Source organism: Mesorhizobium hawassense (assembly GCF_003289945.1).
In the GTDB taxonomy this organism is placed as follows: Bacteria; Pseudomonadota; Alphaproteobacteria; order Rhizobiales; family Rhizobiaceae; genus Mesorhizobium; species Mesorhizobium hawassense.
Genome location: NZ_QMBP01000020.1, coordinates 1 through 55112 on the forward strand (window position 1 = coordinate 1; position 55112 = coordinate 55112).

Sequence of the window (55112 nt, forward strand, 5' to 3'; positions counted from 1 at the left end):
CGGCATGGCCGCCTGGTGTGCCGTCATGCGCAAGGCGAACGGCTGGATGACCGATCGCAGGCAGGAAACCGCCGAGGCGGAGCGCCTGGCTCTGAAGGCCGTGGATTTGGGCAGGGATGACGCGATCGCGCTTTCCCGGGGCGGGACCGCGCTCGCCTACGTGGTGGGCGACAACAACAGCGGGGCAGCCTTCATTGATCGCGCGCTTGCGCTCAATCCGAACCTGGCTACCACGTGGCTATTCAGCGGCTGGGTCAGAGCCGACCTCGGCGATACTGAAACCTCACTCCGGCACCTGGCGACCGCGATGCGCATGAGCCCAGTCGACCCGCTCATGTTCGACATGCAGAATGCGGTAGCAGTGGCTCATCTCTTCGCCGGTCGATTCGAGGAGGCATCATCTTGGGCTGAAAGGTCGTTGCGGGAAAAGCCGGACTTTTTGGGGTCGTTGCGCTTTGCGGCTGCAAGCTATGCTCTCGCCGGCCGAACCGAGGATGCGCAAAAGGTCGTGAGCCGAATTCTCGGCCTCGATCCCGGCCAACGAATTTCCAATCTCGCCGACGTCGTTTCAACCAGCCGTCCGGCCGATATGGCTCTGCTTGCAGAAGGTTTGCGAAAGGCGGGGCTGCCGGAATAACGCAGCCGGGTTGGCGCTTTTCACCGTTTCACGGAAACGGCGAAAGGCGCTATCTCTTTGTTTATACGCAATCCCGAACGGAAAACCGCTCACACTTTTCCCGGAATGCTCCAAAGGGCAGTCAATAGGTGGGCCGCTGCATCGGCGGCGTCGGCGGACCAGCTTGGCACCGGTAGCAGCTAGAAGTCCGGTCAGTCCGAGACAATTTCGTAGTGAAGAACCTGGGCGTCGCCGAGGGACGACTTCAGTCCAGGCGAGATGACGCCGGAGCCGAAGAGGAGAATATCTTCACGGCGTACGAAGACTTCATGGCCGGGTCCCATCGATACAAATGTGCCCGACGAGCTTCGCTCGACGAGCCGGGCCCTGCCATTCGAAACGGTGAAGGTCGCGTGATGCCTTGAAACCCAGGGCCGCTCGACGACGATATTGCATTCCTCAGACCGGCCGATGGTTACGGATTCGTTGTTTCGACAGGATCGCAACTGATCTCCATAGCGGATGACCAGATGGATCTGCCGCTGCGGGACGGAGCGTCTATCGGTGGTGGTGCCACGGGTGGTGATCTGAGTGCTGAGCACCCCATTGCCACTCCACAGGGTATAGACATCGAAGAGTTCCTGCTTCCCCTTGAAGTCCATTTTGTCGAGGAGCCGCAGGCTCTTGCGGCTGCCCGCGGAAAGGGCTTCGAAGAAGCTCTGGCTGATCAGCACCTCCCCGGGGTTGGCCGTGGTGGACAACCTTGCGGTGACATTGACAACGTCACCGAATACCGCGCCCCGCGCGCGAATGACCGTCCCGAAATGCAATCCGATTCGAGCGATCAACGGCCCTTTCGTCAGTTGGTGGCTGATTTGGCGGACGGCCCTCAGCGCTGCCTCCGGGCTCTCGAAGAGGCTGAGTACGTCATCGCCCTTCGAGTAGATGAAATCACCGCCGTGTTGGGCGACGATCGCTCGCATTGCGTCCAGGCAATCCGAAACCTGCAGCAAAGCGGCATCGTCGCCGATGCGCTCATAGAGGGGCGTGCTGCCCACGACGTCAGCCAGGAGGACTGCGGCAAGAAGCGTTTCCTGATCCATCGATCTCGTATCCGCCCCGAGAGCGCAGCGTATATAACACACTAAGTTGCCTGCAACCTATCTCCTTGCGCGTTTGGGGGCCGGAGCGATTGCCGCGGACGGACAGCCTCTGCCTTCATTCATCCGCATCACCGTGACCGGCCGCGCCTCGCCCAATTTCGTTTCTAGCGGCCCCGTTCGAGCCAGGTGCCTTGTTCCGTGCCAATCGAGCCCGGCGAGAGGTCGACCTTCGGAAAGCTTGCCAGCTCAGTTGCGTGTGGCGTTCCTCACATCGGAAGCTCCGGGCTGTTCTCCGCGAAGTATTCATGGCTGTCAGCGTTGGATGTCGCTCTAGGTGGGTTCACGACCGCGAGCGCCTTGGCGCTGGTTTGACCATAGGCAAAGTCCCTCGTTGCGGCCACGATGCCGAAGTGACTCACTTCGTGTATGAGCGTTCCGGATCTGGAATCCGTTCCTTTCAGAGCGGCTGACCAGAACTTGCTACAGACAAAAATGTTGTAAGGCTGGTCCGGGTATACATACGCATAGTCGATTGGTTCACACTCGCTGCCGTGGCATCCAAATGTAATTGTCTTGTTTGCAAGAGCATCCGCAATCTTCGAGAAATTTCCAGTGGCCTTTGCGTACAGTCCTACGGTATGCGCCCCGAACCATGTCATATATCGTTGGGAACTGGGTTGCTGGGCCGGAGGCGTGCTCTGCAAGATCTGCAGGGCATTCGAGGCTATGATGTTTGCTTCCGCCAGCGCAGCGCCAAGATCATCCTGTTGAGAGCTGTCGCATTGGTCGAATTTGGGCGCCGAGAGCGGCACTGCCCGTTGCGGAGGAATTCGACCCGACAGAAGCCTGAACGTGGCGGCGTTGCTCAAAACCTGCGCGCGTATCAGTTCACCCGGACGGCCAATCAGCAGACCCATGCCCTCCGTGTCGTAGGTAACCGCATAATTCCCGGCTTCATAGATGGCGTAGTACAAGGACAGATCGACGGGCACCGTAACCGATTGCCCCGGTTCGATGGTGATAAAGTCGGCGTCAGTGGGCTCTCCTCGCTTCGCCAAACGGCCTATGTACTGAATTGGCTGCGACCCCCTCGCCACTGAAAATATGTCGCCGGAGACGCCGTTGATTGGCGTGGTCCAACTGAGCACCCTGATCGGGCTGCGTGACCGGTTCGTGAGAGTAAAGTCAATAACTAGGGGGGTATCGTTTCCATAAGAAGGCAGGCGCGATTGCAGAACTATCTCAATTTCCTGATTCTGCTGTGCAAACGCCAAAGGAATAATGCTGAAGAACGATGAAAGGAACAATACCATATTTCGAACGAAACTCGGCACTTTATGCTCCTATCTAACTATGGTTAAACTTGATTTTTCACCTATGTTATTTTTATTTTCCCGTAACGCACCGAAATCGCCCGCAGCCTGCCTGGCGATTAGGAATGAAATTGCTGCGGATCGAAGAATGTAACTTACCGCAAATTCAAAAATTCAGGAACGCGGAATTGTGCCCGCAAGCCTCGGATGCCACCGATTTCGGCTGACACCTTTTTGGGGGATGTATAAGATGAATGGGTACTTTCCCATCAAGCTCCATTTGAGGGGGCCACCATGAGCGAGCATTGGAAAGGCATAATCACCAACCGTGCGATTTTGAGGAATTTTGCCCTGGTTTGTGGGCTCTGCCTCGCTTTCGGCGGCACCGCTTTAGCTGATTCATGCGGAACACCAGCTAGCAAAGGTTGGGACATAAAGAATCCTCCGGCCGACGATCGCCAGGCAATTGAAGATGTTTTGTCCCGCTACGCATTGACGATCGATGAAAGAGACGCAGCAGCGTTCGCTGGCCTCTTTGCCGTTCCGAAATCGTCTTATTATGAGATGTGCAATACTGGGGGTTCCGTGTTCAGGTTGACGCTCGGTCTAGATCCGACGTCACCAGACGATCTTCTCACGCAGATGGGAATAATAGTGCAGGAACTGGAGACCGATCACCTCCAGACTCGACATTTTGTGACCAACACCTTGTTCCATGTTGACAAGACGGGTAAGACGGCGAACACCAGATCGGCAGTCCTGGTCACTGTGCAAGACTCCCACTCTCCGATGCCGAGCCTCGACTATTCGGCGGATGTTCGGGCGACCCTCGTAAAGGGGGGCGACGACCAGTGGCTATTTCAATCGCTTACTGTCCACGCCGACTATTCTGCTGGTTCTGTCGCAGCCAAGAAGCGATGACGCCCAAAGATCGGCCATGGGCTCACTGGCACGCCGCAGTGGGCTGAAATGCGTTCCGTTGCGCTGATCGCTGCTGTCCTCGGCGTTGCGTTTCTCCTGTTGTCCGGGGCGGTCGGGCTTCGACATGTGGCTTTCGTGTCGACGCCGCAAGCCGGTGAGCGGCAAGGCTCCGATCAGGACGACCTGGATTCGAAGTCGTTCGCCGACGCCGTCACGCGATGGAACCCCGACATTTTCTGGGCACCGGCCTCCAAGAGCGCCGACGTCGTAACCAGGTCTGGCGATGAAGCGCGGGCGGTGTTCGGTCCTATTCCCGACGGCGATTGCGACAGCGAGCAGATGAAGGTCATCCCGGTGGAAGTTGACGGCAATGTCGTGGACCTCGAGCCCAATCCGATGAAACCGGGCCATCCGCTGGAGTTCGAGCACCGGAATGAAAGCGGAAAGGTGGTCAAATGGACGGCGACATTGCCCAAATGCGACAAGCCTTCGCTGACCGGCAGCACGACCTACTGTGGGCTGAACTCACGTGTCGTAAGGGTCGTGCGCGGCAACGTTGAATGGCTGTTCCTCTGCAGGAAATCCAACTTTAGCCAGGAGGTCAGCACCGATCCCTACTGGACGCGGTCGGATCCGAGGTTTTCTGTCTTCGGCACCATCGGGTTCAATCGGAAATCCGGAGAAATTGTCTTCTTCGACGGCCGCAAGGACCGGAGCGAGTTCGATTGGTCAAAGCCCTTCATTCCGCCGGGCGGGCGCAACTATTCCGACGAAGTCGGAAGGGCCGAGGCGAAGAAAATCTACGATCCGACGTTTCAGATTTCGTGCCATGCATGCCATGACAACAAAAGCCCTTATGTGATCGATCCGCACATTGAACAGAGCAGGGTCGGTTTCCGTTCAGCCGGCGATTCCAGATCGACCGCCTTCAGCCTGGGAGATTTTCTACCGGATCGGCCGCGGTTGCCGGGCGCGCCGTTCCGCGTGGTCGGCTCCAGCTACACCGGCACCTACCGCAATGAACTTAGCCAGGCCAGGACGGTTGAAGATCCGACGGGCAACTGCACAAGCTGCCACACGCTTACCACACAAGTCACGGGCCGCCGTTTTGCCGCGGACGCAGCGGGGCATGAGCCGACGGTCACGTCGCCAAGCTGGGTCCAATTGCTCGAGCTGAACGAGGAACAGATCGTCTACGCCGAGATAGCCGCGCACCGGACGGACTGGGCGAACGGCGGCGGCATCCATCCCTGGATGTTGCCAGGGTCCGGCAATGACCTGTCCTCCGGCGCGCCGCCGCTGAGCCTGGAGGACTGGCGGAAGCTGAGCGACTGTTTGTGGGGAGCAGGCGGTGCTGAATGTGGCTACCGCCCGCTCTACACGCGCTGCCCGGCGCCGGAGGCGCAGGATGAAGGCTCTTTGCTCGCCGATGCCAAGATTCAGGTTTTGCCTCCACCCCCCGGAGCGGAGGTGAACACGCGTATTCTTCGTGTAAGCTGGACCTTTCGCAACAGCTACGGCGGTGTTCCGGAGCGCGACGATATCAGGATCAATGTCGCAGTCGGCGCGGGCGCCATTCCGGCAACCGGAGATCCGCCGCAAAGCGGTCAATATCCTAGCATCGAGCAGGCAAAGGGTACCGACGTCGAAGCCATCTCCGGTCCAGTCGGTTCATCCGGCTCCAGCTTGCTGATCCAGAACGTTTCGTTTGCCGGTCACACGAAGTGGAGCGATCCGACGCCGTCGATGTTGCCGCGCAGCTTCCAGATCGACCTGCCCGGCGAGTGCAATCGACGCACCTTGATCCGCCTGGTGCCCAAACGGTTCTGCTTCGACCAGAGCGAGGCGGCATTCAGTGAGGCAGACCATTTGATCTACGCCGATGTTCAGTGTGGCGAGCTTCGATGATCCGCTTTGACGCGATCGAAAGCGGCTGGTGACCGCCGGGATTTGCGATAACATGACCGGGCGCTAGATGGTCGCCGCACCAAGGAGGGTCCCGGAGCTTGACCACGCCGGTTCCATTGGCTGGCCCGATTTTGCCGAGCAGCCCGGCGAAGTCTGTTGCGGAGCGGCGTTATCTCACCATCCTGTTTTGCGATATGGTGGGGTCGACCGAATATGCCGACCGCCTGGATCCCGAGGATTTCCAGCGCCTGATCGAGAGCTTTCTGCATACCTGCAGCAGCGTCGTCCAGCGCCGCAAGGGAGTGACGGCCAGTTACATCGGCGACGCCATCCAGGCCTATTTCGGTTATCCGATAGCTGGCGAGGACGACAGCGAGTTCGCGGTGCTGGCGGCACTGGAGATCGTCGATGCGGTGGCCACCATCTCGGCAAAACAGGGATATCCGCTGCAAGTGAGGGTGGGTATCGCGAGCGGCCAGGTCGTGGTGGGGGAGTTCGTCGGCGCGCCGAGCGGCGTGTCCACCGTCGCTTTCGGCCACGTCGCACATCTGGCGGCGCGGCTGCAGGTACTGGCCAAGTCGAATAGGATCCTCGTCGACGCGTCGACCTTCGAGGCCGCGAGCGGCGCGATTGATTTCACCACGTTCGGCAAGCATGAGCTGAAGGGATTCGCCGAGCCGGTCCAGATCTGGCAGGTGCAGCGGCAGCGCATGGTGCCGACCCGCTTTGCAAAGCGCGCGCATATGACCAAGCTGTGCGGCCGCAATGCCGAATTGCGACTGTTGATGGAGCACTGGGAGACCGTCGTGCGCGACAGGCACGGCAATGCGGTGTGGGTTTCGGGAGAGTCGGGGATCGGCAAATCCCGGTTGCTCAATGAAGTCCAGCAGCGGTTGCGCAGCTTTCCGCAACTGACCATGCAATGTTCTCCGACCTTTGAGAACAGCACCCTTTATCCATTCCTCGCCGAGTTGCAGCGGATCGCAACGATCGAGGACGCTGACTCGACGGAAGAAAAGCTGCGGAAGCTCAGCAACGCATTGTTGATCGGCTCGGTGTACAGCGACGTCGCGCTGGCGATCTTCTCGGGCCTGCTCGGCATACCTGCGACCAGGCCGGACAGGCTCGACGGGATAAGCGCCGACCGACAGCGCAACATCGCAGAGCAAGCGCTGATGGATATGGTCGGTTATCTGGCGCGTACCACGCCGATCCTGATCCTGTTCGAAGATGAGCAATGGGCCGACGCGACCTCGCGCGAGCTTCTCGACAAAATCGTTGCCAGCCTGGCTTCGACGCCTGCGCTGTTGCTCGTATCGAGCAGGAACAACGCAACCGTTCCATGGTTCGACAGGCCGGATGCGCATCACATCAGGCTTGAAGCGCTCGGACGCGAAGATGCCGAGGCGATTGTCCATGACATCAGTCCGAACGCGCTCGCCGCCGATGTTTCAGCGGTGCTCGATCGCGGTGAAGGCGTCCCGCTCTACATCGAAGAGCTTGCTCGGAGCGTGGTCGAAACCGGGTTGCGGCTGGAAGCGCCCCAGCCGAAGCGTTCGTCTCATACGAACAACATTCCAAACTCCCTGCAGTTCTCACTGCTTGCCCGCCTCGACAGGCTGGGACCCGCCAAGGAAGTTGCGCAGATCGCAGCGGCGATCGGCCGCAAGTTCGATTTCGACATACTGCGCGAAATTTGTGATTGGCCGGAAGCGGAGTTGCGCGCCGCGGTTGGCGACCTGATGGGCACGGGGCTGATCGTAGCCGAGCGGGGCACGGCCGGCGCGGGCTTTTCGTTCACGCACGTGCTGCTGCAGCAGGCGGCCAAAGGCACGATGCTCCACGAACGCGCGCAGCAGACTCACCGATTGATCGCCGAATGTATCGAACTGCGCGACCACAACGCGGCCTTTGCCCGTCCCGAAGTGCTGGCTGAACATTTCGCCGACGCGGGTCTGTTCGATCGCGCCGCTGACTACTGGCTATTGGCAGGGGTGAAGGCGGCTAAGACTTGGGCGAAAGCTGACGCAGTGCGTATTTTCAGGAAGGGCCTCGAAGCCGCGAAGCTCCTGCCTGAATCCGACGATCGCAGCCGCAGGCTTCTTCGCTTCGAACTGGAGCTGGGCGACGTGCTATACGCCGCGCAAGGCTACGTGACGGGCGAAGGCAGTGCCGCATATCAGCGGGCCATAGCACTGAGCGGGAAACTTGGCGAACCGGAAGCGACGATCAGGGCGCTCGACGGGCTTTTCGGCACCCATTTCAACTCGGGCCAGTTTGGCAAGGCCCTTGCGGCGAGCGATGAGTTAATTCGGGTCGGCGAGCAAGGCGGCTACCTGAACGCGCTCGTCATAGGTTTGCAATTCAAGGGGATGACCCTGTTCTGTCAGGGCGAGTTGGTGGCGGCCCGGCAATATCTCGAGCACGCTCTCAGCCACAAGGACAGTGCGGACAAGGTCGGCAGCGACTTCCCGAGCATGGCCATGATCTACCTTTCCTGGACCTTGCATATTCTGGGCTACCGCCATCAAGCGCTGAAACTCTACCGCGAGGCGGAGGCGACCGTTCGGCTGCAGTCCGCATATCGCTTGGCCGCTTGCCTGGGAAACGGGTGCGTGTTGTTCGCCTTCCGCGAAGAGAGCAGCTTGATCGCTGAACTGGCGGATGAACTCCTGCCGCTGGCGCAGGAAAATGGCTTCAATCTCTGGGAGAGGGTGGCGCGCTTTTTTGGCGGCCTGGCTGCATCTGCCCTTGATGACAGTCCGGGGGGAAATCACATGATGGCATTGACCGAAAGTGACCTTGAAGATCAGGAGGTCGACAAGTCGTGCTATTTAGGTTTGCTCGCCAAGGCTTTCATGAACTCCGGGCAATTCGACATGGCGGCGGAGACCGCTGAGAAAGGTCTGCGCGAGGCCGAAAAAATCGGCGAGCATTACTTTACAGCTGCCCTGCTTCGCATTCGCGGTGAGATCGAACTTGCAAATGGAGCAGGAGACAGAGCGGCGGAGACTTCTTTCCGCGAGGCAATTGCCTTTGCGCGGCAGCAGAGCGCCAGGAGTTGGGAGTTGCAGGCAACCAACAGCCTCGCGAAGCTATTGCGGTCACAGGGTAGGTTCGACGAGGCTCGTGCTGAATTGCGGGAGGTCAACGATTGGTTCATCGCAGCAGACGTGGCGTAGCCAATGGGGGCATCACGTGTCTGCCGGCAGCTCGACGAGCGCAGCTCCGGCCAGGAAGGCCCGGCGCAACCACGACTACAGTCTTACGCCGACCAATGTCCGCGTTCGGATAGCAATGGCTAGCTTGAGGCGCAGAGCTGTCGTTCATGCCTTGGCAGAAGCCATCTTCGGATCAAGCTCAGCCGTTCCGGCCAACCGGGCTTGCTTTATCCCACAGCAGGCCTGCCGAAGATCAGCCCCAGAAATTCGCTCAGCCAGCGCTTGAGGTGCATGTCCCAGATCAGCCGGCCGCCGAGATGGTCGCGGCCAGGCTGCGCGCCGGGGAGCTCGAAGCGATGCGCGCCGCGCACCACCCAGCGCTGCATCATCACCCTTGTCAGCTCGCCATGGAACTGGATACCCCAGGCATTGTCGCCGTAGCGGAAGGCCTGGTTGGGATAGGTTTCCGCCGTTGCCAAAAGCGTAGCTTCCTTCGGCAACGAAAAGCCTTCGCGGTGAAACTGGTAGACCATCTCCGGCCAGTGCAGGAGCTTTTTGCCGGCATCGGTCGCCTTCAGCGGATACCAGCCGATCTCGACCAGCCCTTCGCCGTGCCCCTCGACCTTGCCGCCGAGATGGTTGGCGAGCATCTGCGCGCCGAGGCAGATGCCGAGAAAGGGGCGGTTTTCCTTGAGCGGGATTTGCAGCCAGTCGGTCTCGCGGCGGACGAATTCGTCCGCGTCATTGGCGCTCATCGGCCCGCCGAAAACCACAGCGCCGGCATGATCGTCGAGCGTGCAGGGCAGCGCATCGCCGAGCGGCGGCCGGCGGATGTCGAGATCGAAACCTTCTTCCAGAAGCATATGTCCGACGCGGCCGGAGCTCGAAGTCTCCTGATGCAGCACGATCAGGATTTTGGGTCTCGGCCTCGGTCTGGACGGCATGGAAGGCGAAAGGTCCTGTTATTCGTCGCTCGAATCGCCCCGCGCGCCGGGCGCCCCGGCCGCCGCCTTGCGGCGCGCCTCGATGCGGTCATGACGCTCGACGCCGATCAGTTCGGCGACCCGCCACACCGTGTTGTCCTCGAGCTCGTGCAACTCGCCATCGGCATAGACGATTTCCCACATCAGGCCAATGAAGGCCTTGCGCGCCTCGGCGTCGAGATCGCGCTTCAGCACGCTGGTGAAGGCGTAGAGGTCGATCGCCTCATTGTCGGCGCGCTCGCCGGCCGCTGCCAGCGCATCGAGCTCCGCGCCGCTCACCGAATAGGTTTCGGCCAGTATCTGCTTGAACCGCTCCCATTCGACGTCCTGGCGCACGCCGTCGGCGTTCATCACATGGTAGAGCAGCGCGGAGGCCGCGACGCGCGGATCGTCCGCGCTCGGCTTGGTCTCGCCGGCAGCCGGCAGATCCCTCAGGAAGGACAATACGCGCTCGAACATCGATGTTTTTTCCCTGCCCGCCAAAACCCGGCCTCAAAACATAGCCTTAGAACAAACGAAACCGGCGCGGCGATTTATCCGCGGCCTCTTCCGGCGCGACACCCGGATCGTCGGGCAGGGGCGGCAGCTCCGCGCCCTGGCCTACGGTTTCCGCCTCGACGACGGTTTCGGCCACCACCCTATCCTTTTCGCCGCCATTCGTTGGCGCCAGCTTCTCGGCCGGCGCATCGGCAACAATGTCGATCGCCTTTTCAGCGGGTGCGGCCGGCGGCGCGGCGGCGATCGCCGGCACCGCGACATCCGCGTCGCTTTCGATCAGATGGCCAAGCCGCTCCATCGGCGCCCGCCAGGTGAAGGCGTCGAGCTTGCCGGTGACCGGCGATACCGGCGCCCAGCGCTCGGAGATGACGCCATCCGCCACCCAGGCCGGATCGCGCGGCGCGCGCACCGCCTTCGACAAGAGCTGCCGCACCTTGCCTTGGTCGCCGGTCTCGGCTTCCTCAATATCGGCAAGCAGCAGGTAGGCGCCCTCGCGGCGATCGATGCGGATCGCGGCCTCCGCCTCGCGGCGGGCCATCGCGAAATCCTGGGCGTCGAGCGCCGCGCGCGCCACTGCCATCGCCGACTCGGCGTGGTTCCTCTTCAATTCCTGCAGCTTCTTCGCCCGGTTGAGACGGTCGCGCACGGCGTCGCCCACCCTCGCATGCGTGTAGAGCTCCGCGATGTCGGGATGCGGCTCGGCCCTCCACGCGGTTTCCAGGATCTTGGAGCCCTTGCGCACGTCGCTTTGCCGGAAAACCATATCGGCGGCGATGACCGCCGCCGGCGCGAAATCGGGCGCCAGCTTGTTGGCTTCCAGCGCCGCGGTGCGGGCTGCGTTCGGGTCGCTGTCGACCAGCGCCTGCGCCTTGGCGGTCAGCAGCACGGCGCGGCGGCGGTTGGCGGCGTCGCGCTCGATCTGTCTGGTCGACTTCTGCGCCTCGACCAGCTTCAGCGCGCCGTCCCAGTCGCCGCGTTCGGTCAGTTCCTCGAGCGTCGATTCCGCCGCCCAGGCAAGCTGCGGCGCCACCGCTGCGGCGCGGCCGGCATAGTGGCGCGCGGCGTTGCGGTCGCCGAGCCGCTCGGCCTCCAGATAAAGCCCACGCAGGCCGAGCAGCCGCATCTCGGGATCGTCGAGCATGCGCTCGAATTTCTCTCGCGCGCCTTTATGGTCGCCTTCGAGCAGCGACGCCTGCGCATCGAGCAGGTTGATCAGTGGCTCCTGATCGGAGCTGATCAGCCTGGCCGCTTCCTTGGTCTTCTTGCGCGCCAGCGCGCCGTCCCCGGCGCCGGCCGCGATCATGCCGGTCGACAGCGCCTGGTAGCCGCGGTCGCGGCGGCGCACCCGGAAATAGCGCGAGATCGTGTAGGGGCTGTTCCACAGCGACTTGATGAGCCACCAGACGATCATCACCGCGGCGACCACGGCGACGATCGCCACCGCCGCCACCATCAGCGTGACTTGGTACTGGTAGCCGTTGAAGGTGACGAGCATCTCGCCCGGACGATCGGCCAGCCAGGCGAAGCCGAGACCCAGCGCGAAGACGACGGCGAGGAAGGCGAGGAGACGGATCATCTTTTGGTCCTCACGCCTTCGTCGCGCCGGCAATCAGCGCTTCGAGTTGCTTTTCGACCTCCAACCGCGCCTTCAGTTTGCCGGCAAAATCGGCGCCGGCCGCCTTCGCGGCGTCGGGCAGCGTGTCATATTCGCTGAGCGCCTTGGCGTAGTCGCCCTGGCTGACCGCCACTTCGATACGCGCCACGGTTTCGGGCGCGCCCTTGCCTTCGACGGCTCCGACCGGCCGCACCTTGACCAGCGATTCCGCGCTCGACACCAGGCTCTGGAAGAAACCCGCATTCTGGTCGATCGGCGTCGCCGCCTCGACCATGGCATTGGCGGCGGCATCGACCTCCGAGGCGATGGTGGCGCGGGTCGGCACACCTTTCTCGGCATAGGACCGTAGCGCCGCGAGCTCCGGCGCATCCGGCGCGATCGCCGCGAACGTGTCGAGCTCGGTCGCGAACGGCGCGCCGCGATCGAGCGCCGACTTCAGCGCCGCAGCCGCGATCGCCAGCGCGATCTTGGGCTGCGCGGCCTGCGCCTCGACCTTGCCGGAGAGTTGCGACACCGATTGCTCAAGTGCTGCAACCCGGCCGTCCTCGGCCTTGGCCGCGTCGCCGGTCGATTTCACCAGCGCGTCGAGCCCGGCGATCTTCTCGTTGAGCGGACCGAGATCGACGGGTGCTGAACTTCCGCTCTTTTGCAACTCGCCGACGGTCGTCTCGATCTGGCCGACCTTGTCGCTGAGCGCCTTGAGCGCGCTGCCGTCGCCGCCTTGTCCGGCCGAGGATTTCAGCGCCGCGACATCGGCCTTGACCTGATCCAGCGCCGACGAAAGACCGGCAACCTTGGCCGCGGCGCCGTTGTCGCCGCTTTCCTTCAGCGCCGCGACCTCGCTCTTCAAAGAAGCGATCTCGCCGGTGACGCCGTCGAGCGATCCGCTGCTCGACCCCGGCGCGCCAAGCAGGCCGACCGCCTGCAGCAGCCCGGCGCCGGCAAGAGCGATCACGCCGCCGATGAGACCGGCGGCGATGGCGTTGACGCCGGTTCTGCGCGATGGCTGCTGCACGCGATCCTCGTTCCGTGTTTCGTCCGACTTCGATGTCGCGGCGCTCGCGCTGGCCGCGGAGGCGTCCTCGAAATTGTAATCGGAGCCCTTGGGCTGGCTCTTCGGCGCATCGGACCCGCCGGGATACGGCGCTTCCGGCTCGTCCTTGCCGGTCTCGGGCTCGTCAGCCGCTGCCTGAGCGGCGTCGCTATGCTCCCACGGCTCGATATCGGCCTGCTCGGCATGGATCGGCTCTTCCGGAGCCTCCGGCTGCGAGACGGCGACGGCTTCTTCCGCCTTCGCCTCGTCGGTCTGCCCGGTATTGGCCGCGGCCTTGGCCGCATCCTCGTCGGCGATTCGCGAGACGGCGCCGGGCTCGAGTTCGATGGTCACCGGCTCGCGCCGGGTCTTCGAATGTCGCATCTTCGGCGTCTTGACCATGCTTGGGCTCCGCAAATTGGCTTGAGGATGGATCAAAGGGTCTCGAGCGTCAGGATGCTCTAGCACATCACCAAGCGGTGAAAAGGGGCGGTGTGATGACGCGGCCTAGCGCGGTTGCGACAAAAGCGCGAGAAGCGCGTCCTCATCCGGTTGCGGCGCGATCCGGATCCTGCGCCCGGCAGCCGCATCCAACGGTTCGGCGACGCGCGCCGAGAGCGTCAGAAATTCCGTATTTTCAAAGAGCAGCCGCAAGATGGGTCGCGCAATCAGGCTGGCCAGCGCCGCGCTGGCCTTGGCCGAATAAAGCAGCGCCGCCTCGACCGGTTGGCCCGACAGAGCGGCGAACACCTCGGCATCGCCATAGTCGACAGCTTTTGTGTCGTAGGTCTCGACCGCACGGACATGTACGCCCGCCGCCGTCAGCCGCTGCTCGAACACTGGGAAGCGGACACGGCCGCACAGATAGATGACTGTCTTGCCGGCAAGGCCGCCGGCGATCGTGCCGGCCAGAGCCTCGGCGTCGCCCGGACCTTCCGTGACGGATGAAAATCCCGCCGCGCGGCAGGCTTCAGCCGTCCTTTTGCCGACTGCGTGGCACTGCAAGCCGACGAGCGTCGCAATCAGCGCCTTCGGCGCATGGCGTACCGCATTGGCGCTGGTGACGCTGACCGCGACGGTATCGGCGCCGACGGTCGCTTCGGCAAGCAAGGCGCTCGTCACGGTCAGCGGTAGCACGACAGGCTGAAATCCCTGGGCTTCCAGGCGTCGCGCCGTGCGCGACGCGCCGGGCTCTGGCCTCGTCACCAGGACGCGGACCATGTCAGGCCCAGCCGTCGAAGAATTTCGCCCCGGCCCTGGCGCGCACCGTCCGCGCGGCGTCCATGCCTATTTCCGTCGCGTCCGCGGCCTCGCCCTCCAGCCTTACCTCATGCGATTCCGTGCCGTCGGGCGAGATGATCAGCCCGGCAAAGGACAGTTTCTCGCCCGCCACCGTCGCATGGCCGGCGATCGGCGTGCGGCACGAGCCGTCGAGCGCGGCGAGGAAGGCGCGTTCGCAGGCCAAGGCCTGGCCGGTCGGCACGTGGTGGATCGCCGCCAGCATTTTCTCGACGGCGCGGTCGCCGATGCGGCTTTCGATGCCGATCGCACCTTGCCCCGGCGCCGGCGGGAAGTCCTCCAGCGGCATCAGGTCTGTGACGACATGTTCGAGCCCGAGCCGTTTCAGCCCGGCATAGGCAAGGATGGTGCCTTCGGCGACGCCTTCGTCCAGCTTGCGCAGCCTGGTCTGCACATTGCCGCGAAAGATCACCACGTCGAGGTCCGGCCGCGTCCGGCGGATCAGCGCCTGGCGGCGCAGCGACGACGACCCGACCGTCGCGCCCTGCGGCAGGTCGGCGATCCGCTTCGCCCGCTTGCCGATGAAAGCGTCGCGCGCGTCCTCGCGCGGCAGGAAGGTGCAGAGCTCCAACCCGTCGGGCAGCACCGTCGGCATGTCCTTGGACGAATGCACGGCGATGTCGATGCGGCGGTCGAGCAGCGCCTCCTCGATCTCCTTGGTGAACAGGCCCTTGCCGCCGGCCTCCGACAGCGGCCGGTCCTGGATGCGGTCGCCGCTGGTCGAGATCGGCACTACGTCGAATGCCTGCTCGGGCAGGCCATGCGCCTGCATCAGCCGCGCCCGGGTCTCATGTGCCTGAGCCAGCGCCAGCGGGCTGCCGCGTGTTCCGATTTTCAAAGTTTGCATGGCGCGCCGTCCGTGATAACCCCCGTCCTTGGCCGAGGTCTGTCGAGATGCAGGTCAGGCCGAGCCGAAAGTGGTGGCTTCCGAGAACCGCAGCGGAGCGTACTTAAAGTACGTGAGCACCGGAAGCGCAGAAAGCCGCCACTTGCAGGCCGGCATCACCTGAATATCGACAGACCTCCGGTGATACAATCTTCGAGGACAGCGACGAATTGATCCGCGTTCTGGGCATTGAGACGAGTTGCGATGAGACGGCGGCCAGCGTGGTCGCGCTGGACGGCGCTTCGGCGCCCGAAATCCTGTCCAACATCGTGCTGAGCCAGATCGGGGAGCATGCCGCTTTCGGCGGCGTCGTGCCCGAGATTGCGGCGCGCGCGCATGTCGAGGCGCTGGACGGCATCGTCGAGGCCGCACTTGCCGATTCGGCCGTGACGCTTGACGAGGTCGACGCCATCGCGGCGACGGCTGGCCCCGGCCTTGTCGGCGGGCTGATCGTCGGCCTGATGACGGCCAAGGCGATCGCCGCCGCCGCCAACAAGCCGCTGATCGCCATCAATCACCTGGAAGGCCACGCGCTGACGGCGCGGCTGACCGATGGCCTCGACTTCCCCTATCTTCTGCTGCTCGTCTCCGGCGGCCACACCCAGATCGTCGCGGTGCGCGGCGTCGGCGACTACCAGCGCTGGGCGACCACCATCGACGATGCGCTCGGCGAAGCCTTCGACAAGACCGCCAAGATGCTCGGCCTGCCCTATCCCGGTGGCCCGAATGTCGAGAAGGCCGCTGCCGGCGGCGATGCGAGCCGCTTTGCCTTCCCGCGCCCGATGAAAGGCTCGGCGCAGCCGGATTTCTCCTTCTCCGGCCTGAAGACGGCGGTGCGCCAGGCCGCAACGGCGATCGCGCCGCTGAGCGACCAGGACGTCGCCGACATCTGCGCCTCCTTCCAGGCGGCGGTGGCCAACGCGCTGGGCGACCGCGTGGCGCGCGCGCTTGCCCGCTTCCGCCAGGAATTTCCCAACCAGGCAAAGCCGGCCCTGGTCGTTGCCGGCGGCGTTGCCGCCAACCGCACGATCAAGGCGACGCTTGAAGCGCTCTGTTCGCAAGCCGGCTTCGCTTTCGTCGCGCCGCCGCAAAAGCTCTGCACCGACAACGCCGCGATGATCGCCTGGGCCGGCATCGAGCGGCTGCGCGCCGGCATCGCCGACGAAAACACCGCCGACTTCGTGCCGCGTTCGCGTTGGCCGCTCGACAGCGTTTCGGCGCCTTTGGTCGGCTCGGGCCGGCGCGGTGCCAAGGCATGAGCGCGAAGAGGGTGAGCGGCAAGAGATCGGGCAGCGGCTGGCGCGTTGCGGTGCTGGGCGGCGGCGCCTGGGGCACGGCGCTGGCACTGGCCATGCTGCGCGCCGGCCATGAAGTCCGGCTTTTCGCGCGCGACGCTGAAACCGTCGCCGCCGTCGCCCGCGGCGAGAACCCGCGCTATCTGCCCGGCATCAGGATCGCGCCCGGCATCGCGGCCACAAGCGACATCGCTGCGGCGCTCGACGGCGCCGATTGCGTATTGGCCGTGACGCCGGCGCAGTCGCTGCGCGCGGTTCTCGCCGCTGCGCACAACCATGTGCCTCGGGAAGCGCCGCTGGTGCTTTGCGCCAAGGGCATCGAGCGCGACACCGGCGCGCTGCTGTCCTCGATCGTCGAGGAGAAGCTGCCGGGCAATCCGGTCGCAGCCCTTTCCGGTCCGAGCTTCGCCACGGATGTCGCGCGCGGCCTGCCGACGGCCGTCGTGGTTGCCGCGCGCGAAGCGGAACTGGCCGCCGAGCTGGCCGCCCGCTTTTCGGCCGAAAATCTGCGCTGCTATTCCAGCGACGATCTGATCGGCGTCGAGATCGGCGGCGCGCTGAAGAACGTCTTTGCCATCGCCGCCGGCGCGGTCACCGGCGCCGGGTTGGGGGCCAGCGCCCAGGCCGCCATGGTAACGCGCGGCTTCGTCGAATTGCGTCGCATCGGTGCCGCCTTCGGCGCGCGGCCGGAAACGCTGATGGGGCTATCCGGCCTCGGCGATCTGCTGCTCACCTGCTCCTCGCCGCAGTCGCGCAATTTCGCCTATGGCCTGGCGCTCGGCCAGGGCAAGCCGCTTGCCGGCCTGCCGCTGGCAGAAGGCGTGCCGACGGCCGGCATTGCCGCCCGCATCGCCGCCGAGCGCCAGATCGAGGCGCCGATCATTTCCGCAGTCGCCGCCATCCTCGACGGCAAGGTGACCATCGACCAGGCCGTGACCGCGCTGATGACGCGGCCGCTCAAGACCGAAACCGACATCTGAACCATCGGAGTTTTTGGACCATGCTGTTTGCGTTGATTTGCAAGGACAAGCCCGGCAGCCTGCAGCTGCGCGTCGACACAAGGCCGGCGCATGCGGCATTCCTGGAAGGCCTGATCGCCGAAGGGAAACTTGCCTTCGCTGGCCCCTTCCTCGACGCCGACGGCAAGCCCGACGGCAGCCTGGTGATGATCGAAGCTCCGGACATGGCTGGCGCGCAAGCCCTGGCGGCCGCCGACCCCTATGCCAAGGCCGGCCTGTTCGAAAGCGTCCAGATCCGTCCGTGGAACTGGGTGTTCCAGAAGCCCGCCGGCGCATGATCGTTCGCGGCGCGGCGGCTCTGCGCCCTCTCGCCGCAGCGACGCAGACAAGCTAAGGGTAGCGGTGATGGAACCGCCACGCGTGGCGTACCGGCAATGGCAACGGGACAATCGATATGAACTACTGGCTGTTCAAGTCCGAACCCTCGGTCTTTTCCTTCGAGGCGCTGAAGGCCAAGGGCAAGGCCGGTACGCAGTGGGACGGCGTGCGCAACTACGCCGCCCGCAACAACATGAAGGCGATGCGGATCGGCGATCTCGGCTTCTTCTACCACTCCAATGAATGGCTCGACATCGTCGGCATCGCCGAGGTCTGCGCGCTGGCGCATCCCGACAGCACGACGGATGACCCTCGCTGGGAATGCGTCGACATCCGCGCCTTCAAGGACGTGCCGAAGCCGGTGACGCTGGAACAGGTCAAGGCCAATCCGAAATTGGCCGACATGGCGCTGGTCCGGCTCGGCCGGCTTTCCGTGCAGCCGGTGACGCCGGCCGAATGGAAAGAGGTCTGCCGCATGGCCGAGCTCACCCCGGCGCCGTGACGAAGCTGACGCCGAAAAGCGCGAAAAAGTTCATCCTCGACAACTCGGCACTGATGGCGCCGCCACATGTGCCGGAAGTGCTTCTGCACCTTGCCGACGAGGCGCATGACCTTTGGCTGCGCACCGAGGAGGAGCTGGCCGAGATCGGCCTGCCGCCGCCTTACTGGGCCTTTGCCTGGGCCGGCGGCCAGGGCCTCGCACGCTACGTGCTCGACCACCCAAGGAGCGTACGGGGGAAACGCGTGCTCGACTTCGCCTCAGGTTCAGGCCTGGTCGCGATCGCCGCGATGAAGGCAGGCGCTGCAAGCGTGATCGCCGCCGACATCGACCCGTTTTGCGAGACGGCCATCGCGCTCAACCTCGAAGCCAATGCCGTCGAAGCGCAATTCCTCGGCACGGATTGTGTCGGCTCCGACGATGGCTGGGACGTCGTGCTGGCCGGCGATGTCTTCTACGACAAGGCCTTCGCCCACAGCCTGCTGCCCTGGTTCGCACGCCTGCGGGCGCGCGGCGCCGATATCCTCGTCGGCGATCCCGGCCGCGCCTACCTTCCCAGGAACGGGCTGCAGTCGCTTGCCGTCTATGAGGTCCCGGTGACGCGGGTGCTGGAAGACGCCGAGGTCAAGCGCACGACGGTCTGGCGCCTTGCTTGACGCGACGGGCGAACAAGCGTTCCATCGCATTTCGATTTGGAGGGGAAAGCATGGATTTTTCGGTCGTGAACTGGCTGGCGGTGATCGTCGCCGCAGTCATCGCATGGTTGTTCGGCGCCGTCTGGTACATGGGTTTGAGCAAGCCCTGGTTGAACGCGGCCAGGCTCGACCCGGCGACCATGAAGCGCTCGGCCCTTCCGTTCATCGTCAGCTTCATCGCCGAGCTGGTCATGGCGCTTGTCCTGACACTGGTGGTGGGAGCAATCACCGGCGGCGAACCGAACCCGATCGCGGGCCTGCTGTTCGGCTTCGTGCTTTGGCTCGGCTTCATCGCCACCACGTTGACGGCCAACCACCGTTATCAAGGCTTCGGCTGGACCCTGACGGCGATCGATGCCGGCCACTGGCTGGGCGTGATGCTGATCATCGGCGCGGTGATCGGCTGGTTCGGCGCGCCGGCCGCTCCGGCAGGATGAGGCGAGTTGAGATTCAGGTCAGGCCGAGTCGGAGTCGAAGACGGGCGCGAAGCGACCAAACTGGGCGGATTCCGAGAACCGGCCTACGCCGGCCGTAGCCTTCATAGAGCGGAAACACTTATGAGGGCTTCGGCCGGCGAAGGCCGGAGCGGAGCGTACTTAAAGTACGTGAGCACCGGAAGCGCAGGGATTCGGCATTTGCAGGCCGGCATCACCTGAATATCAATTCGCCTCTCACGTAGGCGTCTTCGCCGCCTCTTCGGTCAGCCAATCGCGGAAGGCGACGACGCGCGCGTCGTCTTTCGCGGCCTCTGGATAGACCAGGAAATAGGCGAAATCCGGCGCGACCTTGATGCCGAGCTCGAAGGGCTGCACCAGGCGGCCCTGCGAAAGATCGTTGGCCACCATGGCAAAGTCGGCGAGCGCGACGGCATTGCCGTCGAGCGCCGCCTGGGCGGCATCGGTCGAGGATCCGAAGACCAGCGTTCGGCTGTCGTCGAAATCGTCGACGCCGGCCGCCTGCATCCACATGCTCCAGTTCGGCCAGGTGACGCCTTGCCGCGACCAGTCGATATGGGCAAGCGTGTGGTTGAACAGGTCGCGTGGTTCTCTCAGCGGCGGACCTGACGCCAGCAGCGCCGGACTGCACACCGGGATGATGATGTTTTCGAACAGCCGGTGCGCGACGAGCCCCGGATATCTGCCGGTGCCGAAACGGATGCCGATATCGACATCGTCGCGCTCGAAATCCCTGACGTCGTAGGTGATGTCGAAGCGCAGCTCGATACCGGGTTTCTGCTGGCGGAAATCGTCGACGCGCCGCATCAGCCACTTTGTCGCGAACTGCGCGTCGAGCGTCACTTTCAAGAGCGAGGTGCCGCGCGTCATCTTGCGGGCGCGGCTGACGGCGCGGTTGAGCAGGTCGAGCGCGTCGATCGACGCGTCGTGCAGCACGCCGCCCGCTTCGGTCAGCCGGATGGTGCGGCTGGTGCGCGTGAACAGCACCAGATCGAGCTGATCCTCGATTTCCTTGATCTGGTGGCTGACCGCCGCCGGCGTCAGGCCGAGCTCGTCGGCGGCGCGGGTGAAATTCAAGTGCCTGGCGGCTGCTTCGAAGGTCCGCAGCGCCCGCGTTCCCGGCAGCAGCTTGGACATGCGATCTCCAAATAAAACTTGATGATAAGAAAAGAACTACTCGTTTCCTGTTTGCTTTTCAATCCGGCATGATGGCCTCATCGAAACACCATCAAACCGGATTTGATATCCGGAGAACACGGATAAAGCCATGACCGAGATCGTTTTGAAGTCTCACGCGACCCTGAAATCCCCCCTCCCGAACTGGCTGCGGGCAGCGTTCGACTGGCTGCGTCAGGCACGGGTCGCCGCCCGGCTGCCCATCGAATCTGTCGAGGATCTTTCCGACGATCTGCTGCGCGACATCGGCGCCGAGCGCCGCGACGTTGCGAAGGCGGTGGACCGGGAACTTCGCGAAATCGGCCTGCTGGGTACTGGCTGGCAGAGGCCGACGGTCAGGCATTAGGCAGTAGGAATTGGGCAGTAGGGAGAGAGTGCCTACTGCCTACTGCCTACTGCCTACTGCCTACCTCACCACCCTCACCACCGTCCGATCCGACAATAGTGGAAGCAGCCTTGCCATGGTACGCGCCGCCACCGCCACACACCCTTGCGTCGGCGTGAAGCCCGGCCGTGCCAGATGAAAGAAGATCGCGCTGCCGCGCCCGCGCAGGCGCGGCCCGATGTTCCAGTCGAGAACCAGGCAGACATCGTAGAGCCGGTCGTCGCGCTTCATCCGCTCATGGCTCGCGCCATAGGGGATCTTCACCGGGCGATTGTAGTTGCGATCGTCCGGCACCTCGCACCAGCCGAGATCCGGGCCGATCGGCGCCATCGGCAGCCTTGTCCTGCGCGCGCCCGCGAAATGATCGTCGCGGAAATAGCCCGACAGGATACGCATCGACGCCAAGGGCGTCGCGCCATCCCCCTCATGCTTGTTGGCCGAGATGCCGCTGCGCCCCAAGGCGCAGGAAAACACCGTTTTGCCGGCTTGAAGAAACCCCTGCGCGGGGTTGCCGGGGCGAGCGCGCACGACCAAAACGGCCAAGCCTTTCGGCAAAATTGCGCCCGCCTCATTGCGCGCGCTTTTTTTCTTGTATGATTGTCTCACGGAACAAATCACTGTGATCGGCTGTTGCGCCGGTGAGCTTCCGCATAAATGGGGGGAGGTCAACTGAATATTCTTTTTAAAACAACGGATTGATATCCCATGACATCACGCACCATTCTGATCGTTGATGATGACGACGACCTGCGGGCCACTTTGGTCGAGCAGTTGGCGCTTTACGAGGAATTCGACGTTCAGCAGGAAGCAACCGCCGCGAAGGGCGTTGCCGCGGCGCGCGGCGGCGTCGTCGACCTGCTCATCATGGATGTCGGCCTGCCCGACATGGACGGCCGCGAGGCGGTGAAGATCCTGCGCAAGGGCGGTTACAAGGCGCCGATCATCATGCTGACCGGCCACGACACCGATTCCGACACCATTCTCGGCCTCGAGGCCGGCGCCAACGACTATGTGACCAAGCCCTTCCGCTTCGCCGTGCTTTTGGCGCGCATCCGTGCCCAGCTGCGCCAGCACGAGCAGAGCGAGGACGCGACCTTCTCGGTTGGTCCCTACACGTTCAAGCCCAGCCAGAAGCTGCTGCTCGATCCGCGCGGCGCCAAGGTGCGGCTGACCGAGAAGGAAGCCTCGATCATCAAGTACCTCTACCGCGCCGACCAGAAAGTGGTGACGCGCGACGTGCTGCTGGAAGAGGTATGGGGCTACAATTCCGGCGTCACCACGCACACGCTGGAGACCCATGTCTACCGGTTGCGCCAGAAGATCGAGCGCGATCCTTCCAATGCCGAAATTCTTGTGACAGAAAGCGGCGGCTACAAGCTGGTTCCTTAAAGATTTCATGATCTAGAGCAATTCCAAAGGTGTGAAGCGGTTATCCGACCGGAATTGCGTCAAAACAAACAGATGTTGCGGTCGGGGCGGGATCGCTTCGGGTACGATCCTGGTGCTGGAGGGTGATGGATCGGCTCGATGGACGCGTCATATGATGCGTGGACTGGAAATATAGGAGCGTTTGTCGCGCGCCCTGAAGGGCACGCCGCTCCAAAGGAGGGACTGGACTGACCGCTCGGGGACACAGCTAGGATGGCGTTGGATGACGACATCCGCATCCTGTCCAGCGTGAAGCTTTTCCAGGGCTTCACGCAGGAACAGCTGCGCCTGCTTGCCTTCGGCGCGGAAAACACCTTCCTGCAGGCGGACCGCAAGCTCTATCTCGAGGATGACGACGCCGACTCCGCTTATATCGTCGTCAAAGGCCGCATCGCGCTCTATCGCGAGCAGGGCGGCGAGCGCATCCCGATCGGCACGGCCGGCCCCGGCGCGATGCTGAGCGAGCTGGCCCTGATCGCCGACACGCGGCGGCTGACCAGCGCTTCCGCGGCAATCGATTCGGAAGTCATCCGGCTGAGCCGCAAGATGTTTCACCGCATCCTCGAGGAGTACCCGGAACTCGCGGTGCAGCTGCACGAACGCATCCTGGAGGAATTCCAGCAGATGATCGCCCGCATCGAGGCGTTAGGGCCGCGGTTTACGGGCTAATCCAAATCAAACTTCGCCATCACCGGCACATGATCGGATGGCTTTTGCCAGCCGCGCGCCGCCTGCAGGATCTCGTAGCCGGTGAAATCCGGCAGCAGATTGGCGGACGACCAGACATGGTCGAGGCGGCGGCCGCGATTGGAGGCTTCCCAGTCCTTCGCGCGATAGCTCCACCAAGTGTAGAGCTTCTGCTCGGCCGGCACGTTGAGCCGCATCAGGTCGACCCAGCCGCCCGCTTTGCGCATCGCCTCGAAGTTTGTCGTCTCGACCGGCGTGTGGCTGACGACGTTGAGCAATTGCTTGTGCGACCAGACGTCATGCTCCTGCGGCGCGATGTTCAGGTCGCCGACCAGGATCGATGCCGATGATTCGTCCGCGCTCGCCGGCACGCCGTTCATCTCCTGGACGAAATCGAGCTTGTGCCTGAATTTGCGGTTGATCTCCGGATCCGGCTCGTCGCCGCCGGCCGGCACGTAGAAATTATGCACCAGCACCGACTTGCCGCCCGCCTGGACCCTGACCGACAGATGCCGGCTGTCGTCGATCTCGCAGAACCGCCGCTTCTCCACCAGCTCGATCGGCCGGCGGGCGACGGTGGCGACGCCGTGATAGCCCTTCTGGCCATGGAACAGGATGTGCTCGTAGCCCGCCTTGCGGAAAGCCTTTTCCGGAAACAGCTCGTCCGGCACCTTGGTTTCCTGCAGGCACAGCACGTCGGGCGCGTGTTCTTTCAGCAGCCGCTCGACGATCGGCATGCGCAGGCGCACGGAGTTGATGTTCCAGGTAGCGACGGTGAAGGGCATGCGGCGAGGTCCAGGACGGCTAAGGTCGCCGAACTAGTGCCAGCCGCACACTAGAAAGACAAGCCGGCGAGCCTGCCGTCTCTTGTGCCCGCAACGGCCCCGATTCAGGTCAGGCCGAGTCGAAAATGGTGGGCTCCGAGAACCGGAGCGGAGCGTACTTAAGTACGTGAGCACCGGAAGCGCAGGAGACCGCCATTTGCAGGCCGGCCTCACCTGAATCTACCGGGTCTTGGTATTCAGCTCTCTGTTCGCCGTATAGTCGATGGCGAACGTATCCGCCGGGAAGCTGACGCCTTCCTTGGTGTTGAAGATCATCACCGTCGTGTCTTTCCCCTGAGCGTCGGTGATCGTCCACTGGCGCAGATCATAGGTCTTCGGATCGAACATCATCGTGATCATCGCATTCCCGAAGACCGACTTGTCGGAAAGCTTGATGGTGGTGAGGTCGTCCTCTTCCTTGACGGCCTTGACGCGCCCGCCGGAGAGATCGATCCGGTCGTCGAGCAGCAGTTTCAGCGGCGTCTTCGACAGCGGGTAGAGGTCGGAGGTGTTGAGCTTCTTGTTCAGGATCACCACCGACTTGCCGTCGGAGATGACGCGGAAGTTCGACGAGCCGTCATAGTTGAAACGGATCTTGCCTGGGCGTTCGAGGAAGAACTTGCCACCGGTCTGCTCGCCTTTCGGGCCGAACTGGACGAATTCGCCGCTCATCGACTTCACCGAGGAGAAGTGGTCGGCAATCTTCTGCGCCGCCGGCGGCACCGCCGCCTGCGCGGCGGCCACGAGCTGGTATCCGGGCACGAGGTTGAGAGCGGCAACGCCGCCAAGCATCAAGCCGAAACCAAGCACCTGGCGGCGGGTGAGGGCGAATTCGGTCGGGGTTTTCATGCCGGTCACATCCTGTGATTCGTGTGGTCGCAGTGTCTGGGCTCCCACTAGGGCCTAAGTTTGGCGGCTGCGCGATAGCCCGTCGCATTGAACGCGCCACGCGATTTCCGGTTGCCTGCTGACCCGAGTTGGCGTCTCACCGGGCCAGGGGTTTGTCGAGATTCAGGTCAGGCCGAGTCGAAAATGGTGGTTTCCGAGAACCGGAGCGGAGCGTACTTTTCGTACGTGAGCACCGGAAGCGCAGGAAGCCGCCATTTGCAGACCGCCCTCACCTGAATGTCGATAAACCCTAAAACTTGTCCTCTTCGGTCGGCACCAGTATCTCGCGCTTGCCGGCGTGGTTGGCCGGGCCGACAATGCCTTCCTTCTCCATTTTCTCGATGATCGAGGCGGCGCGGTTGTAGCCGATGCCGAGCCGGCGCTGGATGTAGCTGGTCGACGCTTTGCCGTCGCGCAGCACGACCGCGACCGCCTGGTCGTAGGGATCGTCGGAATCCTCGAAATTGCCGCCGCCGGAGCCGCCTTTCGCCGACGGGCCGTCCTCGTCCTCTTCCTCGTCGTCCTCGGTGATGGCGTCGAGATATTCCGGCACGCCCTGCAGTTTCAGATGCCCAACGACCTTCTCGACCTCGTCGTCCGAGACGAACGGGCCGTGCACACGCTGGATGCGGCCGCCGCCGGCCATATAGAGCATGTCGCCCATGCCGAGCAGCTGCTCGGCGCCCTGCTCTCCCAGGATAGTGCGGCTGTCGATCTTCGACGTCACCTGGAAGGAGATGCGGGTCGGGAAATTGGCCTTGATGGTGCCGGTGATGACGTCGACAGACGGGCGTTGCGTGGCCATGATGACATGGATGCCGGCGGCGCGCGCCATCTGCGCCAGGCGCTGCACCGCGCCTTCGATATCCTTGCCGGCCACCATCATCAGATCGGCCATCTCGTCGATGATGACGACGATATAGGGCATCGGTTCGAGATCGAGATCCTCGGTCTCGTAGATCGCCTCGCCGGTCTGGCGGTCGAAGCCCGTCTGCACCGTGCGCGAGATCTTCTCGCCCTTCTTCTCAGCCTGCTGAACGCGTGCGTTGAAGCCGTCGATGTTGCGCACGCCGACCTTGGACATCTTGCGATAGCGGTCTTCCATCTCCCGCACGGTCCATTTCAGCGCCACCACCGCCTTCTTCGGATCGGTGACGACCGGCGTCAAAAGATGCGGGATGCCGTCATAGACGGAGAGTTCGAGCATCTTCGGGTCGATCATGATCAGCCGGCATTCCTGCGGCGTCAGCCGATAGAGCAGCGACAGGATCATGGTGTTGATGGCCACCGACTTGCCCGAGCCGGTTGTGCCGGCGACCAGCACGTGCGGCATCTTGGCGATGTCGACGATGACGGCTTCGCCGTTGATGCTTTTGCCAAGCGCCAGCGCCAGCTTCATCTTGGTCGTCTCGAAGTCGCGGCTGGCCATGATCTCGCGCAGATAGACCGTCTCGCGCTTGGCATTCGGCAGTTCGATGCCGATGGCGTTGCGGCCCGGCACCACGGCGACGCGGCAGGCGATCGCGCTCATCGAACGGGCGATGTCGTCGGAAAGGCCGATGACGCGCGAGGATTTGATGCCGGGCGCCGGCTCCAGTTCGTAGAGGGTGACGACCGGACCGGGTCGGACATGGATGATCTCGCCCTTGACGCCGAAATCTTCCAGCACGCCTTCGAGTAGGCGCGCATTCTGCTCCAGCGCGTCCTTCGAAAGGCTCGCATCCTTGGCGATGTTCTTCGGCTCGGAGAGGAAATGCAGCGACGGCATTTCGAACGTGTCCGACCCGATCAGCGACGTCTGCGCCTCGCGCTGGACACGTGAGCCGGGCACCGGACGCGCCGCCGGCGCCGCGACGCGGGTTGCGGCGTCGGAGCGGAAATTCTGCACCCTGGCGCCGGCGCCGCGACGCTGCACGGGCGCCTCGTCGTCGAAGTCGTCGAGGTCGACGTCTTCGTCCTCTTCGTCGAAGATGTCCTCGTCGACCGGGTCGACCGAAGCGCTGCGGTCGTTGACCATCGCGGCGAAGAATTCCGGCTCGACGCGGGCGCGGCCGCCCGGGCTCATGCGGGCTTCTGCGAACTCGGCCGATTCGACCCGCTCGGCGGCGCGCCGCCAGGCACTCGCCTTCGGCTCCATCGGCGGCTCAAACTCGTCGCGCTCCTGCCTGCGGCGCGCGGCACGGCGATGCATCCAGGCGCGGAACGACAGCCACCAATGGGTGATGGCGCCGAGCGCGAGTATCCCCTCGTCGCCCTCGTCCTCATCCTCGTCGAACAGCATCTCGTCCTGCTCGCGCGGATCGGGCGCGGCGGTGCGCTCCATGACGGCAAAGCCGTTCTTGCGAGCAATCAGCGCCGAGCCGTAGGCAAACAGCCACAGAGTGGGAGCGGCAAGGATGAGTGCGATGATGCTGGCGAAGAGCCCTTTCGGGTAGCCGCCGACGGCGATGCCGGGGATCTTCAGCACCATGTCGCCGAAGACGCCGCCGAGGCCGGTGGGCAGCGGCCAGGTGTTGGGCGGCGTCACGCAGCCGGCGATGGCCGCGGCAAGCAAGGCGAAGCCGAACCAGGCGAAGCCGCGCTTCGGCAGTTTGTCGACGCCGCGCGCGGAAAACAGAAGGAAACCCCAGATCACCGCCGGCACCAGACCCGCGACGGCGGCAAGGCCGAAGAACTGCATGGCTAGATCGGAGAACACCGCGCCGGCATAGCCCATGGCGTTGGTGACGACGTTGCTGGTGGCATGCGAGAAGCTCGGGTCGGCGACGTTCCATGTGGCCAAAGCCGCAATGCCGAAGGCGGTGAACAGGAACAGGCCGGCGCCGACCAGCCGCCCGACCTGGCGCCGTGCGAATGCCTGGATGCCGTGCCCCGTATCGGTCAGCGCGAGCGGTGCTGAAGCGCCTGAACGCATGCCTCTTCCCCGTGATCGTTGCCTGGCCGGGCGCATGGCGCACCTCGGCAGATTCGAACGCCAGACTATCGGGGGGAAGGTTAAGGCCGCATTAACCATGGCCTTTTACCGGCATGGCGTAGAGACAAGGGGTGGTAGGCCTCGCGGCCCGCCACCCCTTGTCTTCAAACATCGAAACGATCGGACCCTTCTGGACCCGACCTTCCGCGATCACTTGTGACCGGCGTACATCATCAGGTTGGCGCAGAATTCGGCGTGAGGCTTGCTCATCGCCCCGTCCTGGCACTCCTTCATCATCATGTCCTGCTTGTCCTTCGCCGTCGAAGCCCAAGCCGCCTTGAAGTCGGCTTCCGGCTTCATGGTCTTCATGCTGGTATCGGTGAAGAACGGGGCCATGTTGTCCGGCTCATCGAGAGCCCCGGCAAGTGCAACGCCGCTGACCATCGAAAGAGCCATTGCTCCCAGGAAGATGTTCTTGAGGTTCATCAGGTGGTTCCTTCCCTTTTGTCTGGAGAACGCCATGGTGGCGGTCACGATCCAGGTACGAAACCACGGGAGCCGACGTTTCATGCTGGTGCGATCAAGTGAATGTGAGCGAAGGCCTGCAGGAGCGGCATGCCTGACAAAAAGGAGGCCCGGAAGGTCGTTCCGGGCCTCAAGGCGTGAGCCCCTTTCGAGAGCATCACGACGGGATCTTGGGAGGTGAAATCCGGACCGGCGGGAGGAGGATCCGCCGGCCCCTGGCAAAGCTGGTCTTTATGGCACCACTTCGCCGTGCTGGGTGACGTCGAGACCTTCCACTTCTTCCTGGGTCGACGGACGCAGGCCGACCAGCGCCTTGACGATGTAGAGGATCACGAAGGTGGCGACCGCGGTCCACAGGATGGTGAAGGCGATGCCGTAGAGCTGCTTGCCGACCGAAGCGTCCTTGCCGAGCGCGTTGATCGCCGGATCGGCGAGCGCGCCGGTGAGCAGTGCGCCGACGATACCGCCGATACCATGCACGCCGAAGGCATCGAGCGAGTCGTCATAGCCGAGCGCATGCTTGAGCTTGACCGCCGACAGGTAGCAGATGACGCCGGCGAGGATGCCGACGATGAAGGCGCCGGTCGGGTTGACGAAGCCGGAAGCCGGCGTCACCGCGACGAGGCCTGCGACGGCGCCCGAGATGATGCCGAGCACCGAAGGCTTCTTGGCGACGATCCATTCGGCGAACATCCAGGCCAGCGCCGCCGCGGCGGTGGCGACCTGCGTGTTCAGCATGGCAGCACCGGCGAGGCCGTCGGCGGCGAGTTCCGAACCGGCGTTGAAGCCGAACCAGCCGACCCACAGCAGCGAGGCGCCGATCACCGAGTAGACGAGGTTATGCGGCGCCATGTTGGTGGTGCCGTAACCCTCGCGCTTGCCGAGCACCAGCGCGCAGACCAGGCCCGCGACACCGGCGTTGATGTGGACGACCGTGCCGCCGGCGAAGTCGAGCACGCCTGCGGTGCCGAGGAAGCCGCCGCCCCATACCCAGTGCGCGATCGGCGCGTAGACGAAGACCAGCCACAGGCCCATGAACAGCAGCAGCGCCGAGAATTTCATGCGCTCGGCGAAGGCGCCGGCGATCAGCGCCGGCGTGATGATGGCGAAGGTCATCTGGAACATCGAGAACACGAATTCTGGAATGTTCGAGACCCCCGGCAGCCACAGCGTCGAGACCGTGATGCCGTGGTGGAAGAAGCGCGAGAAGCCGCCGATATAGGCGTTCAGGCCGGCGGAATCGTTGGTGGTGAAAGCGAGCGAATAGCCGAACATGAACCACAGCACGGTCACCAGGCAGGTGATGGCGAAGCTCTGCATGATGGTGGCCAGCACGTTCTTCTTGCGCACCATGCCGCCATAGAACAGCGCCAGGCCGGGAATGGTCATCATCAGCACCAGCGCCGTCGAAGTCAGCATCCAGGCGGTGTTGCCGGTGTCGAGGACCGGGGTCGGCGCGGGTGCCGGAGCGGTCGTGGCGGCCGGCGCGGCTGTCTGCGCGAAGGCGGCGACCGAGCACAAGGCGGTGTACGCGAACGCCGCGAGCGCGGCCGCGCGTCCCGTCGTCTTCATGGGGGAAGGAATATTCATTGAACTCTCCGTTGGAATGACTGGTCGTCGCTCAGAGCGCGTCGGTGTCTGTTTCGCCGGTGCGGATGCGCACTGCCTGGTCGATGCCGAAGACGAAGATCTTGCCGTCGCCGATCTGGCCGGTCTTGGCAGCCGCGGTGATGGCTTCGACGGCCTTGTCGACCATGTCGGCGCCGACCGCGACCTCGATCTTGATCTTGGGCAGGAAGCTGACCGCGTATTCCGCGCCGCGATAGATTTCCGTATGTCCCTTCTGACGCCCGTAGCCTTTGACTTCGGTGACGGTCAGGCCCTGGATGCCGACGGCGGTGAGCGCTTCGCGCACCTCGTCGAGCTTGAACGGCTTGATGATTGCCATCACGATTTTCATAAGGTTTCACCCTTTGCTGTTGCGGTCCCCCGCGGATTGCACGACTTCGCCGATCCCGTGGGAGCCGGAGAGTGCTCCCTAGGATTCAAGCTCCGTGCCAATTGCTGAAACGGCTCGTTAACCTGTTGTAAACAAAGGGAATGAGCACGCTGTGCTCATTTTTGAAGCGCAGGCGCGCGAGAACAGATGATGAAAAAATAGGCAGATTCTGAAAAATGCCTGCTTTGCAGGCTTGGCGCGAAGCCGGCTCAGCGTTTCAGCCGGATCAGGCCTTCCTGCGCGACCGAGGCGATGAGCGTCCCATCACGCGCGAACAGCGAACCGCGCGTGAAACCGCGCGAGCCTTGCGTCGACGGACTGTCCTGATTGTAGAGGATCCAGTCGTCCAGCGAATGGCTGCGGTGGAACCACATGGCGTGGTCGAGGCTGGCGGCCTGGATGTCGCGATCGAAGATGGCGCGGCCATGCGCGAAGGTCGAGGTGTCGAGCAGCGTCATGTCCGAGAGATAGGCAAGCACCGCTGCCTGAATGGCTCGGTTTTCCGGCACCGGACCGGTGGTGCGGATCCAGATGTTCTGCTGCGGCTCCAGCTTCTCGCGGCTGGTGTAATGCTTTAGCATCACCGGCTTCATCTCGATCGGCCGATCACGCTCCCAGTAGCGCTTGATGCCTTCCGGCACCGCCTCGCCGAATTTTCCCAGAAGCTCGCGCTGCGAGAGCAGCGTGTCGGGCGCCGGCACGTCCCGCGGCATCGGCAGCTGATGCTCCAGCCCGACCTCGTCCTGCTGGAACGAAGCTTCCAGCGAAAAGATCGCCTGGCCATGTTGGATCGCCACCACGCGGCGCGTGGTGAAAGAGCCGCCGTCGCGGATGCGGTCGACCTCGTAGACGATAGGCAGCTTGGTATCGCCCGGGCGCATGAAATAGCCGTGCAGCGAATGCACGTGGCGGTCCGGCTCGACGGTGCGCTGCGCGGCGACCAGCGCCTGCGCGATCGTCTGGCCGCCGAACACGCGCTGCCAGTCGACCTTGGGGCTGCGACCACGATACAGATTGTGTTCGAGTTGCTCGAGGTCGAGAATGTCGAGAAGCTCGTCCATGGCCGCCGTCATGTTTGAAATCCTTCAAAGATGTGCCATGGCCGGTTTCGGACAGGACGTGCGGGCAGTCAAGGCCGCAAACGGCAGCGGGCCGAAGCCGTGAAAGGATGATGCCATGGTCGACCGCAAGCCGGACAGCGCAGAGGCCAACGGAAACCGCGAGGCTCCGCTCGACGTGCTCATCGCCGGCGCCGGCTATGTCGGCCTCACTGCCGCCGTGTCGTTGAAGCAGGCGCGCCCCGGCCTCGCCATCGCCATCGTCGATGCCGCCCCCGCCGGCGTCTGGCAGAAGGACGGCCGCGCCTCGGCCATCGCGGCGGCTGCCAGCCGCATGCTGGAACAGCTCGGCGTCTGGGAAGAGATCGCGCCAGAGGCGCAGGCGATCACCGAAATGATCATCACCGACTCGCGCGCCGCCGATCCGGTGCGCCCGGTGTTCTTGACCTTCGACGGCGAGGTGGCGCCCGGCGAGCCATTCGCCCACATGGTCGCCAACCGCGACTTGAACGGCGCGCTGCGCCGGCGCGCCGAAAAACTCGGCATCGACATCATCGAGGGCATGGCGGTCAGTGCCTTCGATGTGAACGGCGCCGGCATCACGGTGCATCTGGCCGATGGCGCCGCGCTGAAGGCGCGGCTGCTGATCGCCGCCGACGGCGTCAATTCGAAGCTGCGCGACATGGCCGGCATCAAGACGGTCAAATGGGAATACGGCCAGTCCGGCATCGTCTGCACCGTGGCGCATGAGCGCCCGCACAACGGTCGCGCCGAGGAGCATTTCCTGCCCGCGGGTCCGTTCGCGACGCTGCCGCTGAAGCCCGACAAGGACGGGACCAACCGCTCGTCGATCGTCTGGGTGGAACGCACCGAAGACGCCAAGGCGCTGGTCGAGGGCGACGAATTCGTCTTCGAGCACGATCTGGAGCAGCGCTTCGGCCTGAAGCTCGGCGAGATCCGAGTCGCCGACAAGCCGCGCGCGTGGCCGCTCGGCCTGACGCTGGCGCGCGCCTTCGTCGCGCCGCGCATCGCGCTCGCCGGCGACGCCGCGCACGGCATCCATCCGATCGCAGGCCAAGGCCTCAATCTCGGCTTCAAGGATGTCGCGGCCCTGGCCGAAGTCGTGGTCGAGGCCGACCGTCTCGGCCAGGACATCGGCGCGCTCGACGTGCTCGAGCGCTACCAGCAATGGCGCCGCTTCGACACGCTGCAGATGGGCGTCACCACCGACGTCTTGAACCGACTGTTTTCCAACGACATCGGCCCGCTGCGCGCCGCCCGCGACCTCGGCCTCGGCCTGGTCGAGCGCATGCCGAAGCTCAAGGATTTCTTCATCCGCCAGGCCTCCGGCCTGTCCGGCGACACGCCAAGGCTGCTCAAGGGCGAGGCGATCTGAACGTTTGCCGACTGGCGTAGGCCTTTGAACGTCGTCATCCACGGGCGAAGCGGACGCGAAGACCCGAGGATCCATTCCGTGACTTTAATCGTAGGGTGCTGCGGAGCAGAATTCTGCACCGCTGCAACGCTCATAGATAACGGAATGGATTCTATGGTCTACGCCGTGTCGCTTCGCTCCTTGCTACGCCATACAATGACGAACGTGAGGGCGTTTCAGCCAATCACCGAGGTGTGCGATCTAGCAACGACGCCAAAGTGCTCAATTCACCTCGAAACCCAACTTCTGCCGCAACCTCAGCATCCGCTGGTCGGCTATTCTGAGGCCCTGCTCGCCGCCCTGCGCGACGCGGTTCAGCATCTTGAGCAGATCGTCGCGCTCGTGCGGATCGAGGCGCTCGCGCAGGAACGGCGCCAGTTTGTCGATGACGATCGTCGTGTCGTCGACCTGCGCGGCCGCCCATTTGGCATAGACGACGGCCTCGTCGGTCTTCTTCTGGCCGTCCGCGATCTGCGCGATCACCTCGCGCAGCACCGCCTCGCGCTTCGGCAGCACGGGCCCTTGCTCCGCAACGATCGCGGTGATCAGCGTAGCGGCGGCCACCACGGGGTCGTCGATCGCCGTCAGCGGCGACAGCGCGGCCTGCTTGCGCAATTTCTTGCGCCGAATATTGCCTTGCACGCGGCCGACGACGTCGGCGACCTCACGCGCGGCGTCGCTCATGTATTTCAGCCGGTACCACCAGATGGCGGCCGCGCCGAGCAGGCCAAGAATGGCGATCAGAAAAGGCATGCCGAATTCCCCCGAAATCGCGGTGACGATAAGAGAAGCGCGGCCCTGCTTCAACACGCGACGGTTGCGACCGGTGAAGAAAAGCTGAACATCCCGCCACAACCGCCATTGGCCGGCATCATGAACCCGGTATGTCGTAGATCGCCCGGATCTCGACCGTGCCCAGTTCGGCCAGCGGAATGCCTTCGGCAATCCTCAGCGCCTCGGCAAGGTCCGCCGCCTCGACCATGACGAAGCCGAGCAGCTGCTCCTTGGTCTCGGCGAACGGCCCGTCGGTCACCAGCGCCTTGCCCTTGCGCCGCCTCAGCGATTTCGACGTCTTCACCGACTGCAGCGCCTGCGCGACGATCAGCTTGCCCTGCCGGTCGAGCTCCCGGTCATAGGCGAGCGAGTCGGCATCGAGCTTGGCCCCCCGCTCAGGCGTCAGCGCGAAGAGATCTTTTTCTTCGCCATAGACCAGCAGGACATATTTCATTTCAGGCTCCCTTCCGTCGATGATTTATAGGCGGCGACGACGGCGGTGTCAGTTTTGCCTGCCGTCGCCGCATGATCGAGCAGGCATGCCGCGACGCCGATGACGGCGATGGCCGAGGCCAGCCGGCCAAAGCCCGGCGTCGGCGGGTCCAGCCAGAACTCTTCTGGTCGCCGGGCTTTTCGTCCCGGCTTGCCCCAGATCGCAAGAAACAGATTGTCCATCGTTAATCTCCATCGGCCGTGAGTGGCGCTCGCAGGACGGCCGGACCGACGGGAAGTCGACATTTTTGCACGCATTTTTTTTCGAGAAACTTCGTGTCCCGCGAAACACAATCATATCAAGCCATGGATGGTCTTCCGGCCCGCCCGCGCTATAGTTTGCAGGAACGTCGGCGCCCGCCGGCGAAAAACCCCGACACAGGGAGGACTTCATGGACCGCACCGCAAACGCCGTCTGGAAAGGCAATCTGACGGAAGGCAAGGGCACGCTCGACACGCAGAGCGGCGCGCTGAAGGCCGCCCCCTATTCGTTCAAGGCGCGCTTCCAGGACGAGAGCGGCAAGTCCGGCACCAATCCGGAAGAGCTCATCGCCGCCGCGCATGCCGGCTGCTATGCCATGCAATTCTCGCATTTCCTGGCTGAGAACGGCACGCCGGCCGCCGAGCTCGACGCCAAGGCGGTGGTGACGCTGGTGCCCGGCACCGGCATCACCGGCAGCGCGCTGACGGTGGTCGGCAAAGTGCCGGGCATCGACGCGGCGAAGTTCAAGGAGCTGGCCGAGAAGGCCAAGGCCGAATGCCCAGTCTCGAAGGCGCTGGGCGCGATCAAGGTTTCGCTCGACGCACGGTTGGGGTGAGCGCCCCTTTTTCCTAAGGCAGCGATCCTTCGCGCCCCCTCTGGCCTGCCGGCCATCTCCCCCACTTGGGGGGAGATCAGCAGCTTAGGCGCCTCGCTCTTTCTGCAATGCTGGCGATTGGCGAAAGCCGGAGTGACATCCAATCTCCCCCCTCGTGGGGGAGATGTCCGGCAGGACGAAGGGGCGCTGTCCCGCCGACATTTCCCGTCAATGGATCTACAAGCCCAGCGCCTCGATCTTCGTGCGCAACGCCGCGACCTCTTCTTCCAACGCCCGCACACGCGCTTCGAGATCGGAATCCGCAGCAGTCGCCGCCGGCTGCCAAGGCGCCGCCACCGCGGTCGCTTCCACCGGCCCGCTCAGCAGATGCACGTAGCGCTCCTCGCGCTGCCCGGGCGCGCGTTCCAGCAGCTGGATCAGCGGCGGGCGGCGGCCAATCATCAGGTCGAGATTGTCGCGCAGCTCCTCGATGGAGGCAAAGCGCGCCATGCGCTCCGAGCGCGCCAGCAATTCATGCGCCGTCTGCGCGCCGCGCAGGAGCAGAAGGCCGATCACGGCGATCTGCGGCGTGGTCAGCGAAAAGCGCTGCGCCATCAGATGCTCGTAGCGCTCGACGCGCGAAGCAAAAGCCTGGCGCACCAGCCCCTTCTGCTCGAGCGTGCTCAGCGCCCGTCTGATCTCGGTCAGCTCCAGCGCCATCACCGGCTCGCGCGCCGTCTTCTGGTTGGCTGCCTGGTGCGCGCCGTTGAGCGTCAGCGGGTAGACGTCCGGCGTCAGCTCCTTCTTCTCGATCAGGGAGCCGAGCACGCGCGCCTCGACGGCGGAGAGGACGGGGAGATCGGTCATTGGCTTTCTGCCTCCCTTCGGTAGAAATCGGTCGCCAGGCCACGGTTGCGGGCCTGCCGCGCCTCGTCGCGGGCCGAACCGGCCAGGTTCATCTCGTGATGACCATAGCGCGCTTCGAGATAGCACGCGATCTCGGCCGGGATAGGCCCGGTGCCCAGTTCGCGCGTCATGCGCTTCTTCTCGATCAGCTTGCGGATTTCGCCGGCGGCCTGCGCCGGAACCTCGGTTTCGGCCAGGCAATCGACCATGTTCATCGGCGGCAGGCTGGTGAAATCGCGCTGCTCCATCCAGTCCAGCGCGACGATCGGCCGGATGAGATAGAACAGCTTCTTCAATTTTACTTCGCCGGCGAAGCTTCCAGCCTTGGCGACATGCGAGCGCGCAAGGCCGAGATAATGCCGCGACACCTTTGCCGGATCGACGATCTCGGCCAAAAGGTCGAGCAGACGGGGGCGAAAGCCGGCAACTTCCTCATAGACGATCAGCGACTTCGCCCATTCGACGATGACCGCATTGCCGCCAAGCGCCAGAAGCAGGGCCTTGCGCAGATCCCAGCCGCCGGCGTCGATCTCGCCTTCGAGCGGAAACTCGAGCACGTCGCGCGGCTGTTCCAGCACCAGGTGATCGGCGACCGGGCGGACATAAACGAAGCGGCAGTCGTAGTCGCTGTCCGGCGACGGAAAACCCCACGCCCGGCTTCCGCTTTCGATGGCGAACAGGATTTTCGCGCCTTGCGCGCGCGCCATGTCCAGCCGCGCGCGGATCGCCGCGACTGCTTCCGGCGCGAAATCGGCAGGCAGGGTCATTGCGGGACTAGACGCGGCGCTCCACCATCATCTTCTTGATTTCCGCAATCGCCTTCGCCGGATTGAGGCCCTTCGGGCAGGTCTGCGCGCAATTCATGATGGTGTGGCAGCGATAGAGCCGGAACGGATCTTCGAGATTGTCGAGCCGCTCGCCCGTCGCCTCGTCGCGGCTGTCGATCAGCCAGCGATAGGCCTGCAGCAGGGTGGCCGGGCCGAGATAACGGTCGCCATTCCACCAATAGCTCGGGCACGACGTCGAGCAGCAGGCGCACAGAATGCACTCGTAGAGCCCGTCGAGCTTCTCGCGATCCTCATGGCTCTGCAGCCATTCCTTGGCGGGCGTCGGCGAAACCGTCTGTAGCCAGGGCTGGATCGAAGCGTGCTGGGCATAGAAATTGGTGAGGTCCGGCACCAGGTCCTTGATCACCGGCATATGCGGCAGCGGATAGATTTTCACCGCGCCCGAAATGTCGTCGCAGCCCTTGGTGCAGGCAAGCGTGTTCGAGCCGTCGATGTTCATGGCGCAGGAGCCGCAGATGCCTTCGCGGCAAGAGCGGCGCAGCGTCAGCGTCGGGTCGATCTTGTTCTTGATCCACAACAGCGCGTCGAGAACCATCGGCCCGCAATCGTCCATGTCGACGAAATAGGTATCCATGCGCGGGTTCTCGTCATCGTCCGGCGACCAGCGGTAGATGCGGTATTCGCGAAGGTTCGTCGCGCCTTCCGGCTTCGGCCAGGTCTTGCCCTGCTGGACCTTGGAATTCTTGGGAAGCGTGAGTTCGACCATTACCTGCGGTCCTTTCGGATGACGAGCTTCAGCCCGGACCAGATTTCGTTCACGGCGGCGACCTTGACGTCGACGAGGTCGCGCTTCAGCGCCTCCGAGCGGATGACGTCCTCGGTGACGTCGGTCGGCACCTTCGAGGCCTTCTTCGGCCACGAGACCCAGACCATGCCGTCGCGCTTGATCGCATTCTCGATGTGGGCCAAGCCGTCCTCGATCTCGGCGCGCTGCCGGGTGAAGGCATGCACGGCATCGTATTTCCGGCTGCCCGAGATCGCCGACCAGTTGGAGAGCCGATCGACGCCGGCAAAGGACACGGCCCCAGCCAGCTCATCGAGCTCCGGCGGCAGCGCGATGAAGGCGGCGACCATGCCGTCCTTCAGGCCAAGCTTGGCCGGAAGAGGCGTGCCGGAATATCCCGTGGCCGCCTGCGCCATGGTCAATACACCCGCGCCTTCGGCGCGATCTTGGCGAGGTTGATGCCGCCGTCCTTTTCCGCCAGCAGCGGCTCGGTGTGCACCGGCCGGTAGGTCAGCGTCACCTTGCCGTCCTCGCTCAGATGGGCAAGCGTGTGCTTGCGCCAATTGGCGTCGTCGCGCTTGTCGAAATCCTCCCGCGCATGCGCGCCGCGGCTCTCCTTGCGCGCCTCGGCGCCCTGGACCGTGGTGATGGCATTGGCCATCAGGTTTTCCAGCTCCAGCGTCTCGACGAGGTCGGAATTCCAGATCATCGAGCGGTCGGTGACCTTGATGTCCTTCAGTTCGCCCCAGAGTTCCGAAATGCGCTTGCAGCCGTTCTCGAGCGATTCCTGTGTGCGGAACACGGCGGCGTCTTCCTGCATGGCGCGCTGCATTTTTTCGCGCAGCACCGCGGTCGGGATCTTGCCGTTGGCGTGGCGCAGGTGATCGAAGCGCTGCATGATCTTTTCGACCGAGGCTTCGTTGGGCGACGGGATCGCCGACTTGCGGTCGATCACCTGGCCGGCGCGGATGGCCGCGGCGCGGCCGAACACGACGAGATCGATCAGCGAGTTGGAGCCGAGCCGATTGGCGCCATGGACCGAAGCGCAGCCTGCCTCGCCCACCGCCATCAGGCCGGGCGATACGCGGTCGGGGCTGTCGGCCGTCGGATTGAGCGCCTCGCCCCAGTAATTGGTCGGCACGCCGCCCATATTGTAGTGAACCGTCGGCAGCACCGGGATCGGCTCCTTGGTGAGGTCGACGCCGGCAAAGATCTTGGCCGATTCCGAAATGCCCGGCAGCCTTTCATGCAGCACGGCCGGATCGAGATGGTCGAGATGCAGGAAGATGTGGTCCTTCTTCTTGCCGACGCCGCGACCCTCGCGGATCTCCAGCGTCATGCAGCGCGAGACGACGTCGCGCGAGGCAAGGTCCTTGGCCGACGGCGCATAGCGCTCCATGAAACGCTCGCCCTCGGCGTTCACGAGATAGCCGCCCTCGCCGCGCGCGCCCTCGGTGATCAGGCAGCCGGCGCCGTAGATGCCGGTCGGATGGAACTGCACGAACTCCATGTCCTGCAGCGGCAGTCCGGCCCTGGCCGCCATGCCGCCGCCGTCACCGGTGCAGGTATGCGCCGAGGTGGCGGAAAAATAGGCGCGGCCGTAACCGCCGGTCGCCAGCACCACCATCTTGGCCGAGAAGCGGTGGATGGTGCCGTCGTCGAGATTCCAGGCCACGACGCCGGTGCAGGTGCCGTCCGGCTCCATGATCAGGTCGAGCGCGAAATACTCGATGAAGAACTGCGCATTGTTCTTCAGCGACTGGCCGTAAAGCGTGTGCAGGATGGCGTGGCCGGTGCGGTCGGCGGCGGCGCAGGTGCGCTGCACCGGCGGACCGTCGCCATAGTTCATCATGTGGCCGCCGAACGGCCGCTGGTAGATCTTGCCCTCCTCGGTGCGCGAGAACGGCACGCCGTAATGCTCGAGCTCATAGACCGCGGCCGGCGCCTCGCGAACCATATATTCCATGGCGTCGACATCGCCCAGCCAGTCCGAACCCTTGACGGTGTCGTACATGTGCCACTGCCAGGAATCGGGGCCCATGTTGGAGAGCGAGGCGGCGATGCCGCCTTGCGCGGCAACGGTGTGCGAGCGCGTCGGGAACACCTTGGTGATGCAGGCGGTGCGCAGGCCCTGCTCGGCCATGCCGAGCGTGGCGCGCAGGCCGGCGCCGCCGGCGCCGACGATCACGACGTCGAACTTGTGGTCGACAAAAGTGTAGGCGGAAGCCGTGTTTGCGTTGGCCAAGACGTCAGCCTCCGAATGCCAGTTTGAGCAGGGCAAACAGCGACGCGACGCCGACTGCCACGCAGAAGAAGGTGTTGAGGGCGATCACCGCGAGCTTCAGGCCTTCGCCATGCACATAATCCTCGATGATGACCTGCATGCCGAGCCGCATGTGGTAGAGGCCGGAGATCACCACCAGCGCCAGCATCAGCGCCACGAAAGGATTGGCGAGCGACGCCCGCACGTCCGCGTAGCCGTGGCCGTTGACCGCGATCAGGAAGCCGACGAAGAACAAAAGCAGCGGGATGTTGGCGATCGCCGTCAGCCGCTGGCGCCAGAAATGCTGCGTGCCTTCGCGCGCCGAGCCCAGCCCGCGCACCTTGCCGAGCGGCGTGCGCATATCGTTGTTGGAGCCGCTCATGCCAGGCCTCCGCGCGCCATGTAGCCGGCGATCCAGATCAAAAGGGTGAGCACGATCGAGCCGGCGAGCGTCGCCCAGGCGATCTTCGATGCAGTTTGCTTTTCCAGGCCCGCGCCGGTGTCCCAGATGAGATGGCGCAGCCCGCCCAGCATGTGGTGCATCAGCGCCCAGGTGTAACCGAACAGGACCAGCCGGCCGAGCCAGGAACCGAAGGCCCAGTTGACCCAGTCGAAGGCGGCCTGCGAGCTCGAGGCGGCAATCAGCCACGCCGCCACCAGCAGCGTGCCGAAGTAGAGCGCGCCACCGGTGATGCGATGGATGATCGACATCGTCATGGTGATCGGCGGCCGGTAGATCGTCAGATGCGGCGAGAGCGGCCGTTCACGTCTGGCAACTGCGCGGGTGGCTGGTGATTTGCTCATGGCTGCCCCAGTTCGGCGTCCTGGATTGCCGCTACCGAAGAGCAGCGTTTTGCCGCCTTCATATATGGCCCCGGACAGCCGGTTTCTAATGCTCTTTTTGCACCGCGTCAAAGCCGGAAAATCGTTTTGGAAAAGTCATTTAGTCTGACAAATTGGCTCTCGCGCGCTTCAATCGATTAGCGGTTGTCTCGAAGCTTGCGCAGCACTTCGCTGCAGTGCGGTATAGACATCTGCACGAGCAAGTGTCGGGTGCGCCGGCTATCTCTTGCAAGTCTGCGGGGTGGATCCTCGCTTCATCACCAGCGCCTCGCGTCCATCGATCACGATTGCGTCATGGGTCACCGCTTCCTGGTAGCGGCTGCTCTGGTTGGCGGGCGATGCCGCGAATTCCTCCGTCGTGCCGTCCGCCCGCACCAGGCGCAGCGCGCTGCCCAGATTCTGGATGGTGATCATGCCGCCATTGCCGCATCGGTAGGTGGCCGCGCCGATACCGGATCGCGGCGGCGTGGTAAGATCGGTGACGATCTTGGTTGGCGGTGCGGGAGGCGGCGCGGGCGTCTTGGCCGGAGGCACCGCGACCATCGGCGCGGCCGCCGGCGCGGCGGGCTGCTGGACCGGCGCGGGCGCGACCACCGGCGCCGTGGCATTGGCCGACTTCGGCGCGTTGTCCTGCGGCACGCAGGCCGCTGCCGCGAGAAGCAGCGGGATGGTGATCGACACCCGAACCATGTGGCCAAAGCTCATACGCTGCCCCTTTCGTTCGCGGCACGCTAGACATGCCTAGCGCCAAGATCAAGTTCACCTCCGAGAGAGCCCGGCGCACCCGTCGTCCCGCCGCCCAAGAAGCCGATCCCTCGGAAATTAACCATGTTCCTTAAGAACCGGCGCCGAAAGCCCCTCGGCCTCTTAACAAAGGTTAAGAAACAGTTAATTTCCTGATTCGAAGCGGATTTCCAGGCGCGATCGCGCGCCGATCAGGGAGAGCGACATGCGTTCGAACTCAGTGCGGGCAAGCGTTGCCGCAGCAGTGCTGGCGGGGTTGGTCACGGCAATCGCCGCGCCGGCCGAAGCAGGGCTGCGCCATCACGATCGCGTCTATGCCGATTCCTTCGGCAATCTCGTCATCGACAGTGCCGCCGGCTACAAGCGTATCGTCGTCGGCGAGGGCAAGCTTGCCAAAAAACTATCCGAATACACCAGCGCCGGCCAGCCGGATGTCGTCTATGACGATGCCGACGAACCTGGCGCCCCGGGCTGCTACCAGCCGCCGGTGCTGGTGAAGGGCCGTTCCTATATGTACGGGCTTTCCGACGGTGAGATGCCCAATCTCAGCCCTTGCCGTTGAATACCGTCGGCGCCTGACGCCGCCGCAGCGCGCCTGACACGCGCACGCAGTCGCGGCCGGCATTCTTGGCTTCGTAGAGCGCGGCGTCGGCACGCCGCAAGAGATCGGCAAAACCCTCATCGGTGGCCAGTTCCGCCACGCCGAAGCTGGCGCTGCAGCGGTGATCGGCCGGCAGGCCCTCGATCGGCAAGGCGCCGAAGGCGTTGCGCGCACCCTCGGCGAACAGCCGCGCCGCGGCAAGATTGGTGCCCGGCAGGATGATGGCGAACTCCTCGCCGCCGATACGGCCGGCGACATGATGTTCGGCGGCCGCTTCGCGCAGGAAGCCGGCGAAGGTCTCGATCACGCGGTCGCCGGAGGCATGGCCGTAGCTGTCGTTGATGCGCTTGAAATAGTCGAGATCGGCGATCACCAGCGCGACCGGCACCCCACGCCGAACCGCGTCCCGCATAGCAAGGTCCGCGTGGCGTTCGAAGCCGCCGCGGTTGAACAGCCGCGACAAAGCGTCGGTTTCCGATTTCGAGGTCGCCTCGTCGAGCACGTCGCGCACCAGGACGGCCAAAGCAAGCAGCGCCAGCGCCAGCCCGAACACGGTGCCGAGCGACTGCGACACCAGCGCGTAGCTGGTCTGCACATAGGCCTGCGGATTGGCACCCCAGCCGCCCAGCGCGCCCGCGATGAGCGGCTTGGAGGCGAACTGCACGGCGCTGGCGCCGAGCACCAGCGCAAGCAGATGATCGAGCCGCGCAAGCCTTTGCCGCGAGGTGAGCACGATGCCGAGCGCGGCGAACTGCATGACGGCGTAGGGCAGTTGATAGGCCATCATGCGCGTCAGCGAATGGCGCGGCAGGTCCTGCACCAGATAGACGGCGACCGAGGCGACGACCAGGAAGCACAGCATCGGCGACCAGGGTGGCCGCACGCCATATTTGTGGGCGAGCCCGCCATTGAAGGCGATGGTCGCGCCGAGGAACACGGCGAAGGCGGCGACGACTGGCAGCCGGGCATCCGCGAAGGCGGGAATGCTGAATTCGATGGCGAAATAGGCCATGCCGAGCAGGTAGCTGAAGGCAAGCCAGCGCGCCGACACACGCCCGGTGTCGTAGACGGCAATCGCCATGAACGCCGCCGCCAGCAGCCCGGCGACGAGCAGGTTGATCATCAGTATGAAGTCGGCGCTGCCCATATCTTCCTTCGTCGGACGTTCCGGACAGAAAAGCATCGACGGGCGAAGAACAAGTTAATGCATGAGTTGCTTGGAGCAAGCCTGGAAAATCATGCAGTGCCGGCTCGGCGACTTCGCCGAAGCCCACATCCGAGATTGTAGACTTGCCTCAGCCAACGGCGAGCGGTTCGGCGACGAACGTCGTTTCAGGCCTCTCATAGGAGAGCCGGACGCTGTCGCGGCCGTTCTGCTTGGCCTTGTAGAGCGCCTCGTCGGCGCGCCGCATCAACGGCATCAGCCCTTCCTTGCCGGTGCGGGCGGCAACCCCGAAGCTCGCGGTGACCTTGGTGCCGGGCGGCAGGCCGTCGACCGTGCCGGCCGAATAGAAGGCGCGGATCGCTTCGGCAAAGAGCCTTGCCGCCGCGAGGTCGCTGAGCGGCAGAAGCACGGCGAACTCTTCGCCGCCGATGCGGCCGGCGGCTCCGCGCGCGCCGGTGGCGGCGCGCAGCTTGGCGGCGAAGTCGGCGATCACCCGGTCGCCGGCCTCATGCCCGTGCCGGTCGTTCAGCGCCTTGAAGTGATCGAGATCGGCCAGCACCAGCGCGACGGGAAATCCGGCCTTGCCGCACTGGTCGAGCAACTGGATCGCGCGCTCCTCGAAGCCGCGGCGGTTGAGGATGCCGGAGAGCGGATCGGTGTGGGTTTCGGCCTTGAGCGTCCGCAATATGTCGAGCGCGGCCGCGGTGAACAGGCTGAGCGCGATCAACAGCGACAGAAGCGCCTGCGAGAGCAACGCGGTCGTCCAGTAGGACGAGCCGTAAAAGCCGTCATAGTTCCGGAACGGCCCGTGCGCGATGACCACGATCAGCGTGCGGGCGACGAAGTTCAGGCCGGAAAGCAGCGACAGGACGAACAGGATTTTTTCGGTCGGACCATTGTTGCGCACGGTCCTGAGCTCGGCGGCGACCAGCAGGCTGAGGCCGCCGAAGCCGAAATTGACGCCAAGCACCCGCCAGGTGAGGTCCGGCTGGACGAACATGAACCACAGGAAGGCGGCGAACCCGCCGCCGGTCATGATGGCGATGCCGACATAAGGCACGCGGCGCCCGTAGCGCGCGACGATCGCGCTGGAAAGGCAGCAGGCGGCAGTGGCGAAACAGATGTTGGAGACGAGCTTCGTCATCGCCAGGCCGATGGGAAGCGTGAAATACTGGAACAGGAAACCCGGCGCCAACAGGCAGTAGCTCGTCGCCAGCACCGCCAGATAGGGGCGATGGCGCTGATGGAACCACAACACGGCAAACGCGGCGCCAAGCGCCAGCGCTATCGTCGGATTGAGCAGCGCTATGAGCAGACCGGTGTCCAAAGGACTGCGACTTTCCCCAACTTACCCAAGGGGAGACAGTAATGTGGAAGCCCAAACAAGCGGTTAAGCGCGAGCCCACAAAGCGAGACATCGCGGGCAAAAAAGAAACCCCGGACCGCGTCGCGGCCCGGGGTTCCCGGAAGTCGTCTATGGCGACCTGGTCTATTTCCAGTCGCGGATGTCGACGAAGTGGCCGGCGATAGCCGCCGCCGCCGCCATGGCCGGCGACACCAGATGGGTGCGGCCCTTGAAGCCCTGCCGGCCCTCGAAATTGCGGTTCGAGGTCGAGGCGCAGCGTTCATGCGGCTTCAGCCGGTCGTCGTTCATGGCCAGGCACATCGAGCAGCCCGGTTCGCGCCAGTCGAAGCCGGCGGCGAGGAAGATCTTGTCGAGGCCCTCGGCCTCGGCCTGTTCCTTCACCAGGCCGGAGCCGGGCACGATCATGGCGTTGACGCGCGGATTGACCTTCTTGCCCTCGACCACCTTGGCGGCGGCGCGCAGGTCCTCGATGCGGCCATTGGTGCACGAGCCGATGAACACGCGGTCGAGCTCGATGTCGGTGATCTTGGTCCCCGGCGTCAGCCCCATATAGTCGAGCGCGCGGATCTTCGAGCTGCGCTTGTTCTCGTCCGTGATCTCTTGCGGATTGGGCACGATGCCTTGCACCGAGACGACGTCCTCGGGCGAGGAGCCCCAGGAGACGATCGGCGGCAGTTTCTGCGCGTCGAGCACGACCACCTTGTCGAAATGCGCGCCTTCATCCGAATGCAACGTCTTCCAATAGGCGAGTGCCGCGTCCCACGCCGCGCCCTTCGGCGCGCGCGGCTTGTCCTTGACATAGGCGAAGGTGGTCTCGTCCGGCGCGATCAGGCCGGCGCGAGCACCGCCCTCGATCGACATGTTGCAGATCGTCATGCGGCCTTCCATCGACAGCGAGCGGATCGCTTCGCCGGCATATTCGATGACGTAGCCGGTGCCGCCGGCGGTGCCGATCTCGCCGATGATGGCCAGGATGATGTCCTTGGCGGTGACGCCTTCCGGCAGCTGGCCGTCGACGCGCACCAGCATGTTCTTGGCCTTGCGCTGGATCAGCGTCTGCGTCGCCAGCACATGCTCGACCTCCGACGTGCCGATGCCGTGCGCCAATGCTCCAAAAGCACCATGCGTCGAGGTATGACTGTCCCCGCAGACGATGGTCATGCCGGGCAGCGTGAAACCCTGCTCCGGCCCGATGATGTGGACGATGCCTTGGCGGATATCGTTCTCGGAATAATATTCGATGCCGAAATCCTTGGCGTTCTTGGCCAGCGCCTCGACCTGGATGCGGCTTTCCTCGTTCTTGATGCCGAACTTGCGTTCGGGCGAGGTCGACACGTTGTGGTCGACCACGGCCAGCGTCTTTTCCGGATGCCGAACTTTTCTGCCGCTCATGCGCAGGCCCTCGAAGGCCTGCGGGCTGGTGACCTCATGCACGAGGTGGCGGTCGATATAGAGCAAGCAGGTGCCGTCGTCCTGGCGGTCGACCGTATGGTCGTCGAAGATCTTGTCGTAGAGGGTGCGCGGTGCGCTCATGTGCGTAAATCCGTCGATACGAGAATGGGAAAAGCTGGCGCCGGCGGTCCAGCGCGACGACTGCGATCAGTCGGCCTGGCTAAGTCGGCTGGTGAGCGCGCCACAGACCCGCGCGGAGAAACGCGACGGCAGGCGCTTTCTGTCCTGCAGCACGAAACCCTTGTAGGCCGGATCGCTGAAAAGCTTCTCCATGGCGGGGTAGATAGCAATGTTTTGGCTTTTCGGCAATTGCGGCTTGGCCGTGCGCCCTTCCTCTCCCCCGTCGATCGGGGGAGAGGTGTCGAGCGAAGCTCGACGGAGTGGGGGGTCGACCTGGCGCGGCCTTTGTTACTTCGACTGAGCAATGGCTCGGTTTGATCGGGGCTCTGGCGCGAGTTGTCAGCGGCGGCGCGTTTGTGGACCGCCTTCCCCCACTCCGTCGCTGCTTCGCAGCGCCACCTCTCCCCCCTCCGGAGGGAGAGGAAGGGAGCCGAGGTCGGGAACTAGCAGCTCACACCACCTCGAACACGAACGTCTTCACCAACGCTTCCGGATCGCCGATGGCGTAGCAGCGGAACCACGGGCTTTGCTCGACCAGGCGCCATTTCCCCGCGCGCTCCAGCTCGTCAAACACAGCTTGAAAACCGCCGCTCTCGAAAACCTGGTCGCGCACGGTGAAGATGGCGTGGCCGCCTTGCTTCGTGATGCGCACCAGCTCGTGCAGACCGGCAGCCGGCGCATGGCCGATAGTGAAGACACCGGTCGAGAAGAATGCGCGGAAATGACGGTCGGGCCAGGGCAGCGGCCCGCCGAGCATCGCCTTCTTTAGCTCGCCATAGGCATTGCGGCTGCCGGCGAGCTTCAGCATGTCGTCGGAAAGATCGAGCCCGGCGATGTCGCCATACCCCAGCGCCTTCAGTGACGGCCCCGACAGCCCCGTGCCGCAGCCGGCGTCGAGCAGCGGGCCTTCGCCGGTTGGCACATGCCGCGCCACCCAGGCGGTGATCAGGAACGGCAGCAGGTAGCCGAGCGAGGCGGTCTCGCTGTCGTAGGTCGCCGCCCAGTCGGCATAGGCCTTGGCCAGCCCTTCCGGCGTATCGGCCGTGTAGACGGAGTCCAGCGCCGCATTGGCCTTGTCGAAATTCATGGGGCGTCTCCTCCGCGATGTTCAGCGGAAGGATCGTAGCGTGGACTTTGCCAGCCGGCTATTCCTGATGCTGCCGGCGCAGCCGCTGCTCCAGCGCCCGCAACGCCAGCGACAGGCCGACGGTGAGGATCAGGTAGATATAGGCGACGATCGAGTAGGTCTCGAAGAAGCGGAACGAGCCCGCCGCATAGACCTTGCCGATCTGGGTGATGTCGGCGACGCCGAGCACCGAGACCAAGGAGGAATCCTTGACCATGGCGACGAAGTCGTTGCCGAGTGGCGGCAGGATGGTGCGGATCGCCTGCGGGAACACGATCAGCCGAAAGCGCTGCACGCGGCCCAGCCCGAGCGCCTTGGCGGCCTCGATCTGGCCCCGCTCGACCGACTGGATGCCGGCGCGGAACACTTCCGAGATGAAGGCCGAATAGCCGATGGTCAGCGCCATGATGGCGCGCCACAGAAGCGAGACGTCGCGCACCAGCAGTTCGCCGATGAGCCCGGCGCTCTGCAGCGGCGCGGTCAGCGCATTCCAGGCCGCGACAAAGGCCGGCGCGCCGGCAAAGGCGATCCAGAACAACAGCACCAGGATCGGCACGCCGCGGATGATCTCGACATAGAAGCGCGCGATCTGGCGCAGCCACTGCGATCCCGACAGCGCCATCAGCGCGATGCCGAGCCCGAGCGCCGAGGCCAGCGCGAAGGCGACCGCAGTGACGAAGATGGTGATGCCGATTCCCTTGGCGACGGTGGCGAAGACCTGCGCGTAGAGATCGCTGGACGCGATGGCGAGGGCGGCCGCGAGCGCAAGGACGAGCGCCGCGGCAAGCCACCAGGGGAATTCGGGCTTGGTGGTGGATGATGTGGCGGCCATTAGGCGGTTTCGCCTGACAGGAAGTCCCGAAAGGGCAGTGCCCGGGCCCCCCTCTCTGGCCTGCCGGCCATCTCCCCCTCAAGGGGGGAGATCGAGCGTCGCATTGGCCTTCGCCAATCACCAACGTTGAATGAAGAGCACCGTCGGTCGAGTTGCCAATCTCCCCCCTTGAGGGGGAGATGCCCGGCAGGGCAGAGAGGAGGGCCTTGGCGCAATGTCAGCGCGATTTCCTGCAAACCCACTGCGCTTACCAAGACGAGCCTACTGCCCCATCTTATAGTCGAGGAACCACTTCTTGTTGAGCTTGTCGAAAGTGCCATCGGCCTTGAGCGCGGCGATCGCGGCGTTGACCGGTTTCACCAGGTCCGAGCCCTTCGGGAAGATAAAGCCGAAATCCTCGGTGCCGAGCGGCCCGCCGATCAGCTTCAGCTTGCCTTCGGAGGCATCGACATAGCCCTGGCCGGCGGTGCCGTCGGTCAGCACCACGTCGACGTCGCCCGTTTTCAGCGCCTGCACGGTCGCGCCGAACGTCTCGAACAGTTTTATGCGCGGGTTCTGCTCGTTGCCGTCGAGCACGCTGTAGACGGCGGTGTAGAAGGGCGTGGTGCCGGGCTGGGCGCCGATCAGCCCGTCCTTGAAGGCGCCGAAGCTCTTGGCGTCGGTGAAGCGGCTTTCGTCGCCGCGCACCAGCATGAACTGCTCCGAGCGCATATAGGGATCGGAAAAGTCGACCTTCTCCTTGCGGTCGTCCTTGATGGTGATGCCGGTCATGCCGATGTTGTACTGGTTGTCGGAAACCGCCTGGATCATCGCGTCCCAGGAGGTGTTCTGGTATTCGACCTTGAAATTCAGCCGTTTGGCGATCTCGTCCATCGCGTCATATTCCCAGCCGATCTGCTTGCCGGTCTTCTTGTCGATGAACTGCAGCGGCGGATAGGCATTCTCCGTCACCACCACGACCTTTTTGCCGCCGAGATCGGGCAAGTTGTCGGCGAGCGCGACGACAGGCGCGAGAAGGCAGGCCACCATGGCGGCCAGCAGCAATTTCGACTTGGTCATGACAAATCTCCGAAGGTGCGACCGCGCTGCAATTTTTGCGGCCTGGGAAAAATCCGGCGCCGACTTTAACTTGCCGCAAGCGCCTTGCAAGCCGGTCCGCACCGCCGCGGCGCGCCAAGACGCAAATCAATGCTCTTCGGGGATGGTTTCGAGGATGACTGTGCCGCGATCAGTCCTGACCGGCCGTAGCCTCACGCAGCCCGGCGACCAGCCGCGTCAGCGTGCCGTGCAGGGCCTTGAGCTCGGCCCGCTCCAGCGGCATGGCGCAGCTGAGCCCTTCCTGCACGTCCTTCATCTTCGCGCGCAGCGCCTCGCCCTTGGCGGTCGGCTCGACCAGCACCCGGCGCTCGTCGGCGGCATCGCGCCGGCGCGTCACGAGACCGCCCGCTTCCATGCGCTTGATCAGCGGCGTCAGCGTCGCCGAATCGAGACCCAAGGCCGCGCCAAGCTCGCCGATTGTGCTCGGCGAATGCTGCCACAGCGCCAGCATCGCCAGATATTGCGGATAAGTGAGGCCGAGCGGATCGAGCAGCGGCCGGTAGAGCTTGGTCATCAGTCCGCTGGCCGAATAGAGCGCGAAGCAGAGCTGCTGGTCGAGGCGCGGCACGGCGATAGCCCCGGCGTCTGGCGCCGGGACTTGCTTGGTCATGGTTTCGGTTGTCGTCGTCATACTGCCTTTGCCGGAAGCGCCGTGGTGGACAACGCCACATCGATATTGCCCCGGATGGCGTTGGAATAGGGGCAGATCTTGTGCGCTTCCGATACAAGCGCCTCGGCGCCCGCCTGATCAAGCCCCTTGATCTCGGCCGCCAGCGCGACGCCGAGCCTGAAGCCGCCCTTGTCGTTCGGATAGAGGCTGACCGTGGAGGTGACTGAGGCATCTTGCAGCGGCAGCTTCTGCTGGCGCGCAATGAAGCGCACCGCGCTCTCGAAGCAGGCCGCATAGCCGACGGCGAAGAGCTGTTCGGGATTGGTGGCGCCGCCCTTGCCGCCGAGTTCCTTCGGCATTGCCAGATCGACCTTGAGCAGGCCGTCGCTGGTCTCGCCATGCCCGGCGCGGCCGCCGGTAACATGCGCCTTGGTGCTGTAAAGTGCCGACATCTTCGTCTCCTTTTTGATTTGTACACGATTATTTAGTGTACAAGATAATTACTTGTCAACGACGGCGAGGCGATTTTCCTGCAGCAAGCGATCACAGCTCGGTGAAAATGAAAAAGGCGGCCGAAGCCGCCTTTCCAGAACCTGTCCCGCTGAAAGCCTACTCGGCCGAAGCAGCAGCCTCGGCGGCGGCCTTCTTCTCGGCGGCTTCCTTGGCAGCCGTCTCGGCGGCCAGCGCCTGGGCGGCGGCGACCTTCTCGGCCTCGATGCGGGCGCGCTCGGCGGCCAAAGCATCACGCTCTTCGTCGTTCAGCTTGCGGGCGCGCACGCCGGTGTTTTCCGAAATGCGGGCCGACTTGCCGCGACGGTCACGCAGATAATAGAGCTTGGCGCGGCGCACCTTGCCGCGGCGCACGATCTCGACACCCTCGACCATCGGCGAGTAGACGGGGAACACGCGCTCGACGCCTTCGCCGTAGGAAATCTTGCGGACGGTGAAATTCTCCTGGAAGCCGGAGCCGGAGCGGGCGATGACGACGCCCTCATAGGCCTGGACGCGGGTGCGGGTGCCTTCGGTGACGCGCACCTGGACGCGCACGGTGTCGCCCGGCTGGAATTCGGGCAGCTTGCGCTTGGCTTCGATCTTGGCGGCCTGTTCGGCCTCGAGCTGACGGATGAGATCCATCTCAAAAATCCTCTTCTTGTTCTTCCGACAGTCAGAGCGTCCTCGACTCGCCTTGCAGTTCCATTGACCGCTCGGCTATGCCCTTTGTCGAAACATCAGGCAGGGACGACTACACCGCACTTGTTGACGGGCCGGAAGGAGCGTCTCGCAAGATCGTTCTTCCGGTTCGGGCGGCGACATACAGCCATTTTGCCGCTTTGTCACGCCCAAATGCATGTCGCCCAGAAGTGTGCGCGGTTCTGGGACGACGACATGCATCAAAAAAGGGGACTTTGAGGCATACTTTTTTGCGGTCGATGGCCCCATGACATTGCCGCCGTGCCGGGTTGCGCGCGCCGCGCAAGCTTTCTAAGCGGGGAAATGAGTTTTTTCGATGCCGCCCTGCTCTTTCTCGCCGGTTTTGTCTCCGGCGCGGTCAACGCCGTCGCCGGCGGCGGCACCTTCGTCACTTTCGGCGCCATGACGCTGGTCGGCGTGCCGCCGATCGTCGCCAACGCCACCTCCTCGGTGACGCAGTTTCCAGGCTACATCACCTCGACGCTCGCCTATCTCGACGACATCAGGCATTTCTGGCGCCAGGCGCTGCTGCTTTGCGCAATTTCCGCCTTAGGAGCGCTGGCCGGCTCGCTCATCTTGCTTGCGCTCTCCAATCCGTCTTTCCGCGCGCTGGTGCCCTGGCTGCTGATCGCCGCGACCGCGCTGTTTGCCGCCGGGCCATGGCTGAAACCGACGGCCGGACCGGAGCACCAGGCCTCGGTCGGCTCGCTCGCCGGGTCGCTGGCGCAATTCGCGACCTCCATCTATGGCCGCTTCTTCGGCGCCGGCATGGGCGTGATGATGCTGGCGACGCTCGGCCTGACGCAGGCCGGCGACTACCACAAGCTCAACGCGCTGAAGAACATGCTGGCCGTGGTCATCGCGGCCATCGCCATCCTGGTCTTCGTCTGGGGCGGTGTCGTCGCCTGGCCGCAGGCGATCGTCATGATCCCCGGCGGCGCGTTGGGCGGCTATGCCGGCGTCTGGATCGCCAAGCGTGTGCCGCAAGGCGTGGTTCGCGGCTTCGTCGTCGCCGTCGGCCTGTTCCTGGCGTTCTACTATTTCACCAAGGGCTGAACACCAGGCAGATCCGGCCGCCGCTCCCGCGTCAGCTTCTCGGCCTCGGCGCGTCGCCATGCGACAATCTTCTTGTGATTGCCGGAGATCAGCACCTCGGGGATTGGCAGGCCCTCGAATTCCTGCGGCCGCGTGTAGTGCGGATGCTCGAGCAGGCCGTTCTCGAAACTCTCTTCCTCGCCCGACACGGCATTGCCCATGACGCCGGGCAAGAGCCGCACCACGGCGTCGAGCAGCACGAGCGCTGCCGGCTCGCCGCCGGACAGGATGAAATCGCCGATCGAGACCTCCTCCAGCCCGCGTGCCTCGATCAGCCGCTGGTCGACGCCTTCGAAGCGGCCGCACAGGATCACCGCGCCCGGACCGTCTGCCAGTTGGCGCACGCGCGCCTGCGTCAGCGGCTTGCCGCGCGGGCTCATCAGCAGGCGCGGGCGCGGATCGCCCGGCGGCGAGGCCTGGTCGATGGCCTTGGCCAAAACGTCGGCGCGCATCACCATGCCGGCGCCGCCGCCGGCCGGCGTGTCGTCGACGGTGCGGTGCTTGTCGGTGGCGAAATCGCGGATCTGGATCGCTTCCAGCGACCATGTCCCGGCCTCCAGCGCCCGGCCGGCCAGCGACAGGCCGAGCGCGCCCGGAAACATCTCCGGATAGAGCGTCAGCACCGAGGCGGCAAAGCTCAACGGTTGCCCCCGGCATCCTTCGGTCCGCGCGGCCTGCCCTTCGGATCGAAGCCGGAACGGCCCAGCGCCGTGCCATCTTCCTCATCCTCGACCAGGCCCGCCGCCATCGGGTTGATCTCGACGAATCCGTCGGCGATCGACACATGCGGCACCGCGGCCTGCGTGAACGGGATGAGCACGCCCTTGCGGCCGGCAAGCGTGACATCGAGGATGTCGCCGCCACCGAAATTATGCACGGCGACGACCTTGCCGATGACGCCGGTATCGTCCCTGACATCGAGGCCGATGAGATCGGCGTGATAGAACTCGTCTTCCTCGCCGTCGTCCGGCAGCACTGACCGGTCGACGAAAAGCTCGGTGCCGGCCAAAGCCTCGGCGGCGTTGCGGTCACCGATGCCCTTGAAGCGCACGACGACGACGGTGCCCGCCGGCCTGATATCGTTGATATGGAAGGCGCGCCCGTCCTTGGCATAGAGCGGGCCGTAATCGGCCAGCGCCAGCGGATCGCCGGTGAAGGTCTTCACCCGCAATTCGCCCTTGATGCCGTGCGCGGCACCGATAACGGCCATCTGTACGGGGTTTTCGAGCTTCGACATCGGCGCGCTTCCTTTGCCCTGCTCTATCCCCCTGAGCCCGTCATTTCAATGACCGCCTCTTCACCGCTTCCTAACCCGCATGCCTGAAACTGCCGCGATGCAGGAATTCCTCATCCCGGCAAAGTCCGACCTACAGGCGGCGCGCGAGACCTGGCTGAAGACGCTGGCGCGTGAGCGCCGGCTGTCGCCGGAGACGGTCGAGGCCTATGAGCGCGACACTCGCCAGTTCCTGCATTTCCTGACCGGGCATTGCGGAGGCCCGCCGGGTATTTCCGACATCGCCGACCTGCGCCCGGCCGATCTGCGCGGCTTCCTCGCCAAGCGCCGCAATGACGGCGCCGGCGCCCGCACGCTGGGGCGCGGCCTTGCCGGCATCCGCTCGCTGCTGCGCTTTCTCGAACGGCGCGGCATGGTCAATGCCGCGGGCGCGGCCGCACTTCGCGCCCCGCGCCAGCCGAAATCGCTGCCAAAGCCGTTGACGGCAAGCGACGCCAGGCAGGTCGTGGCCGTCGAAGGCCAACTCGCGGATGAGCCCTGGATCGCCGCCCGCAATGCCGCGGTGCTGACGCTGCTCTACGGTTCCGGCCTGCGCATTTCGGAGGCGCTGGGGTTGGCCGGCGCCGATCTCGCTTCGGAAGACGACACCGTGCTGCGCGTCACCGGCAAGGGCGGCAAGACGCGGCTGGTGCCGGTGCTGCCGGTGGCCCGCAACGCGGTTGCCGAATATCGCCGGCTCTGTCCCTTCCACATCGACCCCAAGGGCCTGCTGTTCCGAGGCGCCCGAGGCGGCCCACTCAACCCGGCCATCATCCAGCGCGAGATGGCGAAGCTGCGTTCGGCGCTGAACCTGCCGGACACGGCGACCCCGCATGCGCTGCGCCATTCTTTCGCCACTCACTTGCTCGGCCGCGGCGGCGACCTGCGCACCATCCAGGAACTGCTCGGCCACGCCAGCCTGTCGACCACCCAGATCTATACCGCCGTCGATACGGCAAGGCTGCTCGATATTTACGAGCGGGCGCATCCGAGGGCGTAAAACCGCCGACGCGATGGGCGTTTCGGCTAATCGTCAGGACATTTCATCGGACACCTCAAGCTGTTGTTAAGACTGACAGCAGCGGAAACAATTTCATTCTCCCGATTAACCGTTTTGCCGCTTTTGCCGGGTAAGACGCTTCCTCATGAAACGCGTCATCGCCATCGCCGACCGCGCGGCCCTTGTCTCGTTGAAGCTGCTCGCAGCGCTCAACCTGCTGTTTTTCCTGTCTTTCCTCGTCGTTCTGCTGCTCGCCGGCCGGGCGCATGCCGAGGCACCGAATTGCGCCGGCACCGATCTGTTGACCGCGCTGGAAAAGAGCGATCCCGCCGCCTTCAAGAAGGTCGAGACCGAAGCAGCGGCCGTTCCCAACGGCAAGGGCCTGTTGTGGAAGCTGGAAAAGCCGGGCGAAAAACCGTCCTATCTGTTCGGCACCATGCACATGACCGACACGCGCGTCACCACGCTGCCGGCCGCTGCGAAGAAGGCCTATGACGGCGCCGGCACCATCATCATCGAAACCACCGATGCGATGGACAAGGCCAAGATGATGGCCGCCATGGCCAGCGAGCCCGGCCTGATGATGTTCACCGACAACACCACGCTCTCCTCGCTGTTGTCGCCCGAGGATGCGGCGGCGTTGAACAAGGGGCTCGATGCCCGCGGCATTCCGCCAGCGACGGTCGCCAAGATGAAGCCGTGGATCCTGTCGGCGATGATGGCGCTGCCGGCCTGCGAGGTGGCGCGCCAGGCCGCCGGCGATCCCGTGCTGGACGTCAAGCTCGCTTCGGACGCCAAGGTTCTGGGCAAAGACGTCGAAGGCCTCGAGACCGCTGTCGATCAGCTGCGCGCCATG

Annotated in this window: 59 protein-coding genes (1 of these 59 running past the window's edge); 19 read left to right on the forward strand and 40 right to left on the reverse strand. The window is 64.2% G+C overall.

Features of this window, described 5'->3' with window-relative positions; genetic code table 11:
* Positions 1 to 637 (forward strand): tetratricopeptide repeat protein (locus DPM33_RS29370; RefSeq protein WP_208648466.1); only part of this gene is annotated, 637 nt, incomplete at its 5' end.
* A gap of 191 nt (positions 638 to 828) precedes the next feature.
* Here DPM33_RS29370 and DPM33_RS29375 read toward each other — a convergent pair.
* A complete protein-coding gene (locus DPM33_RS29375; RefSeq protein WP_112100889.1) occupies positions 829 to 1719 on the reverse strand; it encodes an adenylate/guanylate cyclase domain-containing protein in 891 nt (296 codons plus the stop codon).
* Between the two features lie 266 nt (positions 1720 to 1985).
* Positions 1986 to 3053, reverse strand: coding sequence for a M35 family metallo-endopeptidase (locus tag DPM33_RS29380; RefSeq protein WP_146770341.1), 1068 nt, complete (start codon positions 3051 to 3053; stop codon positions 1986 to 1988).
* 273 nt (positions 3054 to 3326) lie between these two features.
* Here DPM33_RS29380 and DPM33_RS29385 point away from each other — a divergent pair, with 273 nt between their 5' ends.
* From DPM33_RS29385 to DPM33_RS29395, 3 genes are all read left to right on the forward strand, one after another.
* The gene (locus tag DPM33_RS29385; RefSeq protein ID WP_112100891.1) at positions 3327 to 3953 is read left to right on the forward strand and encodes a nuclear transport factor 2 family protein; all 627 of its coding nucleotides are present in this window, start codon (positions 3327 to 3329) and stop codon (positions 3951 to 3953) included.
* A 48-nt stretch (positions 3954 to 4001) separates the two neighbouring features.
* Complete coding sequence (locus DPM33_RS29390) at positions 4002 to 5861, forward strand: hypothetical protein (protein WP_112100892.1); 1860 nt, start codon at positions 4002 to 4004, stop codon at positions 5859 to 5861.
* Positions 5862 to 5959: 98 nt separating this feature from the next.
* Positions 5960 to 9043 (forward strand): ATP-binding protein, encoded by a 3084-nt coding sequence (locus tag DPM33_RS29395; RefSeq protein ID WP_146770342.1) that lies wholly within the window; start codon positions 5960 to 5962, stop codon positions 9041 to 9043.
* Positions 9044 to 9249: 206 nt separating this feature from the next.
* Here the strand turns inward: DPM33_RS29395 and DPM33_RS29400 are convergent, their stop codons facing one another.
* The 6 genes from DPM33_RS29400 to hemC form a co-directional block, all read right to left on the reverse strand.
* Entirely contained in the window at positions 9250 to 9966 is a 717-nt protein-coding gene (locus DPM33_RS29400) for a glutamine amidotransferase (protein ID WP_112100894.1), read from the reverse strand.
* Between the two features lie 18 nt (positions 9967 to 9984).
* Positions 9985 to 10464, reverse strand: a complete 480-nt coding sequence (locus DPM33_RS29405) for a tellurite resistance TerB family protein (RefSeq protein WP_112100895.1) — start codon at positions 10462 to 10464, stop codon at positions 9985 to 9987.
* Positions 10465 to 10510: 46 nt separating this feature from the next.
* Positions 10511 to 12079: a heme biosynthesis protein HemY gene (locus DPM33_RS29410; RefSeq protein ID WP_112100896.1), complete on the reverse strand. Its 1569-nt coding sequence runs from the start codon at positions 12077 to 12079 to the stop codon at positions 10511 to 10513.
* A 10-nt stretch (positions 12080 to 12089) separates the two neighbouring features.
* Entirely contained in the window at positions 12090 to 13553 is a 1464-nt protein-coding gene (locus tag DPM33_RS29415) for a COG4223 family protein (protein ID WP_112100897.1), read from the reverse strand.
* A 105-nt stretch (positions 13554 to 13658) separates the two neighbouring features.
* Entirely contained in the window at positions 13659 to 14372 is a 714-nt protein-coding gene (locus DPM33_RS29420; RefSeq protein WP_112100898.1) for a uroporphyrinogen-III synthase, read from the reverse strand.
* A 1-nt stretch (position 14373) separates the two neighbouring features.
* Positions 14374 to 15297, reverse strand: coding sequence for a hydroxymethylbilane synthase (gene hemC / locus DPM33_RS29425; RefSeq protein ID WP_112100899.1), 924 nt, complete (start codon positions 15295 to 15297; stop codon positions 14374 to 14376).
* Positions 15298 to 15509: 212 nt separating this feature from the next.
* Here hemC and tsaD point away from each other — a divergent pair, with 212 nt between their 5' ends.
* The 6 genes from tsaD to DPM33_RS29455 all read left to right on the forward strand — a co-directional run bounded on the left by tsaD (position 15510) and on the right by DPM33_RS29455 (position 19599).
* A complete protein-coding gene (gene tsaD, locus DPM33_RS29430; protein WP_208648467.1) occupies positions 15510 to 16595 on the forward strand; it encodes a tRNA (adenosine(37)-N6)-threonylcarbamoyltransferase complex transferase subunit TsaD in 1086 nt (361 codons plus the stop codon).
* Complete coding sequence (locus tag DPM33_RS29435; protein ID WP_112100901.1) at positions 16592 to 17611, forward strand: NAD(P)H-dependent glycerol-3-phosphate dehydrogenase; 1020 nt, start codon at positions 16592 to 16594, stop codon at positions 17609 to 17611. The genes tsaD and DPM33_RS29435 overlap by 4 nt, the downstream gene beginning before the upstream one ends.
* Before the next feature lie 20 nt (positions 17612 to 17631).
* The gene (locus DPM33_RS29440) at positions 17632 to 17928 is read left to right on the forward strand and encodes a YciI-like protein (protein ID WP_112100902.1); all 297 of its coding nucleotides are present in this window, start codon (positions 17632 to 17634) and stop codon (positions 17926 to 17928) included.
* 116 nt (positions 17929 to 18044) lie between these two features.
* The gene (locus tag DPM33_RS29445) at positions 18045 to 18470 is read left to right on the forward strand and encodes an EVE domain-containing protein (RefSeq protein ID WP_112100903.1); all 426 of its coding nucleotides are present in this window, start codon (positions 18045 to 18047) and stop codon (positions 18468 to 18470) included.
* Entirely contained in the window at positions 18467 to 19123 is a 657-nt protein-coding gene (locus tag DPM33_RS29450) for a class I SAM-dependent methyltransferase (RefSeq protein ID WP_112100904.1), read from the forward strand. The genes DPM33_RS29445 and DPM33_RS29450 overlap by 4 nt, the downstream gene beginning before the upstream one ends.
* Before the next feature lie 50 nt (positions 19124 to 19173).
* A complete protein-coding gene (locus tag DPM33_RS29455; protein ID WP_112100905.1) occupies positions 19174 to 19599 on the forward strand; it encodes a DUF1761 domain-containing protein in 426 nt (141 codons plus the stop codon).
* Positions 19600 to 19833: 234 nt separating this feature from the next.
* On the opposite strand, the gene gcvA is transcribed toward DPM33_RS29455, so the two are convergent.
* Positions 19834 to 20754, reverse strand: a complete 921-nt coding sequence (gene gcvA, locus DPM33_RS29460) for a transcriptional regulator GcvA (RefSeq protein WP_112100906.1) — start codon at positions 20752 to 20754, stop codon at positions 19834 to 19836.
* 130 nt (positions 20755 to 20884) lie between these two features.
* On the opposite strand from gcvA, the gene DPM33_RS29465 reads away from it, so the two are divergent.
* Positions 20885 to 21139 (forward strand): hypothetical protein, encoded by a 255-nt coding sequence (locus DPM33_RS29465; protein WP_112100907.1) that lies wholly within the window; start codon positions 20885 to 20887, stop codon positions 21137 to 21139.
* A 60-nt stretch (positions 21140 to 21199) separates the two neighbouring features.
* Here DPM33_RS29465 and DPM33_RS29470 read toward each other — a convergent pair whose 3' ends face one another.
* Positions 21200 to 21736 (reverse strand): L,D-transpeptidase family protein, encoded by a 537-nt coding sequence (locus tag DPM33_RS29470; protein WP_245442475.1) that lies wholly within the window; start codon positions 21734 to 21736, stop codon positions 21200 to 21202.
* A gap of 147 nt (positions 21737 to 21883) precedes the next feature.
* On the opposite strand from DPM33_RS29470, the gene DPM33_RS29475 reads away from it, so the two are divergent.
* Positions 21884 to 22567: a response regulator transcription factor gene (locus DPM33_RS29475; protein WP_112100909.1), complete on the forward strand. Its 684-nt coding sequence runs from the start codon at positions 21884 to 21886 to the stop codon at positions 22565 to 22567.
* Between the two features lie 252 nt (positions 22568 to 22819).
* Entirely contained in the window at positions 22820 to 23275 is a 456-nt protein-coding gene (locus DPM33_RS29480; RefSeq protein ID WP_112100910.1) for a cyclic nucleotide-binding domain-containing protein, read from the forward strand.
* Here the strand turns inward: DPM33_RS29480 and xth are convergent.
* The 7 genes from xth to tesB all read right to left on the reverse strand — a co-directional run bounded on the left by xth (position 23272) and on the right by tesB (position 31516).
* Complete coding sequence (gene xth, locus DPM33_RS29485) at positions 23272 to 24078, reverse strand: exodeoxyribonuclease III (RefSeq protein WP_112100911.1); 807 nt, start codon at positions 24076 to 24078, stop codon at positions 23272 to 23274. The genes DPM33_RS29480 and xth overlap by 4 nt on opposite strands.
* A gap of 219 nt (positions 24079 to 24297) precedes the next feature.
* The gene (locus DPM33_RS29490) at positions 24298 to 24966 is read right to left on the reverse strand and encodes an outer-membrane lipoprotein carrier protein LolA (RefSeq protein WP_112100912.1); all 669 of its coding nucleotides are present in this window, start codon (positions 24964 to 24966) and stop codon (positions 24298 to 24300) included.
* 289 nt (positions 24967 to 25255) lie between these two features.
* Positions 25256 to 27919: a DNA translocase FtsK gene (locus DPM33_RS29495; protein ID WP_112100913.1), complete on the reverse strand. Its 2664-nt coding sequence runs from the start codon at positions 27917 to 27919 to the stop codon at positions 25256 to 25258.
* Between the two features lie 210 nt (positions 27920 to 28129).
* A complete protein-coding gene (locus tag DPM33_RS29500) occupies positions 28130 to 28405 on the reverse strand; it encodes a hypothetical protein (RefSeq protein WP_112101012.1) in 276 nt (91 codons plus the stop codon).
* 270 nt (positions 28406 to 28675) lie between these two features.
* Entirely contained in the window at positions 28676 to 30016 is a 1341-nt protein-coding gene (locus DPM33_RS29505; RefSeq protein WP_425373602.1) for an ammonium transporter, read from the reverse strand.
* Positions 30017 to 30065: 49 nt separating this feature from the next.
* The gene (locus DPM33_RS29510) at positions 30066 to 30404 is read right to left on the reverse strand and encodes a P-II family nitrogen regulator (RefSeq protein WP_006327120.1); all 339 of its coding nucleotides are present in this window, start codon (positions 30402 to 30404) and stop codon (positions 30066 to 30068) included.
* A gap of 248 nt (positions 30405 to 30652) precedes the next feature.
* A complete protein-coding gene (gene tesB / locus DPM33_RS29515) occupies positions 30653 to 31516 on the reverse strand; it encodes an acyl-CoA thioesterase II (RefSeq protein ID WP_112100915.1) in 864 nt (287 codons plus the stop codon).
* A gap of 103 nt (positions 31517 to 31619) precedes the next feature.
* Here tesB and DPM33_RS29520 point away from each other — a divergent pair, with 103 nt between their 5' ends.
* Entirely contained in the window at positions 31620 to 32897 is a 1278-nt protein-coding gene (locus DPM33_RS29520) for a ubiquinone biosynthesis hydroxylase (protein ID WP_112100916.1), read from the forward strand.
* A 261-nt stretch (positions 32898 to 33158) separates the two neighbouring features.
* Here the strand turns inward: DPM33_RS29520 and DPM33_RS29525 are convergent, their stop codons facing one another.
* From DPM33_RS29525 to DPM33_RS29535, 3 genes are all read right to left on the reverse strand, one after another.
* On the reverse strand, positions 33159 to 33689 hold the full coding sequence (locus tag DPM33_RS29525; RefSeq protein ID WP_112101013.1) for a hypothetical protein: 531 nt from the start codon (positions 33687 to 33689) through the stop codon (positions 33159 to 33161).
* Positions 33690 to 33807: 118 nt separating this feature from the next.
* The gene (locus tag DPM33_RS29530) at positions 33808 to 34164 is read right to left on the reverse strand and encodes a YciI family protein (protein ID WP_112100917.1); all 357 of its coding nucleotides are present in this window, start codon (positions 34162 to 34164) and stop codon (positions 33808 to 33810) included.
* Positions 34161 to 34385 carry a hypothetical protein gene (locus tag DPM33_RS29535; protein ID WP_112100918.1) on the reverse strand — a complete coding sequence of 75 codons (225 nt, stop codon included), beginning with the start codon at positions 34383 to 34385 and terminating at the stop codon, positions 34161 to 34163. The genes DPM33_RS29530 and DPM33_RS29535 overlap by 4 nt, the downstream gene beginning before the upstream one ends.
* A gap of 209 nt (positions 34386 to 34594) precedes the next feature.
* On the opposite strand from DPM33_RS29535, the gene DPM33_RS29540 reads away from it, so the two are divergent.
* Positions 34595 to 35020: an OsmC family protein gene (locus DPM33_RS29540; RefSeq protein ID WP_112100919.1), complete on the forward strand. Its 426-nt coding sequence runs from the start codon at positions 34595 to 34597 to the stop codon at positions 35018 to 35020.
* A 216-nt stretch (positions 35021 to 35236) separates the two neighbouring features.
* Here DPM33_RS29540 and DPM33_RS29550 read toward each other — a convergent pair whose 3' ends face one another.
* The 8 genes from DPM33_RS29550 to DPM33_RS29585 all read right to left on the reverse strand — a co-directional run bounded on the left by DPM33_RS29550 (position 35237) and on the right by DPM33_RS29585 (position 41288).
* Entirely contained in the window at positions 35237 to 35866 is a 630-nt protein-coding gene (locus DPM33_RS29550) for a YceH family protein (RefSeq protein WP_112100920.1), read from the reverse strand.
* Entirely contained in the window at positions 35863 to 36672 is an 810-nt protein-coding gene (locus tag DPM33_RS29555) for a nucleotidyltransferase domain-containing protein (RefSeq protein WP_112100921.1), read from the reverse strand. The genes DPM33_RS29550 and DPM33_RS29555 overlap by 4 nt, the downstream gene beginning before the upstream one ends.
* A 7-nt stretch (positions 36673 to 36679) precedes the next feature.
* Positions 36680 to 37459, reverse strand: a complete 780-nt coding sequence (locus DPM33_RS29560) for a succinate dehydrogenase iron-sulfur subunit (RefSeq protein ID WP_112100922.1) — start codon at positions 37457 to 37459, stop codon at positions 36680 to 36682.
* Positions 37459 to 37893 carry a DUF3052 family protein gene (locus tag DPM33_RS29565; protein WP_112100923.1) on the reverse strand — a complete coding sequence of 145 codons (435 nt, stop codon included), beginning with the start codon at positions 37891 to 37893 and terminating at the stop codon, positions 37459 to 37461. The genes DPM33_RS29560 and DPM33_RS29565 overlap by 1 nt, the downstream gene beginning before the upstream one ends.
* Positions 37894 to 37895: 2 nt before the next feature.
* Positions 37896 to 39722, reverse strand: a complete 1827-nt coding sequence (sdhA, locus tag DPM33_RS29570) for a succinate dehydrogenase flavoprotein subunit (RefSeq protein ID WP_112100924.1) — start codon at positions 39720 to 39722, stop codon at positions 37896 to 37898.
* Between the two features lie 4 nt (positions 39723 to 39726).
* Entirely contained in the window at positions 39727 to 40122 is a 396-nt protein-coding gene (sdhD, locus tag DPM33_RS29575) for a succinate dehydrogenase, hydrophobic membrane anchor protein (protein WP_112100925.1), read from the reverse strand.
* Positions 40119 to 40544: a succinate dehydrogenase, cytochrome b556 subunit gene (sdhC, locus tag DPM33_RS29580; protein ID WP_112100926.1), complete on the reverse strand. Its 426-nt coding sequence runs from the start codon at positions 40542 to 40544 to the stop codon at positions 40119 to 40121. Before sdhC ends, sdhD begins: the two co-directional genes overlap by 4 nt.
* A gap of 258 nt (positions 40545 to 40802) precedes the next feature.
* Complete coding sequence (locus DPM33_RS29585) at positions 40803 to 41288, reverse strand: hypothetical protein (RefSeq protein ID WP_112100927.1); 486 nt, start codon at positions 41286 to 41288, stop codon at positions 40803 to 40805.
* A 244-nt stretch (positions 41289 to 41532) separates the two neighbouring features.
* On the opposite strand from DPM33_RS29585, the gene DPM33_RS29590 reads away from it, so the two are divergent.
* Positions 41533 to 41889 (forward strand): hypothetical protein, encoded by a 357-nt coding sequence (locus DPM33_RS29590; protein WP_112100928.1) that lies wholly within the window; start codon positions 41533 to 41535, stop codon positions 41887 to 41889.
* Here DPM33_RS29590 and DPM33_RS29595 read toward each other — a convergent pair.
* The 10 genes from DPM33_RS29595 to rplS form a co-directional block, all read right to left on the reverse strand.
* A complete protein-coding gene (locus tag DPM33_RS29595) occupies positions 41873 to 43075 on the reverse strand; it encodes a GGDEF domain-containing protein (RefSeq protein ID WP_112100929.1) in 1203 nt (400 codons plus the stop codon). The two genes, DPM33_RS29590 and DPM33_RS29595, sit on opposite strands and share 17 nt — an antisense overlap.
* A gap of 148 nt (positions 43076 to 43223) precedes the next feature.
* A complete protein-coding gene (locus DPM33_RS29600; RefSeq protein ID WP_112100930.1) occupies positions 43224 to 44420 on the reverse strand; it encodes a GGDEF domain-containing protein in 1197 nt (398 codons plus the stop codon).
* Between the two features lie 162 nt (positions 44421 to 44582).
* Positions 44583 to 45992 (reverse strand): 3-isopropylmalate dehydratase large subunit, encoded by a 1410-nt coding sequence (gene leuC / locus DPM33_RS29605; RefSeq protein ID WP_112100931.1) that lies wholly within the window; start codon positions 45990 to 45992, stop codon positions 44583 to 44585.
* Positions 45993 to 46058: 66 nt separating this feature from the next.
* Positions 46059 to 46184: a hypothetical protein gene (locus tag DPM33_RS37530; RefSeq protein WP_112100932.1), complete on the reverse strand. Its 126-nt coding sequence runs from the start codon at positions 46182 to 46184 to the stop codon at positions 46059 to 46061.
* Positions 46185 to 46482: 298 nt separating this feature from the next.
* The gene (locus tag DPM33_RS29620) at positions 46483 to 47118 is read right to left on the reverse strand and encodes a class I SAM-dependent DNA methyltransferase (RefSeq protein ID WP_112100933.1); all 636 of its coding nucleotides are present in this window, start codon (positions 47116 to 47118) and stop codon (positions 46483 to 46485) included.
* Between the two features lie 58 nt (positions 47119 to 47176).
* Positions 47177 to 47989, reverse strand: coding sequence for an amino acid ABC transporter permease (locus DPM33_RS29625; RefSeq protein ID WP_112100934.1), 813 nt, complete (start codon positions 47987 to 47989; stop codon positions 47177 to 47179).
* Positions 47990 to 48250: 261 nt separating this feature from the next.
* Positions 48251 to 49048, reverse strand: coding sequence for a basic amino acid ABC transporter substrate-binding protein (locus tag DPM33_RS29635; protein WP_112100935.1), 798 nt, complete (start codon positions 49046 to 49048; stop codon positions 48251 to 48253).
* A gap of 169 nt (positions 49049 to 49217) precedes the next feature.
* Entirely contained in the window at positions 49218 to 49718 is a 501-nt protein-coding gene (locus DPM33_RS29640) for a MarR family winged helix-turn-helix transcriptional regulator (RefSeq protein WP_112100936.1), read from the reverse strand.
* Positions 49715 to 50149 carry an organic hydroperoxide resistance protein gene (locus tag DPM33_RS29645; RefSeq protein ID WP_112100937.1) on the reverse strand — a complete coding sequence of 145 codons (435 nt, stop codon included), beginning with the start codon at positions 50147 to 50149 and terminating at the stop codon, positions 49715 to 49717. Before DPM33_RS29645 ends, DPM33_RS29640 begins: the two co-directional genes overlap by 4 nt.
* A 157-nt stretch (positions 50150 to 50306) precedes the next feature.
* Positions 50307 to 50831 carry a 50S ribosomal protein L19 gene (gene rplS, locus DPM33_RS29650; RefSeq protein WP_112100938.1) on the reverse strand — a complete coding sequence of 175 codons (525 nt, stop codon included), beginning with the start codon at positions 50829 to 50831 and terminating at the stop codon, positions 50307 to 50309.
* A 360-nt stretch (positions 50832 to 51191) separates the two neighbouring features.
* On the opposite strand from rplS, the gene DPM33_RS29655 reads away from it, so the two are divergent.
* The gene (locus tag DPM33_RS29655) at positions 51192 to 51944 is read left to right on the forward strand and encodes a sulfite exporter TauE/SafE family protein (protein ID WP_112100939.1); all 753 of its coding nucleotides are present in this window, start codon (positions 51192 to 51194) and stop codon (positions 51942 to 51944) included.
* Here the strand turns inward: DPM33_RS29655 and trmD are convergent.
* Both trmD and rimM read right to left on the reverse strand, forming a co-directional pair.
* Positions 51926 to 52624, reverse strand: a complete 699-nt coding sequence (gene trmD, locus DPM33_RS29660; RefSeq protein ID WP_112100940.1) for a tRNA (guanosine(37)-N1)-methyltransferase TrmD — start codon at positions 52622 to 52624, stop codon at positions 51926 to 51928. The two genes, DPM33_RS29655 and trmD, sit on opposite strands and share 19 nt — an antisense overlap.
* Positions 52621 to 53220 carry a ribosome maturation factor RimM gene (gene rimM / locus DPM33_RS29665; protein WP_112100941.1) on the reverse strand — a complete coding sequence of 200 codons (600 nt, stop codon included), beginning with the start codon at positions 53218 to 53220 and terminating at the stop codon, positions 52621 to 52623. Before rimM ends, trmD begins: the two co-directional genes overlap by 4 nt.
* Positions 53221 to 53317: 97 nt before the next feature.
* Between rimM and DPM33_RS29670 the strand changes: the two genes are divergently transcribed.
* Together DPM33_RS29670 and DPM33_RS29675 are read left to right on the forward strand one after the other, a co-directional pair.
* Positions 53318 to 54256 carry a tyrosine recombinase XerC gene (locus DPM33_RS29670; RefSeq protein WP_112100942.1) on the forward strand — a complete coding sequence of 313 codons (939 nt, stop codon included), beginning with the start codon at positions 53318 to 53320 and terminating at the stop codon, positions 54254 to 54256.
* Positions 54257 to 54401: 145 nt separating this feature from the next.
* Positions 54402 to 55112: the 5' portion of a TraB/GumN family protein gene (locus DPM33_RS29675; protein WP_112100943.1), read on the forward strand. 354 nt of this gene lie beyond the right edge of the window; only the first 711 of its 1065 coding nucleotides appear in the window; the start codon lies at positions 54402 to 54404; the stop codon falls past the right edge of the window.

Excerpts from the sequence above, each read along its gene's own strand:
- DPM33_RS29400 (WP_112100894.1), bottom strand. The coding sequence starts at position 9,966 with ATGCCGTCCAGACCGAGGCCGAGACCCAAAATCCTGATCGTGCTGCAT.
- DPM33_RS29590 (WP_112100928.1), top strand. The coding sequence starts at position 41,533 with ATGCGTTCGAACTCAGTGCGGGCAAGCGTTGCCGCAGCAGTGCTGGCG.
- DPM33_RS29535 (WP_112100918.1), bottom strand. The coding sequence starts at position 34,385 with ATGGACAATCTGTTTCTTGCGATCTGGGGCAAGCCGGGACGAAAAGCC.
- DPM33_RS29525 (WP_112101013.1), bottom strand. The coding sequence starts at position 33,689 with ATGCCTTTTCTGATCGCCATTCTTGGCCTGCTCGGCGCGGCCGCCATC.
- DPM33_RS29500 (WP_112101012.1), bottom strand. The coding sequence starts at position 28,405 with ATGAACCTCAAGAACATCTTCCTGGGAGCAATGGCTCTTTCGATGGTC.
- DPM33_RS29390 (WP_112100892.1), top strand. The coding sequence starts at position 4,002 with ATGCGTTCCGTTGCGCTGATCGCTGCTGTCCTCGGCGTTGCGTTTCTC.
- DPM33_RS29375 (WP_112100889.1), bottom strand. The coding sequence starts at position 1,719 with ATGGATCAGGAAACGCTTCTTGCCGCAGTCCTCCTGGCTGACGTCGTG.
- DPM33_RS29445 (WP_112100903.1), top strand. The coding sequence starts at position 18,045 with ATGAACTACTGGCTGTTCAAGTCCGAACCCTCGGTCTTTTCCTTCGAG.
- DPM33_RS29495 (WP_112100913.1), bottom strand. The coding sequence starts at position 27,919 with ATGCGTTCAGGCGCTTCAGCACCGCTCGCGCTGACCGATACGGGGCAC.
- hemC (WP_112100899.1), bottom strand. The coding sequence starts at position 15,297 with ATGCAAACTTTGAAAATCGGAACACGCGGCAGCCCGCTGGCGCTGGCT.
- leuC (WP_112100931.1), bottom strand. The coding sequence starts at position 45,992 with ATGAGCGCACCGCGCACCCTCTACGACAAGATCTTCGACGACCATACG.
- rimM (WP_112100941.1), bottom strand. The coding sequence starts at position 53,220 with ATGTCGAAGCTCGAAAACCCCGTACAGATGGCCGTTATCGGTGCCGCG.
- DPM33_RS29455 (WP_112100905.1), top strand. The coding sequence starts at position 19,174 with ATGGATTTTTCGGTCGTGAACTGGCTGGCGGTGATCGTCGCCGCAGTC.
- DPM33_RS29415 (WP_112100897.1), bottom strand. The coding sequence starts at position 13,553 with ATGGTCAAGACGCCGAAGATGCGACATTCGAAGACCCGGCGCGAGCCG.
- DPM33_RS29420 (WP_112100898.1), bottom strand. The coding sequence starts at position 14,372 with ATGGTCCGCGTCCTGGTGACGAGGCCAGAGCCCGGCGCGTCGCGCACG.
- DPM33_RS29505 (WP_425373602.1), bottom strand. The coding sequence starts at position 30,016 with ATGAAGACGACGGGACGCGCGGCCGCGCTCGCGGCGTTCGCGTACACC.
- DPM33_RS29625 (WP_112100934.1), bottom strand. The coding sequence starts at position 47,989 with ATGGCCGCCACATCATCCACCACCAAGCCCGAATTCCCCTGGTGGCTT.
- DPM33_RS29640 (WP_112100936.1), bottom strand. The coding sequence starts at position 49,718 with ATGACGACGACAACCGAAACCATGACCAAGCAAGTCCCGGCGCCAGAC.
- DPM33_RS29645 (WP_112100937.1), bottom strand. The coding sequence starts at position 50,149 with ATGTCGGCACTTTACAGCACCAAGGCGCATGTTACCGGCGGCCGCGCC.
- DPM33_RS29635 (WP_112100935.1), bottom strand. The coding sequence starts at position 49,048 with ATGACCAAGTCGAAATTGCTGCTGGCCGCCATGGTGGCCTGCCTTCTC.
- DPM33_RS29595 (WP_112100929.1), bottom strand. The coding sequence starts at position 43,075 with ATGGGCAGCGCCGACTTCATACTGATGATCAACCTGCTCGTCGCCGGG.
- rplS (WP_112100938.1), bottom strand. The coding sequence starts at position 50,831 with ATGGATCTCATCCGTCAGCTCGAGGCCGAACAGGCCGCCAAGATCGAA.
- DPM33_RS29410 (WP_112100896.1), bottom strand. The coding sequence starts at position 12,079 with ATGATCCGTCTCCTCGCCTTCCTCGCCGTCGTCTTCGCGCTGGGTCTC.
- DPM33_RS29440 (WP_112100902.1), top strand. The coding sequence starts at position 17,632 with ATGCTGTTTGCGTTGATTTGCAAGGACAAGCCCGGCAGCCTGCAGCTG.
- sdhD (WP_112100925.1), bottom strand. The coding sequence starts at position 40,122 with ATGAGCGGCTCCAACAACGATATGCGCACGCCGCTCGGCAAGGTGCGC.
- DPM33_RS29480 (WP_112100910.1), top strand. The coding sequence starts at position 22,820 with ATGGCGTTGGATGACGACATCCGCATCCTGTCCAGCGTGAAGCTTTTC.
- DPM33_RS29550 (WP_112100920.1), bottom strand. The coding sequence starts at position 35,866 with ATGACCGATCTCCCCGTCCTCTCCGCCGTCGAGGCGCGCGTGCTCGGC.
- xth (WP_112100911.1), bottom strand. The coding sequence starts at position 24,078 with ATGCCCTTCACCGTCGCTACCTGGAACATCAACTCCGTGCGCCTGCGC.
- DPM33_RS29465 (WP_112100907.1), top strand. The coding sequence starts at position 20,885 with ATGACCGAGATCGTTTTGAAGTCTCACGCGACCCTGAAATCCCCCCTC.
- DPM33_RS29520 (WP_112100916.1), top strand. The coding sequence starts at position 31,620 with ATGGTCGACCGCAAGCCGGACAGCGCAGAGGCCAACGGAAACCGCGAG.
- DPM33_RS29670 (WP_112100942.1), top strand. The coding sequence starts at position 53,318 with ATGCAGGAATTCCTCATCCCGGCAAAGTCCGACCTACAGGCGGCGCGC.
- DPM33_RS29540 (WP_112100919.1), top strand. The coding sequence starts at position 34,595 with ATGGACCGCACCGCAAACGCCGTCTGGAAAGGCAATCTGACGGAAGGC.
- DPM33_RS29405 (WP_112100895.1), bottom strand. The coding sequence starts at position 10,464 with ATGTTCGAGCGCGTATTGTCCTTCCTGAGGGATCTGCCGGCTGCCGGC.
- tesB (WP_112100915.1), bottom strand. The coding sequence starts at position 31,516 with ATGACGGCGGCCATGGACGAGCTTCTCGACATTCTCGACCTCGAGCAA.
- DPM33_RS29620 (WP_112100933.1), bottom strand. The coding sequence starts at position 47,118 with ATGAATTTCGACAAGGCCAATGCGGCGCTGGACTCCGTCTACACGGCC.
- sdhC (WP_112100926.1), bottom strand. The coding sequence starts at position 40,544 with ATGAGCAAATCACCAGCCACCCGCGCAGTTGCCAGACGTGAACGGCCG.
- DPM33_RS29510 (WP_006327120.1), bottom strand. The coding sequence starts at position 30,404 with ATGAAAATCGTGATGGCAATCATCAAGCCGTTCAAGCTCGACGAGGTG.
- DPM33_RS37530 (WP_112100932.1), bottom strand. The coding sequence starts at position 46,184 with ATGGAGAAGCTTTTCAGCGATCCGGCCTACAAGGGTTTCGTGCTGCAG.
- DPM33_RS29565 (WP_112100923.1), bottom strand. The coding sequence starts at position 37,893 with ATGGCGCAGGCGGCCACGGGATATTCCGGCACGCCTCTTCCGGCCAAG.
- DPM33_RS29475 (WP_112100909.1), top strand. The coding sequence starts at position 21,884 with ATGACATCACGCACCATTCTGATCGTTGATGATGACGACGACCTGCGG.
- DPM33_RS29560 (WP_112100922.1), bottom strand. The coding sequence starts at position 37,459 with ATGGTCGAACTCACGCTTCCCAAGAATTCCAAGGTCCAGCAGGGCAAG.
- DPM33_RS29555 (WP_112100921.1), bottom strand. The coding sequence starts at position 36,672 with ATGACCCTGCCTGCCGATTTCGCGCCGGAAGCAGTCGCGGCGATCCGC.
- DPM33_RS29435 (WP_112100901.1), top strand. The coding sequence starts at position 16,592 with ATGAGCGCGAAGAGGGTGAGCGGCAAGAGATCGGGCAGCGGCTGGCGC.
- DPM33_RS29585 (WP_112100927.1), bottom strand. The coding sequence starts at position 41,288 with ATGAGCTTTGGCCACATGGTTCGGGTGTCGATCACCATCCCGCTGCTT.
- DPM33_RS29385 (WP_112100891.1), top strand. The coding sequence starts at position 3,327 with ATGAGCGAGCATTGGAAAGGCATAATCACCAACCGTGCGATTTTGAGG.
- DPM33_RS29655 (WP_112100939.1), top strand. The coding sequence starts at position 51,192 with ATGAGTTTTTTCGATGCCGCCCTGCTCTTTCTCGCCGGTTTTGTCTCC.
- DPM33_RS29490 (WP_112100912.1), bottom strand. The coding sequence starts at position 24,966 with ATGAAAACCCCGACCGAATTCGCCCTCACCCGCCGCCAGGTGCTTGGT.
- gcvA (WP_112100906.1), bottom strand. The coding sequence starts at position 20,754 with ATGTCCAAGCTGCTGCCGGGAACGCGGGCGCTGCGGACCTTCGAAGCA.
- DPM33_RS29530 (WP_112100917.1), bottom strand. The coding sequence starts at position 34,164 with ATGAAATATGTCCTGCTGGTCTATGGCGAAGAAAAAGATCTCTTCGCG.